Annotated in this window: 60 protein-coding genes and 2 tRNA genes (2 of these 62 only partly in view); 27 read left to right on the top strand and 35 right to left on the bottom strand. The window is 59.4% G+C overall.

Annotation, left to right across the window (positions count from 1 at the left end):
• The 8 genes from JUI81_RS26265 to JUI81_RS26230 form a co-directional block, all read left to right on the top strand.
• Positions 1-315 carry the end of a penicillin acylase family protein gene (locus JUI81_RS26265; protein WP_019580960.1) on the top strand. Its footprint begins 2136 nt before the window's first position, so only the last 315 of its 2451 coding nucleotides appear in the window; its start codon lies beyond the left edge, outside the window; its stop codon occupies positions 313-315.
• A 161-nt stretch (positions 316-476) separates the two neighbouring features.
• Positions 477-1508 carry a ligase-associated DNA damage response exonuclease gene (locus tag JUI81_RS26260; protein ID WP_204125328.1) on the top strand — a complete coding sequence of 344 codons (1032 nt, stop codon included), beginning with the start codon at positions 477-479 and terminating at the stop codon, positions 1506-1508.
• A complete protein-coding gene (locus JUI81_RS26255; RefSeq protein ID WP_204125327.1) occupies positions 1505-3193 on the top strand; it encodes an ATP-dependent DNA ligase in 1689 nt (562 codons plus the stop codon). Before JUI81_RS26260 ends, JUI81_RS26255 begins: the two co-directional genes overlap by 4 nt.
• 396 nt (positions 3194-3589) lie before the next feature.
• Positions 3590-4372: a transporter substrate-binding domain-containing protein gene (locus tag JUI81_RS26250; protein WP_019580963.1), complete on the top strand. Its 783-nt coding sequence runs from the start codon at positions 3590-3592 to the stop codon at positions 4370-4372.
• A gap of 56 nt (positions 4373-4428) precedes the next feature.
• Positions 4429-5157 (top strand): ABC transporter permease, encoded by a 729-nt coding sequence (locus JUI81_RS26245; protein WP_204125326.1) that lies wholly within the window; start codon positions 4429-4431, stop codon positions 5155-5157.
• Positions 5154-5864, top strand: a complete 711-nt coding sequence (locus tag JUI81_RS26240) for an ABC transporter permease (protein ID WP_204125325.1) — start codon at positions 5154-5156, stop codon at positions 5862-5864. Before JUI81_RS26245 ends, JUI81_RS26240 begins: the two co-directional genes overlap by 4 nt.
• Positions 5865-5876: 12 nt before the next feature.
• The gene (locus JUI81_RS26235; protein ID WP_204125324.1) at positions 5877-6995 is read left to right on the top strand and encodes a succinylglutamate desuccinylase/aspartoacylase family protein; all 1119 of its coding nucleotides are present in this window, start codon (positions 5877-5879) and stop codon (positions 6993-6995) included.
• Positions 6996-7008: 13 nt separating this feature from the next.
• The gene (locus JUI81_RS26230) at positions 7009-7773 is read left to right on the top strand and encodes an ABC transporter ATP-binding protein (RefSeq protein WP_007940591.1); all 765 of its coding nucleotides are present in this window, start codon (positions 7009-7011) and stop codon (positions 7771-7773) included.
• Between the two features lie 52 nt (positions 7774-7825).
• Here JUI81_RS26230 and JUI81_RS26225 read toward each other — a convergent pair whose 3' ends face one another.
• Positions 7826-8035 carry a hypothetical protein gene (locus JUI81_RS26225; RefSeq protein WP_019580966.1) on the bottom strand — a complete coding sequence of 70 codons (210 nt, stop codon included), beginning with the start codon at positions 8033-8035 and terminating at the stop codon, positions 7826-7828.
• Between the two features lie 107 nt (positions 8036-8142).
• Positions 8143-8709: a dCTP deaminase gene (gene dcd / locus JUI81_RS26220; RefSeq protein WP_007940589.1), complete on the bottom strand. Its 567-nt coding sequence runs from the start codon at positions 8707-8709 to the stop codon at positions 8143-8145.
• Positions 8710-9063: 354 nt separating this feature from the next.
• On the opposite strand from dcd, the gene JUI81_RS26215 reads away from it, so the two are divergent.
• A complete protein-coding gene (locus tag JUI81_RS26215) occupies positions 9064-9273 on the top strand; it encodes a cold-shock protein (protein ID WP_002554837.1) in 210 nt (69 codons plus the stop codon).
• A 150-nt stretch (positions 9274-9423) separates the two neighbouring features.
• Here the strand turns inward: JUI81_RS26215 and JUI81_RS26210 are convergent, their stop codons facing one another.
• Positions 9424-10431, bottom strand: a complete 1008-nt coding sequence (locus JUI81_RS26210) for a DUF481 domain-containing protein (protein WP_019580967.1) — start codon at positions 10429-10431, stop codon at positions 9424-9426.
• Positions 10432-10569: 138 nt separating this feature from the next.
• Between JUI81_RS26210 and JUI81_RS26205 the strand changes: the two genes are divergently transcribed.
• The 4 genes from JUI81_RS26205 to JUI81_RS26190 all read left to right on the top strand — a co-directional run bounded on the left by JUI81_RS26205 (position 10570) and on the right by JUI81_RS26190 (position 15380).
• The gene (locus JUI81_RS26205; RefSeq protein ID WP_230175526.1) at positions 10570-10950 is read left to right on the top strand and encodes an MGMT family protein; all 381 of its coding nucleotides are present in this window, start codon (positions 10570-10572) and stop codon (positions 10948-10950) included.
• A 44-nt stretch (positions 10951-10994) separates the two neighbouring features.
• Positions 10995-12563, top strand: coding sequence for an AmpG family muropeptide MFS transporter (locus JUI81_RS26200; protein ID WP_096479615.1), 1569 nt, complete (start codon positions 10995-10997; stop codon positions 12561-12563).
• 130 nt (positions 12564-12693) lie between these two features.
• Positions 12694-14409, top strand: a complete 1716-nt coding sequence (locus JUI81_RS26195; protein WP_019580970.1) for a proline--tRNA ligase — start codon at positions 12694-12696, stop codon at positions 14407-14409.
• A 17-nt stretch (positions 14410-14426) separates the two neighbouring features.
• Complete coding sequence (locus JUI81_RS26190; RefSeq protein ID WP_019580971.1) at positions 14427-15380, top strand: hypothetical protein; 954 nt, start codon at positions 14427-14429, stop codon at positions 15378-15380.
• 97 nt (positions 15381-15477) lie between these two features.
• Here the strand turns inward: JUI81_RS26190 and dinB are convergent, their stop codons facing one another.
• On the bottom strand, positions 15478-16539 hold the full coding sequence (gene dinB, locus JUI81_RS26185) for a DNA polymerase IV (protein ID WP_019580972.1): 1062 nt from the start codon (positions 16537-16539) through the stop codon (positions 15478-15480).
• A gap of 301 nt (positions 16540-16840) precedes the next feature.
• Between dinB and JUI81_RS26180 the strand changes: the two genes are divergently transcribed.
• The 5 genes from JUI81_RS26180 (at position 16841) to JUI81_RS26160 (ending at position 22240) form a co-directional block, all read left to right on the top strand.
• Positions 16841-16917: transfer RNA gene (locus JUI81_RS26180), tRNA-Met, on the top strand.
• Positions 16918-17138: 221 nt separating this feature from the next.
• Positions 17139-17215, top strand: a tRNA-Met gene (locus JUI81_RS26175).
• A gap of 278 nt (positions 17216-17493) precedes the next feature.
• Positions 17494-20136 carry a bifunctional lysylphosphatidylglycerol flippase/synthetase MprF gene (gene mprF, locus JUI81_RS26170; RefSeq protein WP_019580973.1) on the top strand — a complete coding sequence of 881 codons (2643 nt, stop codon included), beginning with the start codon at positions 17494-17496 and terminating at the stop codon, positions 20134-20136.
• Entirely contained in the window at positions 20136-21431 is a 1296-nt protein-coding gene (locus JUI81_RS26165; protein WP_096479614.1) for a virulence factor family protein, read from the top strand. Before mprF ends, JUI81_RS26165 begins: the two co-directional genes overlap by 1 nt.
• Positions 21432-21913: 482 nt before the next feature.
• A complete protein-coding gene (locus JUI81_RS26160) occupies positions 21914-22240 on the top strand; it encodes a DUF3077 domain-containing protein (protein WP_019580975.1) in 327 nt (108 codons plus the stop codon).
• A gap of 61 nt (positions 22241-22301) precedes the next feature.
• On the opposite strand, the gene JUI81_RS26155 is transcribed toward JUI81_RS26160, so the two are convergent.
• Positions 22302-24203 (bottom strand): potassium transporter Kup, encoded by a 1902-nt coding sequence (locus tag JUI81_RS26155; protein WP_019580976.1) that lies wholly within the window; start codon positions 24201-24203, stop codon positions 22302-22304.
• Positions 24204-24493: 290 nt separating this feature from the next.
• Here JUI81_RS26155 and rimO point away from each other — a divergent pair, with 290 nt between their 5' ends.
• The 6 genes from rimO (at position 24494) to tsaA (ending at position 29662) form a co-directional block, all read left to right on the top strand.
• A complete protein-coding gene (gene rimO / locus JUI81_RS26150) occupies positions 24494-25831 on the top strand; it encodes a 30S ribosomal protein S12 methylthiotransferase RimO (protein WP_018926946.1) in 1338 nt (445 codons plus the stop codon).
• Between the two features lie 125 nt (positions 25832-25956).
• Positions 25957-26430 (top strand): GNAT family N-acetyltransferase, encoded by a 474-nt coding sequence (locus tag JUI81_RS26145; RefSeq protein ID WP_028939229.1) that lies wholly within the window; start codon positions 25957-25959, stop codon positions 26428-26430.
• 127 nt (positions 26431-26557) lie between these two features.
• A complete protein-coding gene (locus tag JUI81_RS26140; RefSeq protein WP_019647851.1) occupies positions 26558-27268 on the top strand; it encodes an rRNA pseudouridine synthase in 711 nt (236 codons plus the stop codon).
• Between the two features lie 75 nt (positions 27269-27343).
• Positions 27344-27814, top strand: coding sequence for a DUF1456 family protein (locus tag JUI81_RS26135; protein ID WP_018926949.1), 471 nt, complete (start codon positions 27344-27346; stop codon positions 27812-27814).
• A 193-nt stretch (positions 27815-28007) separates the two neighbouring features.
• Complete coding sequence (locus JUI81_RS26130) at positions 28008-28778, top strand: SDR family oxidoreductase (RefSeq protein WP_204125323.1); 771 nt, start codon at positions 28008-28010, stop codon at positions 28776-28778.
• A 185-nt stretch (positions 28779-28963) separates the two neighbouring features.
• Positions 28964-29662, top strand: coding sequence for a tRNA (N6-threonylcarbamoyladenosine(37)-N6)-methyltransferase TrmO (tsaA, locus tag JUI81_RS26125; protein WP_018926951.1), 699 nt, complete (start codon positions 28964-28966; stop codon positions 29660-29662).
• 149 nt (positions 29663-29811) lie between these two features.
• Here tsaA and fpr read toward each other — a convergent pair whose 3' ends face one another.
• Positions 29812-30591: a ferredoxin-NADP reductase gene (gene fpr / locus JUI81_RS26120; RefSeq protein WP_002554680.1), complete on the bottom strand. Its 780-nt coding sequence runs from the start codon at positions 30589-30591 to the stop codon at positions 29812-29814.
• A gap of 122 nt (positions 30592-30713) precedes the next feature.
• Between fpr and JUI81_RS26115 the strand changes: the two genes are divergently transcribed.
• A complete protein-coding gene (locus JUI81_RS26115) occupies positions 30714-31640 on the top strand; it encodes a LysR family transcriptional regulator (protein ID WP_018926952.1) in 927 nt (308 codons plus the stop codon).
• Here the strand turns inward: JUI81_RS26115 and JUI81_RS26110 are convergent.
• From JUI81_RS26110 to JUI81_RS26100, 3 genes are all read right to left on the bottom strand, one after another.
• Positions 31637-31999 (bottom strand): diacylglycerol kinase, encoded by a 363-nt coding sequence (locus JUI81_RS26110; RefSeq protein WP_019580981.1) that lies wholly within the window; start codon positions 31997-31999, stop codon positions 31637-31639. The genes JUI81_RS26115 and JUI81_RS26110 overlap by 4 nt on opposite strands.
• Before the next feature lie 75 nt (positions 32000-32074).
• On the bottom strand, positions 32075-32725 hold the full coding sequence (erdR, locus tag JUI81_RS26105) for a response regulator transcription factor ErdR (protein ID WP_018926954.1): 651 nt from the start codon (positions 32723-32725) through the stop codon (positions 32075-32077).
• 230 nt (positions 32726-32955) lie between these two features.
• A complete protein-coding gene (locus JUI81_RS26100; RefSeq protein WP_019580982.1) occupies positions 32956-33714 on the bottom strand; it encodes a tRNA-uridine aminocarboxypropyltransferase in 759 nt (252 codons plus the stop codon).
• 189 nt (positions 33715-33903) lie between these two features.
• On the opposite strand from JUI81_RS26100, the gene JUI81_RS26095 reads away from it, so the two are divergent.
• Positions 33904-34329, top strand: coding sequence for a PA3611 family quorum-sensing-regulated virulence factor (locus JUI81_RS26095; protein WP_019580983.1), 426 nt, complete (start codon positions 33904-33906; stop codon positions 34327-34329).
• On the opposite strand, the gene JUI81_RS26090 is transcribed toward JUI81_RS26095, so the two are convergent.
• On the bottom strand, positions 34330-34524 hold the full coding sequence (locus JUI81_RS26090) for a hypothetical protein (RefSeq protein ID WP_018926957.1): 195 nt from the start codon (positions 34522-34524) through the stop codon (positions 34330-34332). It lies immediately after the preceding gene.
• Between the two features lie 490 nt (positions 34525-35014).
• On the opposite strand from JUI81_RS26090, the gene JUI81_RS26085 reads away from it, so the two are divergent.
• On the top strand, positions 35015-36133 hold the full coding sequence (locus JUI81_RS26085; RefSeq protein WP_019580984.1) for a TIGR00730 family Rossman fold protein: 1119 nt from the start codon (positions 35015-35017) through the stop codon (positions 36131-36133).
• Positions 36134-36175: 42 nt separating this feature from the next.
• Here the strand turns inward: JUI81_RS26085 and recX are convergent, their stop codons facing one another.
• The 25 genes from recX to JUI81_RS25960 form a co-directional block, all read right to left on the bottom strand.
• A complete protein-coding gene (gene recX, locus JUI81_RS26080) occupies positions 36176-36643 on the bottom strand; it encodes a recombination regulator RecX (RefSeq protein ID WP_007940560.1) in 468 nt (155 codons plus the stop codon).
• 8 nt (positions 36644-36651) lie between these two features.
• Positions 36652-37704, bottom strand: a complete 1053-nt coding sequence (gene recA, locus JUI81_RS26075; protein ID WP_007940559.1) for a recombinase RecA — start codon at positions 37702-37704, stop codon at positions 36652-36654.
• An 83-nt stretch (positions 37705-37787) separates the two neighbouring features.
• A complete protein-coding gene (locus JUI81_RS26070) occupies positions 37788-38288 on the bottom strand; it encodes a CinA family protein (RefSeq protein WP_019580985.1) in 501 nt (166 codons plus the stop codon).
• Between the two features lie 80 nt (positions 38289-38368).
• Positions 38369-38887, bottom strand: coding sequence for a lysis system i-spanin subunit Rz (locus tag JUI81_RS26065; RefSeq protein ID WP_019580986.1), 519 nt, complete (start codon positions 38885-38887; stop codon positions 38369-38371).
• Entirely contained in the window at positions 38869-39429 is a 561-nt protein-coding gene (locus JUI81_RS26060; RefSeq protein WP_026331838.1) for a glycoside hydrolase family 19 protein, read from the bottom strand. Before JUI81_RS26060 ends, JUI81_RS26065 begins: the two co-directional genes overlap by 19 nt.
• Positions 39430-39459: 30 nt before the next feature.
• Positions 39460-39906, bottom strand: coding sequence for a phage tail assembly chaperone (locus tag JUI81_RS26055; RefSeq protein WP_019580988.1), 447 nt, complete (start codon positions 39904-39906; stop codon positions 39460-39462).
• Positions 39907-40806 (bottom strand): hypothetical protein, encoded by a 900-nt coding sequence (locus JUI81_RS26050; protein WP_019580989.1) that lies wholly within the window; start codon positions 40804-40806, stop codon positions 39907-39909.
• Positions 40807-40932: 126 nt separating this feature from the next.
• Positions 40933-41409 (bottom strand): phage tail assembly chaperone, encoded by a 477-nt coding sequence (locus tag JUI81_RS26045; RefSeq protein ID WP_204125322.1) that lies wholly within the window; start codon positions 41407-41409, stop codon positions 40933-40935.
• Positions 41409-42329, bottom strand: a complete 921-nt coding sequence (locus JUI81_RS26040; protein WP_204125321.1) for a hypothetical protein — start codon at positions 42327-42329, stop codon at positions 41409-41411. Before JUI81_RS26040 ends, JUI81_RS26045 begins: the two co-directional genes overlap by 1 nt.
• Before the next feature lie 37 nt (positions 42330-42366).
• Positions 42367-42930 carry a tail fiber assembly protein gene (locus JUI81_RS26035; protein ID WP_204125320.1) on the bottom strand — a complete coding sequence of 188 codons (564 nt, stop codon included), beginning with the start codon at positions 42928-42930 and terminating at the stop codon, positions 42367-42369.
• A 7-nt stretch (positions 42931-42937) separates the two neighbouring features.
• Complete coding sequence (locus tag JUI81_RS26030; RefSeq protein WP_204125319.1) at positions 42938-44032, bottom strand: phage tail protein; 1095 nt, start codon at positions 44030-44032, stop codon at positions 42938-42940.
• A 134-nt stretch (positions 44033-44166) separates the two neighbouring features.
• Positions 44167-44682 carry a phage tail protein gene (locus JUI81_RS26025; protein WP_096479609.1) on the bottom strand — a complete coding sequence of 172 codons (516 nt, stop codon included), beginning with the start codon at positions 44680-44682 and terminating at the stop codon, positions 44167-44169.
• On the bottom strand, positions 44679-45830 hold the full coding sequence (locus tag JUI81_RS26020; RefSeq protein WP_204125318.1) for a phage tail protein: 1152 nt from the start codon (positions 45828-45830) through the stop codon (positions 44679-44681). Before JUI81_RS26020 ends, JUI81_RS26025 begins: the two co-directional genes overlap by 4 nt.
• 11 nt (positions 45831-45841) lie before the next feature.
• The gene (locus JUI81_RS26015; protein ID WP_204125317.1) at positions 45842-46441 is read right to left on the bottom strand and encodes a YmfQ family protein; all 600 of its coding nucleotides are present in this window, start codon (positions 46439-46441) and stop codon (positions 45842-45844) included.
• Positions 46429-47472 (bottom strand): baseplate J/gp47 family protein, encoded by a 1044-nt coding sequence (locus JUI81_RS26010; protein WP_096479607.1) that lies wholly within the window; start codon positions 47470-47472, stop codon positions 46429-46431. The genes JUI81_RS26015 and JUI81_RS26010 overlap by 13 nt, the downstream gene beginning before the upstream one ends.
• Positions 47462-47860, bottom strand: a complete 399-nt coding sequence (locus JUI81_RS26005; RefSeq protein ID WP_018926967.1) for a phage GP46 family protein — start codon at positions 47858-47860, stop codon at positions 47462-47464. The genes JUI81_RS26010 and JUI81_RS26005 overlap by 11 nt, the downstream gene beginning before the upstream one ends.
• Positions 47860-48369, bottom strand: a complete 510-nt coding sequence (locus JUI81_RS26000) for a phage baseplate assembly protein V (protein WP_028939218.1) — start codon at positions 48367-48369, stop codon at positions 47860-47862. The genes JUI81_RS26005 and JUI81_RS26000 overlap by 1 nt, the downstream gene beginning before the upstream one ends.
• 67 nt (positions 48370-48436) lie before the next feature.
• On the bottom strand, positions 48437-49480 hold the full coding sequence (locus JUI81_RS25995; RefSeq protein WP_204125316.1) for a phage baseplate assembly protein: 1044 nt from the start codon (positions 49478-49480) through the stop codon (positions 48437-48439).
• A gap of 3 nt (positions 49481-49483) precedes the next feature.
• Positions 49484-50719 (bottom strand): DNA circularization protein, encoded by a 1236-nt coding sequence (locus JUI81_RS25990; RefSeq protein WP_028939217.1) that lies wholly within the window; start codon positions 50717-50719, stop codon positions 49484-49486.
• A complete protein-coding gene (locus tag JUI81_RS25985; protein ID WP_204125315.1) occupies positions 50706-52730 on the bottom strand; it encodes a phage tail protein in 2025 nt (674 codons plus the stop codon). The genes JUI81_RS25990 and JUI81_RS25985 overlap by 14 nt, the downstream gene beginning before the upstream one ends.
• 130 nt (positions 52731-52860) lie before the next feature.
• Positions 52861-53157 (bottom strand): phage tail assembly protein, encoded by a 297-nt coding sequence (locus JUI81_RS25980; protein ID WP_018926972.1) that lies wholly within the window; start codon positions 53155-53157, stop codon positions 52861-52863.
• The gene (locus JUI81_RS25975) at positions 53154-53501 is read right to left on the bottom strand and encodes a phage tail tube protein (protein WP_018926973.1); all 348 of its coding nucleotides are present in this window, start codon (positions 53499-53501) and stop codon (positions 53154-53156) included. Before JUI81_RS25975 ends, JUI81_RS25980 begins: the two co-directional genes overlap by 4 nt.
• 67 nt (positions 53502-53568) lie before the next feature.
• Positions 53569-55065: a phage tail sheath subtilisin-like domain-containing protein gene (locus JUI81_RS25970; RefSeq protein WP_019581001.1), complete on the bottom strand. Its 1497-nt coding sequence runs from the start codon at positions 55063-55065 to the stop codon at positions 53569-53571.
• The gene (locus JUI81_RS25965; RefSeq protein ID WP_007907211.1) at positions 55065-55247 is read right to left on the bottom strand and encodes a DUF2635 domain-containing protein; all 183 of its coding nucleotides are present in this window, start codon (positions 55245-55247) and stop codon (positions 55065-55067) included. The genes JUI81_RS25970 and JUI81_RS25965 overlap by 1 nt, the downstream gene beginning before the upstream one ends.
• A protein-coding gene (locus JUI81_RS25960; protein ID WP_204125314.1) for a hypothetical protein crosses the window boundary here: on the bottom strand, positions 55244-55405 show its 3' portion. It continues 423 nt past the right edge of the window; only the last 162 of its 585 coding nucleotides appear in the window; its start codon lies beyond the right edge, outside the window — the gene reads right to left on this strand; the stop codon is at positions 55244-55246. Before JUI81_RS25960 ends, JUI81_RS25965 begins: the two co-directional genes overlap by 4 nt.

Raw genomic sequence — 55405 nt, 5'->3', positions numbered from 1 at the left:
GCCAGCGGCCAGACCGTGCGCGGTCCGCTGGCGGCCGGCGGCGATCACACCACGCTCAACACCGCCTCGTTCGCCTGGGGTCAGGACTTCAACACCACGCAGGCCCCGGCCATGCGCTTTATTGTCGACTTCGGCCAGGCCGAGCCGCTGATGGGCCAGAACGCTACCGGCCAATCCGGCAACCCGGCCAGCCCGCACTATCTCGACAGCGTCGATCCATGGCTCAAGGGTCAATACATGAGCCTGCCGATGCAGCCGCAGAACTTTGACAAGGTGTATGGCAAGACGCGGTTGACGTTGACGCCTGGCAAGTAACAAAGATCGCAGCCTGCGGCAGCGCCTACAGGGGATTCGCACCCATTTGTAAGCGCTGCCGCAGGCTGCGATCTTTTGTTTTTAATCTCTGTGAAAATAAATAGAACTTCTCGTTTCGGGCAAACCTCCTAGCTAACAGGCCTCTCCATTCTGGTAACAATATGGACCTTGTTATCGCACGTCCTGAAGGTTTGTACTGCCCGCCCGGGGATTTCTATATCGACCCGTGGCGCCCTGTCGAGCGCTCAGTCATCACCCACGCTCATAGCGACCATGCTCGCCGTGGCAATCAACACTATCTGGCGGCGGCCCCGGGTGCGGGCATTCTGCGCGCGCAGCTGGGCCAGAACATCAACCTGCAAACGCTGCCCTATGGCGAGCAATTGCTGCACCATGGCGTAAAACTGAGTTTTCACCCCGCAGGCCACATGCTCGGCTCAGCCCAGGTGCGGTTGGAATTCGGCGGTGAGGTCTGGGTCGCCTCCGGTGATTACAAAACAGAGCCCGACGGCACCTGTGCACCGTTCGAACCGGTGCGCTGTCACACCTTCATCACAGAATCGACGTTCGGCCTGCCGATTTACCGCTGGCAACCCCAGGCGCAAATCCTTGCCGAGATCAATCAGTGGTGGCGGGCCAACGCCGCAGTCGATAAAACCAGCGTGCTGCTCTGCCATGCCTTCGGCAAGGCTCAGCGGATTCTTCATGGCCTCGATACCAGCCTGGGCCCCATCCTGGTGCATGGCGCGATTGAGCCGATCAATCAGTTTTATCGTCAGAGCGGCATTCATTTACCGCCAACGATTTATGCCAGCGAAATAAAAAAGCAGGATCCGATGATGCGCAAAGCTCTGGTCCTCGCGCCGCCTGCAACGGGTACCAGCAATTGGGTACGGCGCTTCGGCGACTACAGCGATGCCCTCGCCAGCGGTTGGATGCGTTTGCGCGGCACGCAGCGGCGGCATGGTGTGGATCGTGGTTTCGTGTTGTCCGATCACGCCGATTGGCCCGGCCTGCTCTGGGCCATCGAACAGTCCGGGGCCGAGCGGGTGAAGGTCACCCATGGATCGATCGGAGTGCTGGTGCGGCATCTGCGCGAACAGGGCCTTGATGCCATGGGACTGCGCACCGAATACGGCGACGACGAGAACAACGCAGCCTTCGAACCCGAGAGCACCGAGGTGCAGGCATGAAAGCCTTCGCCGAGCTGTATGCCGAACTCGATGCCACCACCTCAAGCAACGCCAAACTGGCGGCGATGCAGCATTATTTCGCCCAGGCCACGCCCGAAGATGCCGCCTGGGCGGTGTATTTGCTGGCCGGCGGGAGGTCTCGGCAATGGGTGCCGGTACGGGTGCTGCGCGACATGGCAATCGCGTGTTCCGGGCTCTCGCCCTGGTTGTTCGAGGAAAGCTACCAGGCGGTGGGTGATCTGGCGGAAACCATTTCGCTGGTGCTGCCCGAAACGCCTCACACGTCTACCGACAGACTGACGGTGTGGATTGAAGACAAACTGTTGCCGCTGCGTAGCGCGCCCCCGCGGGTCCTCGCCGAACGCCTGCCCGCGCTGTGGGCGCAACTGGATCGCCAGGGCCTGATGCTGTGCATCAAACTGATCACCGGCAGTTTCCGTGTCGGTGTCTCCAAATCGCAGGTCACCCGCGCCGTGGCAACTATGGCCGGGCTCGACGGTAAACGCGTGGCCCAGCGGCTGGTGGGTTACACCGCCCCGTCGCACCGCCCGAATGCCGCCAGTTACCTGAAGCTGATTGCCCCCGAAGCACCCGATGAACATGCCCAACGGGGTGGCCAACCCTACCCGTTCTTCCTTGCCCATGCGTTGTCGCAACCGGTTAAGCAGTTCGAAGCCCTGCTCGGCCCGGCCAGCCAATGGCAAGTGGAGTGGAAATGGGACGGCATCCGCGCCCAAGTGGTCAAGCGCGACGGTCGCTTATGGGTCTGGTCGCGAGGCGAAGAACTGGTGACCGAACGCTTCCCCGAACTGGGCAGCCTGGTTCACGACTTGCCCGACGGCACGGTGATCGACGGTGAAATCGTCGCCTGGAAAACCGCGCCCTCGGGCTCTGGGAGCGCTTGCGAGCGGCAATCGCCTGCGTCGCTGGCGGTGCAACCTTTCGCCCTGCTGCAAAAACGCAGCAGCCGTAACACGCTGGACAAGAAAATCCTCGATGAGGTGCCCGTGGTCATTCAGGCCTTTGACCTGCTCGAATGGCAGGGCCAGGATTTGCGCAACCAGACTCAGGCCATGCGCCGCACTCAGTTGGAACACCTCGTCACCACCTGCGCAAACCCGGTGTTACTTGCCTCGCCCATGTTGATCGGCGAAGACTGGTTCGACCTCGCCCGCCAACGGGAAGCCTCTCGCAAACTGAAGGTCGAAGGCATGATGCTCAAGGCCCGCGATGCGCAGTATGGCGTCGGGCGGAACAAAGACACGGGCGTGTGGTGGAAATGGAAAGTCGACCCGTTCAGTGTCGATGCAGTGCTGATCCATGCCCAGCAGGGTCATGGCCGCCAGGCCAGTCTCTACACTGATTACACTTTCGCCGTGTGGGACGGCCCACCCTCTGCCAGCGAGCGGACACTGGTGCCTTTCGCCAAGGCCTACTCCGGGTTGACCAACGAAGAAATCCGCCAGATCGACAGCATCGTACGCAAGACCACGGTTGAAAAATCCGGACCGGTGATCCGTGTGCAACCGAGCCTCGTGTTTGAGCTGGGATTCGAGAGCATTGCCCCGTCGAAACGGCACCCGAGCGGGATTGCGGTGCGGTTTCCGCGGATATTGCGCTGGCGGCTGGACAAGTCGGTGGAAGAAGCTGACAGCCTGGCGACGTTGCAGGATTTACTGGCTTGACCCGACTCTTGTGGCCCTGCCTTTGTAGCAGCTGGCGAAGCCTGCGTTCGGCTGCGCAGCAGTCGTGAATCCAGCTGATGCGGTCCGCCTGACTCACCGCAAGTTCTGATTTTTCGACTGCTGCGCAGCCGAACGCAGCCTCGCAGGCTCGACAGCTGCTACATAAATAACATCAAGATTTAATGGGCATGAGCCTCCCCGCGCACCATCCAGGCGCAAGAATCTGGCGATGCCCGTTTTCGTGCACAAATCGCGCTTTGCCACTTCCTGAATCATCTTTTAAAACGCTTGTTCGGGACTCTGGTTCGGAAATTGCTACTTTTAATAGGTCTTACGCTTTTCAGTAACAGTACTTCTGCGCCACAAGCGCTCATATTGGTTCTTAGGGATTGAATAATGAAAAAAGCATTGCTGACCCTTTCTGCACTGGCGTTGTGCATGGCCGCCGGCTCCGCGCTGGCAAAGGAATACAAAGAATTGCGTTTTGGCGTTGACCCTTCCTACGCGCCGTTCGAGTCCAAGGCAGCCGACGGTAGCCTGGTAGGCTTCGACATCGACCTGGGCAATGCAATCTGCGCCGAGCTGAAGGTCAAGTGCAAATGGGTCGAAAGCGATTTCGACGGCATGATTCCGGGCCTCAAAGCCAATAAATTCGACGGTGTGATCTCTTCGATGACCGTTACTCCGGCCCGCGAAAAAGTCATCGACTTCTCCAGCGAGCTGTTCTCCGGCCCTACCGCCTACGTGTTCAAGAAAGGCTCCGGCCTGAGCGCAGACGTCGCCTCATTGAAGGGCAAAACCGTCGGTTACGAGCAAGGCACCATTCAGGAAGCCTATGCCAAAGCCGTGCTGGACAAGGCCGGCGTGAAAACCCAGGCCTACGCCAACCAGGATCAGGTGTATTCCGACCTGACTTCCGGTCGTCTCGACGCCGCGATCCAGGACATGCTGCAAGCTGAACTTGGCTTCATCAAATCGCCAAAAGGCGCCGATTACGAAGTCAGCAAGCCCGTCGACAGCGAATTGCTGCCGGCCAAAACAGCAGTCGGTATCTCGAAAGGTAACAAAGAGCTGAAAGCACTTCTGGATAAAGGTATCAAAGCGTTACACGACGATGGCACCTACGCCACCATTCAGAAGAAACACTTTGGCGATCTGAATCTGTACAGCGGCAAGTAATGCCCGGCGCCCATCTCGCGATGGGCGCTTTTTTCACCCGATCAGGTTGCTGATTTATGTTTGAAAACCTATTACAAAACCTGGGGCTCTCAGCCTTCAGCCTTCAGGGCTTCGGTCCGTTGCTGTTGGAAGGCACTTGGATGACCATCAAATTATCGGTGTTGTCGCTGTTGGTGGCCGTGTTGCTCGGCCTGCTGGGCGCCAGCGCCAAGCTGTCAAAAGTCAAACTGCTGCGCGTGCCGGCGCAGATCTACACCACGCTGATTCGCGGGGTACCAGACCTGGTGCTGATGCTGCTGATCTTCTACAGCCTGCAAACCTGGCTGACCTCATTTACCGATTTCATGGAATGGGAATACATCGAGATCAACCCGTTCAGCGCCGGGGTCATCACCCTGGGCTTCATTTATGGCGCGTACTTCACCGAAACGTTCCGCGGGGCGATCCTTGCCGTGCCACGGGGCCAGGTCGAAGCCGCTACTGCTTACGGCCTCAAACGTGGCCAGCGTTTTCGTTTCGTGGTGTTCCCGCAAATGATGCGCTTCGCCCTGCCGGGCATCGGCAACAACTGGATGGTGATGCTCAAGGCCACCGCACTGGTCTCGATCATCGGCCTCGCCGACCTGGTCAAGGCTGCGCAGGACGCCGGTAAAAGCACCTATCAACTGTTCTACTTCCTGGTGCTGGCCGCATTGATCTACTTGCTGATCACCAGTGCCTCCAACGTTGTCCTGCGCTGGCTCGAACGCCGCTACGCCGCCGGTGCCCGGGAGGCCGTACGATGATCGAACTCTTGCAGGAATACTGGAAACCCTTCCTTTATACCGACGGCTACAACATCACCGGCCTGGCCATGACCATGTGGCTGCTCAGTGCGTCGATCTTCATCGGCTTTCTGGTGTCGATCCCGCTGTCCATCGCTCGGGTTTCCCCCAAGCTCTACCTGCGCTGGCCGGTGCAGTTCTACACCTATCTGTTTCGGGGTACGCCGCTCTATATTCAGCTGCTGATCTGTTACACCGGCATCTACAGCTTGGCGGCCGTGCGCGCGCAGCCCGTCCTTGATGCGTTCTTTCGCGATGCGATGAACTGCACGATCCTGGCCTTTGCCCTGAACACCTGCGCCTACACCACGGAAATCTTCGCCGGGGCGATTCGCAGCATGGCTCATGGCGAAGTCGAGGCGGCCAAGGCTTACGGTCTGTCAGGCTGGAAGCTCTATGCCTACATCATCATGCCGTCGGCGCTGCGTCGCTCGTTGCCTTACTACAGCAACGAAGTGATCCTGATGCTGCACTCGACCACCGTGGCGTTCACCGCGACCATCCCGGATGTCCTGAAAGTCGCTCGCGACGCCAACTCGGCGACCTTCCTGACCTTCCAGTCGTTCGGCATCGCCGCGCTGATCTACCTGACCGTTACCTTTGCGCTGGTCGGCCTGTTCCGCCTCGCCGAACGCCGATGGCTGGCCTTCCTCGGGCCGACTCACTAGGACAATTCGTACATGCGCCACCAGATTCATGACCTGCTGGCCCCACTGCCGGGGACCGTGCGACAGATCCACAGCTTTCACTTCGGCCCCCAGGCGGCCAAAGGCAAGATCTACATCCAGTCCTCCCTGCACGCCGATGAATTGCCCGGCATGCTGGTGGCCTGGCACCTCAAACAGCGTCTGGCGGAGCTGGAAGCCGCCGGCCGGCTGCGCAGCGAAATCGTGCTGGTGCCCGTGGCCAACCCGGTTGGCCTGGAACAAGTGTTGATGGACGTTCCATTGGGCCGCTACGAGCTGGAAAGCGGGCAGAACTTCAATCGCTGGTTCGTCGACTTGAGTGAAGAAGTCGCCAATGAGATCGAAGGCCTGCTGGGCGACGATCCACAACGCAACCTCGAACTGATCCGCAGCAGCCTGCGCGACGCATTGGCGCGCCATACCGCCAGCACGCAACTGCAATCCCAACGCCTGACCCTGCAACGACTGGCTTGCGACGCGGACATGGTGCTGGACCTGCATTGCGATTTCGAAGCCGTCGCGCACCTCTACACCACGCCCGAAGCCTGGCCTCAGGTCGAACCGCTGGCGCGTTACATCGGTGCCGAAGCCAGCCTGTTGGCCACCGACTCTGGCGGCCAGTCATTCGATGAATGCTTCACTCTGCTCTGGTGGCAGTTGAAAGAACGCTTCGGTGAGCATTTCGATATTCCGCTGGGCAGCTTTTCGGTCACCGTCGAATTGCGCGGTCAGGGCGACGTTAATCACCCGTTGGCCAGCCTCGATTGCCAAGCGCTGATCGATTATCTGATTCACTTCGGCGCGATTGCCGGTGAGCCGGCGCCCTTACCGGAACTGCCCTACCCGGCCACGCCACTGGCCGGCGTCGAACCGGTGGCGACACCCGTGGGCGGACTGCTGGTGTTTACGGCCCTGCCCGGGGAATACCTGGAGGCCGGGCAACTGATCGCCGAAGTCATCGACCCGATCAATGATCGCGTCACCCCTGTTCATTGCACCGTCGCCGGGCTGATGTATGCCCGTTCGCTACGGCGCATGGCCACTGCCGGCATGGTAATCGCCCACGTCGCGGGCACCGAAGCCTATCGCAGCGGCTATCTACTTTCGCCTTGAGGATGCATGCCCCATGTACAAACTGACCATCGAAGGCCTGCATAAAAGCTATGGCGATCATCAGGTGCTCAAAGGCGTTTCGCTCAAGGCCAAAACCGGCGACGTTATCAGCCTGATCGGCGCCAGCGGCTCGGGCAAAAGCACCTTTTTGCGCTGCATCAACTTTCTAGAGCAACCCAACGACGGCACCATGAGCATGGACGGCCAGAACATCCGCATGGCCAAGGACCGTCACGGTATCCATGTGGCCGACCCCGATGAGCTGCAACGGATCCGCACCCGCCTGGCCATGGTGTTCCAGCACTTCAACCTGTGGAGCCACATGACGGTGCTGGAAAACATCACCATGGCTCCGCGGCGGGTGCTCGGTTGTAGCAAGGCAGAAGCCGAGGACCGCGCCCGACGTTACCTCGACAAGGTTGGCCTGGCGCCGCGTGTGGCGGATCAGTACCCGGCGTTCCTGTCGGGCGGTCAGCAACAACGGGTAGCCATTGCCCGTGCGCTGGCCATGGAACCTGAAGTCATGCTGTTCGACGAACCAACCTCGGCACTCGACCCGGAACTGGTAGGCGAAGTGCTCAAGGTCATTCAGGGCCTGGCCGAGGAAGGCCGGACCATGATCATGGTCACCCATGAAATGAGCTTCGCCCGCAAAGTGTCGAGCCAGGTGCTGTTCCTGCATCAGGGGCTGGTGGAAGAAGAAGGCGCGCCGGAAGACGTGCTGGGCAATCCGAAGAGTGAGCGGTTGAAGCAGTTTTTGAGCGGCAACCTCAAGTAAAACGCCACCTTCCCGTGGGAGCGAGCGATGCTCGCTCCCACAAAAACGGGTATCAGACCACAGGCGCGGGAGGTGGCTCATCCGGCAGGGTGGGCTCTCCGGGTTCTGTCGGATCTTCATTGGGGGTGTCGGGATCAGGCTGATGGGGGATGCCCCCTGCCATGCTGACTGGCGGATGCGCCAACAAGGACCAGGCCAGCACGCCAACCTGATTGGGCTCGAGCCTTGCCAGTTCGGCACTTATTCGCGGATCGATCTTCATGAAGCACTCCTGAGCGATGGCCCGATCCGCCTTGCGCGAATCGGAGCAGTACACCCCATAGAGTGTACGCCCGCCCAGGAATTCCAACGGTTTGTCAGACGGTTGACTCAGGTACGCGGAAGGGTCACGCCACGCTGGCCCTGATACTTGCCGCCACGGTCTTTGTAGGACACTTCACATTCCTCGTCGGACTCGAGGAACAGCATCTGCGCCACGCCTTCGTTGGCGTAGATCTTCGCCGGCAGGTTGGTGGTGTTCGAGAACTCCAGGGTCACATGGCCTTCCCACTCGGGCTCGAGCGGGGTCACGTTGACGATGATGCCGCAGCGGGCGTAGGTGCTCTTGCCCAGACAGATGGTCAATACGTTGCGCGGAATGCGGAAGTATTCGACGGTACTGGCCAAGGCGAAGGAGTTTGGCGGGATGATGCACACGTCGCTGTGGATGTCGACGAAGCTGCCAGCGTCGAAGTTTTTCGGATCGACGATGGCCGAATTAATGTTGGTGAACACCTTGAAATGATTGGTGCAACGCACATCGTACCCGTAGCTCGACACACCATAGGAGATCACACGACTGTCGTCACTGCCGCGCATCTGACGTTCCACGAAGGGCTCGATCATGCCGTGCTCTTGCGCCATGCGGCGAATCCACTTGTCCGATTTGATGCTCATGGCGGGTGTCCTGAATAGCGAGGTGGAAAAATTCTGTCCGGCATCTTACCGGGCAGGCGCTCCGGGTTCAAAGTCCGGGCGACAATTCTCGCCGTTCCCCCGTGAATTCCGTGGCCTCACCGCCATGTTATTAACCGTCAGTCATTAAAAAAGAGAAACCTTCGCAAGAACCATTGGCACGTTCCGGAAAAAGGGTTAAGGTGGCGCCACTGTGCTGCTTGTGTCACTGAGAATCTCTACACGATATGTTGAATTTCGATCCAACCATCTACAAGAATTTTTCCTGCTCTTTGCACTCAGTCTCGGCCAGGGTTCTTCCTGAGTCGCAGTTATCTTTGTTCAAGGAGTTACACCATGTCTAATCGCCAAACCGGTACCGTTAAGTGGTTCAACGATGAAAAAGGCTTCGGCTTCATCACTCCACAATCCGGTGACGACCTGTTCGTTCACTTCAAAGCTATCCAATCCGACGGCTTCAAAAGCCTGAAAGAAGGCCAACAGGTTTCTTTCATCGCTACCCGCGGTCAGAAAGGCATGCAAGCTGAAGAAGTTCAAGTTATCTAACTTGTACTTGCTTTAGTAAAAGGCCCCGCCCTTAAAAGCGGGGCTTTTTTGTGCCTGTATGTTTTGTGTGGCAACAAAAAATCGCAGCCTTCGGCGGCACCCACAGGTGCGGAGCTGCCGAAGGCTGCGATCTTTTGATTTTCCAGCGTGTTACCAAGCCACGCCAAACCCTGCGGTATATCGGGTCTTGTTCAGGTCCGCATTGTCAGTACCACTGATGATGTCTTTCTCGGCCTTCAGGTTCAGCGACGCCCAGTCGGTGACTTTGTAGCGCAGGCCGGCCTCGGTATCGAGTGCGTAATCGGCGACACCCGACAGTGGCTTGCCCACTTCGCCTTTGGTGAAGAACTCGACCTTCTTGCCAATCAGGTAGCGGTTGTAGTCCCACTTCACGGCCAGGGAATAGAAGTTTTGCTTTCCGCCATCGGAAAATTCGTAGTCCGTACGGTTGAGGAGCGAGCCCAGGGAGAAGGCACCCAGTTCGTCATCCCAGAATTGATAACCAGGGCCGGTACCGACGGTGCGCTGACGGGAGAGTTCTTCGACCTTGTCGCGCTTGTAATTCAAACGCCCCTGCCAGAACCACTTCTCGGTGAGGAAGCGGTCGAGAGAATACTCGGCACGCCAGTTATCAGTGGTGACCACGTCATCCTGAAACTCGCGGTTGTACTCACCTTCCGCCGTATGACGCCACCGACCGTGACGCGCGGTGGTTTTGAAGCCGACGTCGTAATCATCGGTATCTTTTTCTGCGCGCTGATAATCCAGCGCCAGGTCGACGTTACCTTTAAACACCAAATCCTCGACCACCGGTTTGGGCTTGAGCATCTGCTGAATGCTGGCCAACTCCACAGTCTTGGGGCCATCGCCGTTGGCCAGGGTGACCTTGCCGTCCTCTGCCGCATGCAGCGACTTGGCCTTCTCGCCAGTGTAAGCATCCTGCTTGACCAACATTTGCTGATCGCTTTCCAGGGTTTTGACCTCTTTCCAGTCAATCGGAACCGCACCGGCATACGGGGTCTGGATCAACAGCTTGCCGCCATCGAAGAGCGTAATCTTGCCGCTCAGCTTGTCACCGTTCTTCAACCAGACCGTATCGGCGAGCAAAGGAGTGGAGGCACTGACAACAGCGAGGCACAGCAAGGTTCTGGGCAACATAAGCGAATCAAAAGCTCAACTTTGCGAAAAAAAATCGGCATTATTCTTGGAAATAAGGCCCTGGCAAGGACTGACCCGGCTATTTCTATTGAGTTCATTTCTCAACTGACAATCCAGGATTTACTCTACAGACGGTCAATGCGTATTTTTTTCAGGAACCCGGACGTGACCGACTCAACCGCTGAAACCGAAAGCGCAGCGCAAATCCGACGCACGGCGCTCTACCTGACCCTGGCACAAGTGCCCGAGGGCAAAGTCGTGAGTTACGGTCAGCTCGCCGAGCTGGCCGGACTGGGTCGCGCCGCCCGCTGGGTCGGGCGAACATTGAGCCAACTGCCCGGTGACACTAAATTGCCCTGGCATCGTGTGCTGGGTGCCGGTGGTCGGATCAGTCTGCCCGCAGGCAGCCCTTCAGGGGATGAACAGCGGGCCCGATTGCGCATGGAAGGCATCAGCATTCTGAACAATCGTGTTGATATTCAGCGCCATGGCTGGCGCCCGGTAGAGCACAGCGGTTAGAGTGCGCGCTTTGTTTCCGTAATTCTTGAGGCAGACTCCAGCCCATGCCCCGTAAAACCTGGCGCGCCGCGCTCGCCGCCTATGCCAGCCCCTCGACGCTCGTGCTGTTGCTGCTTGGTTTCGCCGCCGGCCTGCCCTACATGCTGGTGTTTTCGACGCTTTCAGTCTGGCTGCGCGAAGCTGGTGTTGCCCGTGAAACCATCGGCTATGCAAGCCTGATCGGCCTGGCCTACGCCTTTAAATGGGTCTGGTCCCCGCTGCTCGACCAGTGGCGCCTACCCCTGCTCGGCAAGCTTGGCCGACGACGCTCCTGGCTGGTGCTGGCCCAGGCACTGGTGATCCTCGGCCTGATCGGCATGGGTTTCTGCGACCCGCAAAAACACCTCTCCTGGCTGATCGCCATCGCTGTGGTAGTCGCCTTTGCTTCGGCAACGCAAGACATTGCCATCGATGCCTATCGCCTGGAAATCGTCGACGATACCCGCCAGGCTGCACTGGCGGCCAGCTACATGGCCGGTTATCGGGTCGCGGCCCTGCTGGCAACGGCGGGCGCGCTGTTTTTTGCCGAAGGCTTCGGCTCCACCGGTTTCAACTACAAACATGCGGCGTGGACTGGCACCTATCTGCTGTTCGGCATCTTGATGATCCCGGCGCTGCTGACCTCCCTCTTCATGCGCGAACCGCCGGTGCCACTGCGCACTCAGCTTCAGGCCGGACGCTACAGCTTCGTGCACCAGCTGGCGTCGGTGTTCGTGCTGATCGTACTGCTGGTGTCCGTACCGGCCATGTTCACCCAGTTCTACAATACCGACTTCGCCAGCGTGCTATTCAACGGTGTCAGCCTGCTCGACCTGTTGCTCGAAGACCGCGCATTCCTGCGGGCAATCCTCTATACCACGCTCACCGCCCTGTGCTTGTCGGCCATGGGCCGCCGTGGCCTGGCGCCGGTGCTGACGCCGGTCAACGACTTCATTCTGCGTTACCGCTGGCAAGCCCTGCTGCTGCTTGGGCTGATCGCCACCTACCGGATGTCCGATACGGTCATGGGCGTGATGGCCAACGTGTTCTACATCGACCAAGGGTTCACCAAGGATCAGATTGCCAGTGTCAGCAAGATTTTCGGCCTGATCATGACATTGGTCGGCGCCGGCATGGGCGGCTTGCTGATCGTGCGCTTCGGCATTCTGCCCATTCTGTTCATCGGCGGTGCCGCATCGGCGGCCACTAACCTGCTGTTCCTGATGCTCACGGACATGGGCGCCAATCTGCAGATGCTGATCGTCACCATTTCCCTGGACAACTTCAGCTCGGGCCTGGCGACTTCGGCTTTCGTCGCTTACCTGTCGAGCCTGACCAACCTCAAATTCTCCGCGACCCAGTACGCCCTGCTCAGCTCGATCATGCTCTTGTTGCCTCGTCTGATCGGCGGCTATTCAGGGGTCATGGTGGAAAAATTCGGCTACCACAACTTCTTCCTGATCACTGCCCTGCTGGGCGTTCCGACGCTGCTGTTGATCGCCTTGCACTGGTTCCAGGAAAACCGCCGTGCCGGTCCGACCCCGACGCCTGAACCGGCTCAGACCCCGGTCACGGAAGAATCGCAGCCTCTTTGATACAGGTCGCAGAGGGCGAGCAGTTTCTCGCCCTCCAGCCACACAGCCGGCCGCACGCCTGTACGCCAGCAGATCTCGCCCGTACAATGCCCCATTACTTCTCGTTATCAGCAACCGACAACGGCCAACCATGCGCACCAGTCAATTTTTGCTCGCCACACAGAAAGAAACGCCTTCCGACGCGGTCGTCATCAGCCATCAGCTGATGCTGCGCGCCGGCATGATCCGCAAACTCGCCTCGGGCCTGTACACCTGGCTGCCGATGGGCTTGCGAGTGATGCGCAAGGTCGAAGCCATCGTGCGTGAAGAAATGAACGCCGCCGGTTCTCTCGAAGTGTTGATGCCGAGCACTCAACCGGCTGAGCTGTGGCAGGAATCGGGTCGCTGGGAAGAGTACGGCCCTGAATTGCTGCGCTTCAAGGATCGCCACGGTCGCGACTTCTGCGCCGGCCCGACTCACGAAGAGGTCATCACCGACCTGATGCGCAACGAGTTGAGCAGCTACAAACAGCTGCCGATCAACCTGTATCAGATCCAGACCAAATTCCGTGACGAAATCCGCCCACGCTTCGGTTTGATGCGTGGCCGCGAATTCATCATGAAGGACGCCTACTCGTTCCATGCCGACCAGGCATCGCTGCAGGTCACCTACGACCGCATGCACCAGGCGTACTGCAACGTGTTCACCCGCCTGGGCCTGAAATTCCGTCCGGTTGAAGCTGACAACGGCTCCATCGGTGGCGCCGGTTCCCACGAGTTCCACGTACTGGCTGAGTCCGGCGAAGACGACATCGTCTTCAGCAACGGTTCCGACTACGCCGCGAACATCGAGAAAGCCGAAGCCGTACCGCGGGAAACCTCTCGTCCACTGCCTGCCGAAGAGCTGCGTCTGGTCGACACGCCGAACGCCAAGACAATTGCGCAACTGGTCGAAGGCTTCAACCTGCCGATCGAAAAAACCATCAAGACCCTGGTGGTGCACGCTGAAGAGAAAGGCAAGCTGATTGCCCTGATCATCCGTGGCGACCACGAACTGAACGAAATCAAGGCCGCCAACCAGCCTGGCGTTGCCAGCCCGCTGGTCATGGCTTCCGAAGCCGAACTGCGCGACGCCATTGGCGCCGGCGCCGGCTCCCTCGGCCCGCTGAACCTGCCGCTGCCGATCATCATCGACCGTTCCGTCGAACTGATGAGCGACTTCGGCATCGGTGCCAACATCGACGACAAGCACTACTTTGGCGTGAACTGGGAGCGCGATCTGCCGGTTCCGACCGTTGCCGACCTGCGCAACGTCGTGGCCGGTGATCCAAGCCCTGACGGCAAAGGCACCCTGGAAATCAAGCGCGGGATCGAAGTCGGGCACATCTTCCAGCTGGGCAACAAGTACAGCAAAGCGATGAAGTGCGAAGTGCTGGGCGAGAACGGCAAACCGGTCACCCTGGAAATGGGCTGCTACGGCATTGGTGTATCCCGCGTAGTAGCTGCCGCCATCGAACAGAACAACGACGAGAACGGGATCATCTGGAGCGACGCTCTGGCCCCGTTCCAGATTGCTCTGGTACCGCTGCGCTACGAAACCGAACAGGTTCGCGAAGCCACCGACAAGCTCTACGCAGAACTGACTGCTGCCGGTTTCGACGTGCTGCTGGACGACCGCGACAAGAAAACCAGCCCGGGCATCAAGTTCGCGGACATGGAGCTGATCGGCATTCCACACCGGATCGTGGTCAGTGACCGCGGCCTCGCCGACGGCAATCTGGAATACAAGAGCCGTACCGAAGCCGAGGCGCAAGCGCTGCCGGTCGCTGACGTGCTGTCTTTCCTCCAGGCCCGTATCCGCCGCTGACACCAGATAGAGACGTCATGTTCAAGCGAAACACCTTAGGCCTCGGTGGTGCCGCCCTGTGCGGCACCCTGCTGGTCAGCGGCTGTGCCAATCAGATGTCACAACGCAGCGAACACGAGGAGCGGGTCGAGCGTAAGTTGCTCGATCACAGCCTGCAGATCGATGTCGGCGAACCCAAAGTGCTGGAGCTGCCGCAACGCCGGGTGAAAATCCACGAGCAGAAGACCTTCGAAGTCACCGAATTCGAAGTCACACGCCACTATGACCGTTACACGCCTTACCAACCCTGGAGGGAGATCTATGAGATCCCGCTGGGCGCGGTGGCCGTAGTGGCCGGCGTCGGTGCGAACGTGGTCAACGTGTTCGCCCTCGGTAATCTGCCGGACAGCGTGACGAAGGATTGGCTCAGCTATGGTTTTGCCGGGCTCAACCCGTTCATGAACGTGCAGTCTCACGGTCGCGCACAGCAGAACCTGGCGGGCATCGACGAAGTCCAGCGTGACAAGCGCACGGAATACTCGAGCCTGCCCTGGAGCGAGCGTCCGGTGCAGGTCAAGGCCGGCAAGGACACGTTCGAGCTGAGCACCGACCGCAACGGTGTGTTGCGCCTGAACCTGCTGGACAGCCCGTTCGCCGAACATGACCTCAATCATCTGGGCAAGCTGCAGATCAGTGTCGAGGACAACAAAGACGATGTGCACACCGACTCGTCCCTGGCGATCAGCAACAACTTGCGCGGCAAGCTGCTCGAAGCCCATGAGCTGATTTACGACGACCTCGAAGACGACGAAGTAAGCCAGTGGGTGCACCGGGTCAAACGTCTGTCGGAACTGGGCCTGGAAGAAGAAGCCAGCGAACTGGAACAGAGCCTGATCGAACTGACCCGCAACGATCCCGAGTTGCAGGCTGAGTTCCTCAAGTCACTGACCAAGGATGCCGGGCGACTGGTGGCGGATCCGGGGCCGAATTAAGGCCTATTAAAAGATCGCAGCCTTCGACGGCTCCTACATTGGATGGAGTACACCCTGTAGGGGCTGCCGAAGGCTGCGATCTTTTGATTTTAAAATCTCACCGTTCAAACAACTCCAACTGTTCGAACCCGCCCCGCAAATCCTCCAGCCTCACCCCAATCCCCAACAACCGCACCGGTTTCCCGCCGCGATTGAAGGCCTGGGTCAGCAATAGCTGATAACTCCCCAGATCCCGCCCTGCCCCGGCCTGCTCCAACGTAGTCTGGGTAAAATCGTGGAACTTCACTTTGACGAACGGTTTGCCCGGGCGATAGCTGCTGTCGATCCGCGCCATTCGGCCATTCAGGGACTCCAGCAGCTCGGGCAATTTATCCAGACAACTCACCAGATCCGGCAGGTCCACGTCATAGGTGTTTTCAACGCTGATCGACTGCCGACGACTGTCGTTGTGCACTAACCGCTCATCGATCCCACGGGCCAGGCTCCAGAGTCGCTCGCCGAAGCTGCCGAATTCACGCACCAGCGCCAATTTGCTCCACTCGCGTAATTGCAGGCAATCGACGATGCCGAGCTTGCCCAGCTTGTCGGCGGTCACTTTGCCAACACCATGCAGTTTGCTCACCGGCAACCCGCTGACGAAGTCTTCCACCTGATCGGGCGTGATCACGAACAAGCCATTGGGCTTCTTCCAGTCGCTGGCGATCTTGGCAAGAAACTTGTTCGGCGCCACGCCGGCCGACACGGTGATGTGCAACTGATTGGACACCCGGCGACGAATATCCTGGGCGATTCGCGTGGCGCTGCCGCCAAAATGCGCACTCTCCGACACGTCGAGGTAAGCCTCGTCCAGGGAAAGCGGCTCGATCAGGTCGGTGTAATCGCGAAAGATCGTATGTATTTCCTTCGACGCCTCTCTATAGGCCTCCATGCGCGGCTTGACGATGGTCAGGTCCGGACACAGTTTCAAGGCATGTCCGGAAGACATGGCCGAGCGCACGCCATAAGCCCGCGCTTCATAGTTACAGGTAGCAATCACCCCACGCCGATCCGCCGAGCCACCCACCGCCAAAGGCTTACCGGCCAGGCGTGGGTCGTCACGCATCTCGATGGCGGCGTAGAAGCAGTCACAATCGACGTGGATGATTTTTCGCTGCGTCATATAAAAGCGGTGTTCATGGCGAAGAAATGAAGTATCGGCGTGTCGTACCGGCAGTATCTCACTGACACCTGTATATAGCACCAGTAGTCTGAATCTTCTTTTCAAGCGGTAGGAAAAGTACTGGAGGAATTTATTTTCTCAATCGAAAGCCACCTACCGATAGAGCCGAAAGCCTTGCCCTGCCTGCGTTTCAGCCCGATCCACACCCCACTTTTTCACCTAAGCGATTGAACAGGAACAGATTTTACCGAGATTGAAGGTTGACAGCCCGGCGATCCTCTGTAGAATGCCGACACACAGACGCGGGATGGAGCAGTCTGGTAGCTCGTCGGGCTCATAACCCGAAGGTCGTCGGTTCAAATCCGGCTCCCGCAACCAAACATCGAAAAAGGCTACTCGAAAGAGTGGCCTTTTTTGTGCGTGCCTGTTTTATAAAAAATCAGCGCTTCATGCTTTACCGAGCAGAAACGAGAAATCCTTCTGATTCCGAAACTTAGCGTTCCTCGGCGACCGTTCAGCGCTGATTCTTGTTTATTTGACCCATACTTGGATTAACGGTTGACACTCCGGCATTCGCCTGTAGAATGCCGCCACACAGACGCGGGATGGAGCAGTCTGGTAGCTCGTCGGGCTCATAACCCGAAGGTCGTCGGTTCAAATCCGGCTCCCGCAACCAAACATCAAAAAAGGCTACTCGAAAGAGTGGCCTTTTTTGTATCTGTTGAAAAAGTCCTTTCGCAACAATGATCTGTCACTGTGCAGTGAGCCGTTCAGGGTCGCCAGACTGTGAGTTCAGACCTAGGCTGAACCGCAAGGAAAACCCTCGACGACTGGTGATGCGCCATCGCCGATACCCGGTGAGACGCGTTAATATTTGTGATTATTTTTTTCTACAGGGATTGGTAACTTGGCTGGATACCCCCATCCTGTCGCGCACAATCCAAGAGGTGATTGATGCGCGCCAACTCGTCTGATCCACAAGACACCGTCACAGCGACACAACCGATCAAAGCCGAGCGTCTGCGCTTGCTGGATCGAATCAGCAAATACCGTCAACCCATCGGTCTGGCGGTCACTTTGCTGTTGTTCGCCATCGCGCTGATTGCCTGTCGTCACCTGCTGAGCGAACTCGATCTGTACGCACTGCACGACTCGATCCTGGAAGTGCCGAGACCGGCCTTGCTGGGTGCGTTAGGCGCGACCGTCGTCGGCTTCGTCATTCTGCTGGGTTACGAATGGTCGGCCAGCCGTTATGCCGGCGTGACACTGGCGCCGCGAGTCGTGGCGCTAGGGGGCTTCACTGCTTTCGCCATCGGCAATGCCATCGGCCTGTCGCTGCTGTCGGGGGGCTCGGTTCGCTACCGTCTATATGCACGGCATGGCGTGGGGGCTTCGGAAGTCGCGCACATGACGCTGTTTGCCAGCCTCTCGCTCGGCTGTGCCCTCCCGCCCCTGGCCGCCCTCGCCACCCTCAGCAACCTGCCAGCCGCCTCGCTGGCCCTGGGTTTCTCCGAGACGTTGCTGGGTGCGATTGCAGTGGCCGTGCTGCTGCTCGCCACAGTACTGGCGATCGGCATCTACCGCCGTCGCTTGCCGGAACAGCCTTACCCGGACAACCTGCTGGTCAAGGTCGGCCGCCGCACCTTGCGCCTGCCGGGCCGCCGCCTGACCTTCCTGCAACTGGTCATCACCGCCCTGGACGTGGCCGCCGCCGCGACAGTGCTCTATCTGTTGCTGCCCGAAGCGCCGCCCTTCGGTGCATTCCTGCTGGTCTATCTCCTGGCCCTGGCTGCCGGCGTGCTCAGCCACGTACCCGGCGGCGTCGGGGTGTTCGAAGCGATTTTGCTGGCGGCCTTCGCCGACAAGCTCGGCGCCGCGCCACTGGCTGCCGCCCTGCTGCTCTACCGCCTGATCTACGTGATCTTGCCGCTGCTGGTGGCTTGCGTACTGCTGCTGATCAACGAAGGCCAGCGCCTGTTTCAGACACGCCAGACACTACGTGCCGCCTCGGGCCTGGCCGCGCCGATTCTGGCGGTGCTGGTGTTCCTGTCCGGCGTGGTGCTGCTGTTCTCCGGTGTAACACCGGAGATCGATACTCGCCTTGAACACATCGGTTTTCTGATCCCGCATCGACTGGTCGACGCCTCGCACTTCGGCGCCAGCCTGGTGGGCGTGCTCTGCCTGCTGCTGGCTCAGGGCTTGCGTCGCCGCCTGTCGGCCGCGTGGATGCTGACCACTATTCTGTTGTTGGTCGGCGCCGTGCTCTCTCTGCTCAAAGGCTTCGATTGGGAAGAAGCCAGCCTGATGACCCTGACAGCAAGTTTGCTGGGGGTTTTCCGGCGGTCGTTCTACCGCCCCAGCCGCCTGACCGAGCTGCCGTTTTCGCCGCTGTATCTGGTGTCGAGTCTTTGCGTACTCGGCGCCTCGATCTGGTTGCTGCTGTTCGCCTATCAGGACGTTCCGTACAGCCATCAACTCTGGTGGCAGTTCACCCTCGACGCCGACGCCCCGCGAGGCTTGCGCTCATTGCTAGGTGCTGCAGTCCTGCTTGTAGTGGTATCGCTGACGTGGCTGCTGCGCACCGCGCGTCCGATAATCCACCTGCCAACCTCCGATGAACTGGAGCGCGCGGCAAAGATCCTCATGGCTTCAAACCAACCGGATGGCGGCCTGGCCCTGACCGGTGACAAGGCGCTGCTGTTCCACCCTAACGACGAGGCGTTCCTGATGTACGCCCGCCGTGGCCGCAGCCTGGTAGCGCTGTATGACCCGATCGGCCCGACCCAGCAACGGGCGGAAATGATCTGGCAGTTCCGTGACCTGTGCGATATCCATCACGCCCGCCCTGTGTTTTATCAAGTACGCGCTGAGAACCTGCCGTACTACATGGACATCGGCCTGACCGCGATCAAGCTCGGCGAAGAAGCCCGGGTCGATCTCAAGCGTTTCGATCTCGAAGCCAAAGGCAAAGAGATGAAGGACCTGCGCTACACCTGGAACCGTGGCACCCGTGACGGCCTGTCGCTGGAGATTCATGAGCCGGGGCAAGCGCCGATGGACGAGCTCAAGGTGATTTCCGATGCCTGGCTGACCGGCAAGAATGTGCGCGAGAAAGGCTTCTCGCTCGGGCGTTTCAGCGATGACTACCTCAAGCACTTCCGCGTTGCGGTGATTCGTTTCGAAGGGCGCCCGGTGGCGTTCGCCAACCTGCTCGAGACCTACGGCCATGAACTGGCCAGCCTCGACCTGATGCGCGCGCACCCCGACGCCCCTAAGCTGACCATGGAATTCATGATGGTCGGCCTGATTCAACATTATAAAAATCATGGATACGCGCGGTTCAGCCTGGGCATGGTGCCGTTGTCGGGGTTGCAACCCCGGCGTGGTGCACCACTGACCCAGCGCTTGGGCTCGATGGTGTTCCGCCGTGGTGAGCAGCTGTACAACTTCCAAGGTTTGCGCCGCTTCAAAGACAAGTTCCAGCCTGACTGGGAACCCCGTTATATGGCCGTGCCTGCCGGACTCGATCCGCTGGTGGCCCTGGCCGACACTGCCGCCCTGATTGCGGGCGGCTTGACTGGATTGGTGAAACGCTGATGATTCAACGCTCCCTGCGGTACGTACTGGCCACACTGGTAGTGCTGGCCCTGATTGTCGGTGGCGGTTACTGGTACCTGAAACGCCCGGCACCCGAACCGACCCTCGAACTGCTGACGCCGGCCGATGGCGCCGTGATGACCCGCGTCATCCCCGGCACCACGCCGCGCGCGCAGGTGCTGGTGGCGGTCAATGAAGAGCAGAAGCTCAGCGATAAACAATTGATGACCCTGAGCCGCAGCGGCTCGGCGCAGATCGTCCAGGTGATCCTGCCCAAGGACTGCATCCAACAAAGTCGTGCCCTGCAAGCAGGCCTCAGAGAACTCAAAGGCCCGGCAACCCTGGTCAGCGGCATCGGCCCTGGCGCGGTGCTGGCATGGCGCTGGCTGTCCGAGCAGAAGGACGACAAGGCCCAGGCCATTTCGGTTGACCTGGCCCTGGAAAAACCCGGCTGTACCCACCTGTTGCCAAAAAGTGCCGCCCACGGTCACTGGCTGGTGGCCTGGAACGACAACCCGGACGACACCAGCGCCGGCTTCGTGCGTGACCAGCCCAACGCCGAAACCAGCATCAGCGACTACGACATCAACCTGCCGCAAGTGCTGAACAACGAACTGCGCAAAACCCTCGTCGGTGGCGATAAAGCCGCCGGCGGCCTGCAGATTCCGGTGGTCGAAGTGCCGGCCGGCCAGGCCAAGGACACCGTCACCCTGTTCCTCTCCGGCGACGGCGGCTGGCGCGACCTGGACCGCGACGTGGCCGGCGAGATGGCCAAGATCGGCTACCCGGTGGTCGGCATCGACACCCTGCGCTACTACTGGCAGCACAAGAGCCCGGAACAAAGCGCCCTGGACCTGACCGAACTGATGCAGCACTACCGGCAGAAATGGGGCACCAAGCGCTTCATCCTGACCGGCTACTCATTCGGCGCCGACGTTCTGCCAGCCATCTACAACCGCCTGCCGGAAGCCGAACAGCAGCGGGTCGACGCAATCATCCTGCTGGCCTTCGCCCGCACCGGCAGCTTCGAGATCGAAGTCGAAGGCTGGCTCGGCAACGCCGGCAAAGAAGCCGCCACCGGCCCGGAAATGGCCAAGCTGCCGCCGGCGAAAGTAGTGTGCATCTACGGCGAGGAAGAAGTCGACGAGAGCGGCTGCACCGACAAGACCGCCGTGGGCGAAGCGATGAAACTGCCTGGCGGCCATCACTTCGACGAGAACTACCCGGCGTTGGCGCAGCGATTGGTGGATGCCATCGTGAAGCGTCAAGCGAAGGAGACGGCGGCTCAGGAGTGATCTGAGTCCCCGGACACAAAAAAGCCCCCGACACCTTATGGTTGCGGGGGCTTTTTCATTAGCACGCAATTTAACCGCACCACAGGGGGCTGCGCTGAACTCAGATAAATGGGGACATGTTTAGTCTCGTTTACAGAAGGTGTCACAATATCGGATGACGCCCGCAGACCTTGTAGGCAAACTCCGAATCTCGCTTTTTGGGCACTTTGCCGCCTTGTTGCGTTTTTCTTCGACGGGATACTCTCCGGACGTCGCTGACCATTCAGCGATCGGGCTTGGAAACCCGTCGAGTTAAGTGCAACAGCGCCCCCCATCAGTACGGCAGCGGTTTTTACAGCTGCGATCCTGTTATGGCGGCTGTGCGTGGGACGCCTTCGGGTGTGCCGGTTCCTTAGCTCCCGGTTTTCCAACCTACGTACAGCTGCCACCCATTCGCTTGGAAACGAACGTGGCCGCTGCTCCCTCGGGTTAAGGAGTTAGACATGAACAAAACAGATTCAAGCGCGATTTCAGAACTAAAAACCCTCGGCTTCACGCCACTGATCTACTGCTCGGATCAGGCGCTATTCAACGTCCGCGCCGGCGTCCCCATTGTTGATGCCTTGTCACAAGCCTCCGACCTGCTGTTCCTCGTCAGATCATTTACCGAGGATGCAGCCTACGCAAAAGACACCGACCGCCACGCCTGGGCCGCGCATTACCTGACGGCGATGAGTAAGGCGGTGATTGATGATGTGGTGAAGGTGCTGACCCCGCGACCCGCCCGAACAAAGACCGAATCCGAAGAAGAGCGGCCTGAAAGCAAGTAAAGGCACAGACACAAAAAAGCCCCCGCTACCTTCATGGCAACGGGGGCTTTTTCATGGGGGCTTACATCTCGACCTGGGTACCTAGTTCAATCACCCGGTTCAGCGGCAGATTGAAGAAACGCAGGTTGCCATTGGCGTTTTTCAGCATGAAGGCGAACAACGCCTCGCGCCAGCGGGCCATGCCTTCGAGCTTGGAGGCGATGACCGTCTCGCGGCTGAGGAAGTACGTGGTGCGCATCGGGCTGAAGTCCAGGTCATCGAGATGACACAGTTTCAGCGCTTGCGGCACGTCCGGCTCGTCGGTGAAACCGAAGTGCAGGATGACCCGGAAGAAGCCTTCGCCGTAGGAATCGACCTCGAAACGCCGTTGCGGCGGTACGCGCGGGATGTCTTCGTACACCACTGTCAGCAACACCACTTGCTCGTGCAGCACCTGGTTATGCAGCAGGTTGTGCAACAGCGCGTGGGGCACGGCATCCGGGCGAGCGGTAAGGAACACAGCGGTGCCCTGGACCCGATGTGGCGGTTGCACGCGGATACTGCTGATGAAGATCGGCAGCGGCAACCCGCCTTCGTCCAGGCGATCCACCAGCAGTTGCTTGCCGCGTTTCCAGGTGGTCATCAGGACGAACAGTGCGATACCGGCGATCACCGGGAATGCACCACCCTGAACGATTTTTGGCACGTTGGCGGCGAAGTACAGACCGTCCACCAACAGGAAACCGAGCAATACCGGGACCGCAAGAACCGGTGGCCACTTCCACAGCAGCAGCATCACCGCCGACACCAGAATCGTGGTCATCAGCATGGTCCCGGTCACCGCCACGCCGTAGGCCGAGGCCAGGGCGCCGGAGGACTCGAAGCCCAGTACCAGCAGGATCACGCCGACCATTAGCGCCCAGTTCACCGCGCCGATATAAATCTGCCCTTGTTCGGCACTGGAGGTGTGCTGAATGCGCATCCGCGGAATGTAGCCGAGCTGGATCGCCTGGCGGGTCAGGGAGAATGCACCGGAGATGACCGCTTGCGAGGCAATCACCGTGGCCATGGTCGACAACGCGACCAACGGGATCAGCGCCCAGCTTGGCGCCAGCAGATAGAACGGGTTGCGGGCGGCTTCCGGATCACCGAGCAGCAATGCGCCCTGACCGAAGTAGTTCAGTACCAGTGCGGGCAACACCAGGATGAACCAGGCCCGAGCGATCGGCTTGCGACCGAAGTGGCCCATATCCGCGTACAGCGCCTCGGCACCGGTCAACGCCAGCACCACGGCACCAAGAATCGTGATCCCCATGCCTGGATGGTCCATGAAGAAGCGCACGCCCCACACCGGGTTTATCGCTTGCAACACTTCCGGGTGTTGGTTGATGCCGTACACGCCCAGCGCGCCGAGTACCAGAAACCAGGTGACCATGATCGGCCCGAACAGAATGCCGATCCGGGCCGTACCATGACGCTGGATCAGAAACAGCGCCACCAGCACGATCAACGACAACGGCACCACCCAATGGTCGATGCCTTCGAAGGCCAGCCCCAGCCCTTCGATCGCCGAAAGAACGGAAATCGCCGGGGTGATCATGCTGTCGCCGTAGAACAGCGCCGTGCCGATCAGCCCGCAGACAACCAGCAGCGTGCGCAATTTTGCATGCCCCCCCGCCGCTCGTCGTGCCAGCGCGGTCAAGGCCATGATCCCGCCTTCGCCCTGGTTGTCGGCACGCAGCACGAACATCATGTATTTGATCGACACGACCCAGATCAGCGACCAGAAGATCAGCGCCAGAATGCCCAGCACGCCGTCATGGTTGACGGGCACGCCATAGCCACCGGAAAACACTTCTTTGAGGGTGTACAACGGGCTCGTGCCGATGTCGCCATAAACCACTCCGACCGCCGCAACCAGCATGCTGATCGGCTTCGCCGCCGAATGTCCGCCGGCTATCGCCTGACTACTTGCCTGCCCCATCCATCACTCCTACTACTCAGATCCGGGCTTCTTCAAAGAAGCACTATGATTTGTGGTGCAGCATGCACTGTTTTACTTGTTGTTACAGACGATTTATTGACTGTAAAAAATCGGTAAAGCGTAAAGGCGCGAAGCATAGCGCAGCACTCGTCGTATTTCCCTGCATAAAGCTGGTCAAGTGCGCCGCCCATCGTTAGAATTGCGCACTTTTTGACCAGAGGGTGCAACATAGCGCCCGTCTGTCGCCTTGCCGTCATCGGCTGGAGGCGTCACAAATACCGAGGTTAGACATGTCCACCACTCCTGCGCCGGCCAATCCAAAGGTTGGCTTCGTATCCCTGGGTTGCCCGAAAGCACTGGTCGACTCCGAGCGCATCCTTACCCAGCTGCGCATGGAAGGCTATGACGTTGTGTCCACTTATCAGGACGCCGACGTCGTGGTGGTCAACACCTGCGGCTTCATCGACTCGGCCAAGGCTGAGTCCCTGGAAGTGATCGGCGAAGCCATCAAGGAAAACGGCAAGGTCATCGTGACCGGCTGCATGGGCGTCGAAGAAGGCAACATCCGTAACGTGCACCCGAGTGTACTGGCCGTGACCGGTCCGCAGCAGTACGAGCAAGTGGTCAACGCCGTGCACGACGTCGTGCCGCCGCGTCAGGATCACAACCCGCTGATCGACCTGGTGCCGCCGCAAGGGATCAAACTGACCCCGCGCCACTACGCCTACCTGAAGATTTCCGAAGGCTGCAACCACAGCTGCAGCTTCTGCATCATCCCGTCGATGCGCGGCAAACTGGTCAGCCGCCCGGTCGGTGACGTGCTCGACGAGGCCCAGCGCCTGGTCAAGTCCGGCGTCAAAGAGCTGCTGGTGATTTCCCAGGACACCAGTGCCTATGGCGTCGACGTGAAATACCGCACCGGTTTCTGGAACGGCGCGCCGGTGAAAACCCGCATGACCGAACTCTGCGAAGCCCTGAGCACCCTCGGCGTCTGGGTTCGCCTGCACTACGTTTATCCGTACCCGCACGTCGACGAGCTGATCCCGCTGATGGCCGCCGGGAAAATCCTGCCGTACCTGGACATCCCGTTCCAGCACGCCAGCCCGAAAGTCCTCAAAGCCATGAAACGCCCGGCCTTCGAAGACAAGACCCTGGCGCGGATCAAGAACTGGCGCGAGATCTGCCCGGACCTGATCATCCGTTCGACCTTCATCGTCGGCTTCCCCGGCGAAACCGAAGAAGACTTCCAGTACCTGCTGAACTGGCTGACCGAAGCCCAACTGGACCGCGTCGGCTGCTTCCAGTACTCGCCGGTCGAAGGCGCACCGGCCAACGATCTGGACCTGGAAATTGTTCCGGACGACGTCAAGCAAGACCGTTGGGATCGCTTCATGGCGCACCAGCAGGCCATCAGCTCGGCACGCCTGCAAATGCGCATCGGCCGTGAGATCGAAGTGCTGGTGGACGAAGTCGACGAGCAAGGCGCGGTCGGCCGCTGCTTCTTCGATGCCCCGGAAATCGACGGCAACGTGTTCATCGACAACGGCAGCAACCTGAAGCCGGGCGACAAGGTCTGGTGCAAAGTGACTGACGCCGACGAATACGACCTGTGGGCTGAACAGATCTAAACGCAAAAAATACGAAAAGCCCCGCTCTCTTGACGAGATGCGGGGCTTTTTTACGTCTATCTTTTTGTGGGAGAAAAAACTCGCAGCCTTACGGGAACGGCTCTTAACAGAAGGAGCAAGCGGCCATGCGCCAACATTCGGTCATTTACACACCGAAACAGAGCGACTACGAAGAACTCACCCACGTGTGGGAGGCCTCGGTGCGCGCTACCCATGACTTTCTGCCCGACAGCTACATCGAACTGCTGAAGAACCTGGTCCTGACCCGCTACCTCGACGCCGTCATGCTGATCTGCACCAAAGACTCGCGCCAGCGCATCACCGGGTTCGCTGGCGTGGCGGCGGGCAAGATCGAAATGCTGTTCATCGATCCGGATCACCGTGGCCAAGGCCTGGGCAAGCAATTACTGCGCTACGCCCTGGAACACCTGAACGCCGATGAGCTGGACGTCAACGAGCAGAACCCACAGGCCCTGGGTTTTTACTTCAAGCAGGGCTTCGAGGTGATTGGTCGTTCCGAGCATGACGGTATGGGCCAGCCCTATCCGTTGCTGCACATGCGTTTGCGCCAGGGCCAGCAACTGGCGCGCAATGGCTGACCACCATGGCGCCATGTGGGAACGGGCTTGCTCGCTCCCACATTAAAAACACATGAGGCAAATGGACTCGCGATTAACCCGCGCCCAGCAGGTACAATGCCCACCCCTTTTTTGTTACGGCCCTGTCATGACTGACCCGATTCGTCTCTCCAAACGCCTCATCGAACTCGTCGGCTGCTCCCGTCGGGAGGCTGAGCTGTTCATCGAGGGCGGCTGGGTCACCGTCGATGGTGAAGTCATCGACGAGCCGCAGTTCAAGGTCGACACCCAGAAAGTCGAGCTCGACCCAGAGGCCAAGGCCACTGCGCCGGAACCAGTGACCATCCTGATGAACGTCCCGGCGGGCATGGACGCGGACAGCGCCATGGCGACCCTCAGCGCCGCGACCCTGAGCGAAGAACACCGCTACGGCAAACGTCCGCTCAAGGGCCACTTCCTGCGCCTGACCGCCAGCGCCGACCTGCAGGCCAACGCCAGCGGTCTGCTGGTGTTCACCCAGGACTGGAAGATTCTGCGCAAACTCACCGCCGATGCCAGCAAGATCGAGCAGGAATATGTGGTCGAGGTCGAAGGCGACATGGTGGCTCACGGCCTCAACCGCCTGAACCACGGCCTGACGTACAAGGGCAAGGAACTGCCGCCGGTCAAGGCCAGCTGGCAGAACGAAAACCGCCTGCGCTTTGCCATGAAAAATCCACAACCGGGCGTGATCGCCCTGTTCTGCCAGGCTGTCGGCCTGAAGGTCGTCGCCATCCGCCGCATCCGCATCGGCGGCGTGTCCATCGGCAAAGTGCCCGTGGGGCAATGGCGCTACCTGTCCGGCAAAGAGAAGTTCTAAGGCTTTTCCCGCCGCCATACATTTCGGCGCCGCAGCTTCATGCGGCGCCCACAGCGAAATATCAGGACTGCACACATGATTCATAACGACGTACTGCGCAGCGTGCGCTACATGCTCGACATCAGCGACAAGAAAGTCATCGAGATCATCAAGCTCGGCGGCATGGACGTCACGCTGGAAGACCTGGTGACGTACCTCGACAAGAAAGAAGAAGACGAGGAAGGTTTCGTACGCTGCCCGGACGAAGTCATGGCGCATTTCCTCGATGGCCTGGTGATCTTCAAGCGTGGCAAGGACGAAAGCCGTCCGCCGCAGCCGATCGAAGTGCCGGTGACCAACAACATCATCCTGAAGAAGTTGCGTGTCGCCTTCGAACTGAAGGAAGACGACATGCACGCCATCCTCAAGGCCGCCGAGTTCCCGGTGTCCAAGCCTGAGCTGAGTGCGCTGTTCCGCAAATTCGGCCACACCAACTACCGCCCGTGCGGCGATCAATTGCTGCGCAACTTCCTCAAGGGCCTGACCCTGCGCGTGCGCCCGCAGTAAACCGCGCAGCGCGCCCTGTAGGAGCCGGCTTGCTGGCGATGGCGATCTTGAGAACGCCATCGCCAGCAAGCCGGCTCCTACAAGAGCGGTCGCAAACCAATCTGTATAGATGTTTATTCCTCGCAAAAATAGTGGCTCCGCTTCCGGCGGCTGAAGACTAGGGTGTATTGACCCTCAGCTCTCAGGACTCGCCATGCATCCCTACTTCTCTCTGCAAGGCCGCACCGCTCTGGTGACCGGCGGCACCCGCGGTATCGGCAAAATGATCGCCAAGGCTTATGTCGAAGCCGGCGCCATCGTGTACGTGTGCGCGCGGGATGCCGAAGCCTGTCAGCAAACTGCCGATGAGCTGAGTGCCTTCGGGATTTGCCACGCCGTGGCCGCCAACCTGGCTCATGAAGAAGGCGTTCAGCAACTGGCCGCGCAATTGAGCGAACACATTGGTCAGCTGGATATTCTGGTGAACAATGCCGGTACCACCTGGGGTGCGCCGCTGGAGAGTTACCCGGTCAAGGGCTGGGAAAAAGTCATGCAGCTCAACGTGACCTCGGTGTTCAACTGCATCCAGCAATTTCTACCGCTGCTGCGCAAGGCCGGTTCGGCGGCGAATCCGGCACGGATCATCAACATCGGTTCGGTGGCCGGGATTTCTTCCTTCGGCGAACAGGCGTATGCCTACGGCCCGAGCAAAGCCGCCCTGCACCAACTGTCGCGGATTCTGGCGCGAGAGCTGGTGAGCCAGCACATCAACGTCAACGTGATTGCGCCGGGACGTTTCCCTAGCAAGATGACTCAGCATATCGGCAACGATGAGCAGGCGTTTGCAGAGGACACGGCGTTGATTCCGATGAAGCGCTGGGGCCGGGAGGAAGAAATGGCGGCGCTGGCGATTAGCCTGGCGAGTACGGCCGGGGCGTATATGACCGGGAATGTCATTCCTTTGGATGGCGGGTTTAGTCTCTAGATCGGCGGCGCGGCTATCGCGGGCAAGCCACGCTCCCACAGGTTTTATGCCGTACACAACATTTGCGTTCACTCGAGAACCTTGTGGGAGCGTGGCTTGCCCGCGATGACAGAGTAATAGGCAGCACCGATCTCGAGGCCGCTCGGGTTATCATGCCGCCCTAATCCCGGCCTCGACCCCAGACCATGACCTACAGCGTTTCCCCCATCGGCTTCGTGCGCTCCTGCTTCAAGGAGAAGTTCGCCATCCCGCGTCAACCGCAACTGGCCCCGGCCGCTCGGGGCGTACTGGAGCTGGTGGCGCCGTTCGATCAGGGTGATGCGGTGCAGGGGCTGGAGCAGGTCAGCCATGTGTGGCTGTTGTTCCTGTTCCATCAAGCGCTGGAAGAAAAGCCACGCCTCAAAGTTCGCCCGCCGCGTCTGGGCGGTAACAAATCCATGGGCGTGTTCGCCACCCGCGCGACACATCGTCCTAACGGCATCGGCCAGTCGGTGGTCAAACTGGACAAGGTCGAAGCCAATCGACTGTGGATCTCCGGCATCGACTTGCTGGACGGCACGCCGGTTCTCGACATCAAACCCTACGTGCCCTACGCCGACATCATCGACACGGCGTCCAACGACATCGCCAGCGCCCCGCCGCTGCTGATTCCCGTGCAGTGGACGGACTCAGCCCTGCAACAGGCCCACGGCCACGCTCAGCGGCTTGGCGAGCCCCTGGTCGAGTTGATCGAGCAATGCCTGGCACAAGACCCACGCCCGGCGTACCAGATTCCTACGCCTGAGCGCGAATACGGCGCGCAGTTCTGGGATCTGGATGTACGCTGGCATTATCCTGAGACGGGCGTGATCCGCGTCTTGGAAGTCATTCCCGCAAAAGCCTGAACCCCGGAAACGAAAAAGCCCGCATGACCTTCTCAGGTCATGCGGGCTTTTCTGCGCACTACGCCATTGAATGTAGGAGCCGGCTTGCTGGCGATAGCGCTTTGAAGTTTGCCATCGCCAGCAAGCCGGCTCCTACAAGTGACCTTCGGTCACTTCTCGACGAACGCACGCTCGATCAGGTAATCACCCGGCTCGCGCATCCGCGGCGAAACGGTCAGGCCGAAGCTGTTCAACACTTCGCTGGTCTCGTCGAGCATGCTCGGGCTGCCGCACAGCATGGCGCGGTCGTCCTGCGGGTTGATCGGCGGCAGGCCGATGTCGCTGAACAGCTTGCCACTGCGCATCAGGTCGGTTAGGCGGCCTTCGTTTTCGAACGGCTCGCGGGTCACGGTCGGGTAGTAGATCAACTTGTCACGCAGAGCCTCGCCGAAGAACTCGTTCTGCGGCAGGTGCTCGGTGATGAATTCGCGGTAAGCGACTTCATTGACGTAACGCACGCCGTGGCACAGGATCACTTTTTCGAAACGCTCGTAGGTTTCCGGGTCCTGGATGACGCTCATGAACGGCGCCAGACCGGTACCGGTGCTGAGCAGGTACAAATGCTTGCCAGGCTTCAAGTCATCCAGCACCAGGGTGCCGGTAGGCTTCTTGCTGATGATGATCTCGTCGCCTTCCTTCAGATGCTGCAACTGGGAAGTCAGCGGGCCATCAGGCACTTTGATGCTGAAGAACTCGAGATGCTCTTCCCAGTTCGGGCTGGCAATCGAGTAAGCGCGCATGAGCGGCCGGCCGTTGGGCTGTTGCAGGCCGATCATCACGAACTGACCGTTCTCGAAGCGCAGGCCCGGATCGCGGGTGCACTTGAAGCTGAACAGAGTGTCGTTCCAGTGATGAACACTGAGGACACGCTCGTGGTTCATGTTGCTCATGTACGTGGGACTCCTGGAGATTTTGCCTGCGCCAATGATGTGCACAATTGCATCGCATTCTAATGGCAGCGACAATATCTGTTAAATGGATTATTAAGATAAGGGTTATCGGTTATATCGATATGCGATTTACTCTCCGTCAACTTCAAGTGTTCGTCGCCGTCGCCCAGCAGGAAAGCGTATCCCGTGCCGCGGGCCTGCTCAACCTCTCGCAATCGGCGGCGAGCACCTCGATCACCGAGCTGGAGCGCCAGTGCAGCTGTCAGCTGTTCGATCGCGCCGGCAAACGGCTGAGCCTCAACGCCCTCGGCAAACAGCTATTGCCGCAAGCGGTGGCCCTGCTCGATCAGGCCAAGGAAATCGAAGACTTGCTCAACGGCAAGTCCGGTTTCGGCTCCCTGGCGGTCGGCGCGACCCTGACCATCGGCAATTACCTGGCCACCCTGCTGATCGGCAGCTTCATGCAGCGCCATCCGGAAAGCCAGGTGAAGCTGCATGTGCAGAACACCGCCAACATCGTGCAACAGGTGGCTCACTATGAAATTGATCTGGGTCTAATCGAAGGCGACTGCAGCCATCCGGACATCGAAGTGCAGAGCTGGGTCGAAGATGAACTGGTGGTGTTCTGCGCGCCCCAGCATCCGCTGGCTCAACGCGGTATTGCCACTATGGAGGAGCTGAGTCATGAGGCGTGGATTCTCCGAGAACAAGGCTCGGGCACGCGGCTGACCTTTGACCAGGCCATGCGTCACCACCGCAGCGCGCTGAACATTCGCCTGGAACTGGAACACACCGAAGCGATCAAGCGCGCGGTGGAGTCAGGGTTGGGGATTGGCTGCATTTCGCGCCTGGCGCTGCGCGATGCGTTCCGTCGTGGCAGCCTGGTACCAGTAGAAACACCGGATCTGGACTTGGCGCGGCAGTTCTATTTCATCTGGCACAAACAGAAATACCAGACCTCGGCGATGCGCGAGTTCCTCGAACTGTGCCGCGCCTTCACCGCCGGGGTTCAGCGCAGCGACGAGATCGTTCTGCCTGCCATCGCTTAAAGCAGGATCACCGCCCACACCAACGCGATCATGCTCAACGCCACGAGTTGAGCGGCACTGCCCATGTCCTTGGCGTTCTTGGACAGTGGGTGCAACTCCAGGGAAATGCGGTCGATGGCCGCTTCCACCGCCGAGTTGAGCAATTCGACGATCAACGCCAACAGGCAGACTGCAATCAGCAGCGCCTGCTCGACACGGCTGACATTCAGGAAGAACGACAGCGGAATCAGGATGGCATTGAGCAACACCAGTTGCCGGAAGGCCGCCTCGCCAGTGAAGGCCGCGCGCAGGCCGTCCAGGGAATAGCCGGAGGCGTTGAGGATGCGTTTTAGGCCGGTCTGGCCTTTGAAAGGTGACATAGAGTAAGCAACTGACCAAAAAGGAGTGGGAAAGCTAGATTAAGCAAAGTCAAAAAAGCGTGAATACATAACACCTTAGTGGCTCGAAATTGACTCAAGTTGTTGCAAGAGCAGCGCCGCCTGAGTCCGGGTCCGTACATTCAGCTTACGGAAAATCGCGGTGACGTGGGCCTTGATCGTCGCTTCGGACACGCTCAATTCGTAAGCAATCTGCTTGTTCAGCAGACCCTCACAGACCATGGTCAACACCCGGAACTGCTGGGGCGTCAGGCTGGCAAGGCCTTCGCTGGCCGCCTTGGCTTCGTCGGAAACGCTGACGGCTTCGAAGGCCTGGGGCGGCCAGAAAACGTCACCATCGAGCACCGCGCGCACGGCTTTCTGAATGACACTCAGGTCACTGGACTTGGGAATGAAACCGCTGGCGCCGAACTCACGGGACTTCACCATGATCGACGCCTCTTCCTGCGCCGACACCATCACCACCGGAATCTGCGGGTACTGACCGCGCAACAACACCAGCCCGGAAAAACCGTAAGCCCCTGGCATGTTCAGGTCCAGCAACACCAGGTCCCAATCGGCCTTTTCGGTCAGACGGCTTTCCAGCTCGGCAATGCTCGCCACTTCCACCAGACGGACATCCGGGCCCAGGCCCAGGGTCAATGCTTGATGCAAGGCACTACGAAAAAGAGGGTGGTCATCGGCAATCAGGATTTCGTATGTGGCCATTTTTCAAATGATCCTGTTTTTTGTGGGACGCCCGATGCATTCAGGCCTCGCCAAAACAACTCGAGGTGCAGCCACGCAGCGGCACCAACAGGGCACGTTCAACGCCAATCACATCGGCGTATCAAACCGTGGCCGCGCCCTAATCGGCGCCAAGCATGCCCAGCGAAGCCGGGGTGGTCAAGTTGCATGGCGCGGCCAACGGGCCTCGTTCCTTGCAGTATGGGCGACGTTCAGCCGACAACGGGCGCCGCGTGCTGTACGAAGGGCATCAGCTCGGCGTGGGCCGGTGTTTCAACATTCATATCCAGCTGATGTTTAGCGTCCAGGTAATGCTGGCTGAACACATCAAAATAGGCGTCCAGTGCCGATGCAGCGTCTGTATCGCCAGCAAGATCCAGACACAGCGCGGCCACTTCGGCCGTGCACAGGTGCTCGCTGCGCGTGGACCTGCGCAATCGGTAGCGTGAAAGCTTCTCCGGGAGCAGGCTCAGAATCGGCAACCCATCAAAATAAGGGCTTTTTCGGAAAATCTTCCGGGCTTCGGTCCAGGTGGCGTCCAGCAGAATGAACAGCGGGCGCTTGGTGCTATCGACCGCGACACTGTGGGTAACTCGCTCGGGTTCGACGTATTCGCCCGGAAACACCAGGTACGGTTGCCATTGAGGATCGGCCAACAGCGCCAGCAGTTGCTCATCAATCTCGGTGCGCGACCAGATGAATGCATGATTGTCGCGCACCACATCAGCGATCAGCCAACCGGTGTTGCTCGGCTTGAACACTTCTTTATTGGTCATGATCAGGCACACGCCGCTGCGGGCTTCGACCTGCGGGCGCCAGGCGCACAGACAATGGCTCTCGATCACGCGGCAGACACGGCAACGCGGTGCACGCCAGCCTCGGGCCTGAATCGGCTTGATGCCTGCCTCTTCGCGCTCATCGCGCAAGCGGGCGACGGCGTTCGTCGCAAAGTGTGCAGGGGTTTGACTCATCGCAGGCAACGCCGACGGCTAAGGGAAATCGACACAAAAAACACTCGGCAAGGCAAAAAGTGCCGGCAGTTTACCAGAGGGTTCGGCGCAAGCCTGTACCGTCCGGGACTCCTCCCCTATAATTCGCCGCCACTGAACGCACAGTCATGTGACGGGTCGAACCACCAGTCACTGAACCAGGAGAGTTTCATGCTGCGCCTTATCGTTCCCACCGCTGCCGTTTTGCTGGCGTCGTCCTTTAGCGCTCAGGCTGCATCCTTGAGTGAGCAGAATCTCAACAGAGAGCTGCGAAACGTCGCCGTACAAAGCAGCGTTGGCACTCCACGGGCGATCAACGAAGACATTCTTGATCAGGGCTACACCGCAGAAGGAAAAGTGCTGATCAACCACTTGAGCGTGCAAAGCAGCCACGCCGAAAAAATGCGCGCCGATCCCAAAGCTGTGTACTTCCAGCTTGGCGCCTCCGTATGCAGAAACCCAGGGTTCCGCAAGCTGATGGCCAAGGGCGCGATCATGCGTTACGACTTCACCGAGGTGAAGACCAACCGTCCGGTCGGCTCCGCAAGCTTCCAGGACTCGGACTGCCCGAAAGAGACTCCCGCGAAGAAGAAATAATTACCTGGCATTGGCGCGCCGCTGTTCATCCTCGGCGCGCAGCTCTGCCAACAGCGCCTGCAAGTAACGCGAACGTCGCTCCCCACCCTCCAGACGTCGGCAGCACTCTTCTTCGAGACTCAAATGATGGGTCTCGGCCGATGCTTTCAGCAATCGATACAGTTGCGCATCGATCTCCAGAGTCACTCTGGGCATAGTTTCCCGCCTCCCTGCATGCATTGATCGCCGTTGATCACGCGATAAATCCCTGAATTGCTTGAATGTTGCGTCCTGCCGTTGACGCAAAGTTGTCGTGTCACGCCTGTAACTTAGTAAATCAGAGCGCGAGACATGCGGCTTGCGTTCAGACGAGCGGTGAAAGCACCTTGCAAATCGTCAATAAGCGGTTGCCAGGAAAGACTTTGCGGCGCAATGATCAAGCCAGCGAAAATCGTTGCGAGGGTCTAAATTCAAAGTGTTCATGTTGTTTTTTTAAGGGCAGAAAAGGGGCTGCCCATTACGGTGTCTTATTGTGCGAACGTTTCTTTCATTCAAGGGATAAGCAGAGCCCGTATGGATGGCTCGATTGCAATCGAGTCAGGTAGAGCGCCCAGGCATGGGCTTGGGCAGACAGCGACACAAGGGGTGTCGCGGCGCCGACGATTGTTTTGTCGGGCCGACGGTTCTGTGCAGAAGGAGAAGTTGAATGCCTTACCAACCGAATGACCTACTGAGCCGTCATTTTCAAGAAAGCGGCCACGACCTCACCAGCAAGGTCGAAGAACAACTCAACCTGGTTTCACCCAACAGCCCCAACATCCCGATTTACCGCGACATGATCCTGACCGTGCTGCGCATGGCTCAGGAAGATCACAACCGCTGGAACGCCAAGATCACCCTGCAAACCTTGCGTGAACTCGAGCACGCTTTCCGTGTGCTGGAGCAGTTCAAGGGACGGCGTAAAGTTACCGTTTTTGGCTCGGCACGCACGCCGATAGAACACCCGCTATATGGTCTGGCCCGAGAACTGGGCGCCGCCCTGGCGCGCTCGGACCTGATGGTCATCACCGGTGCCGGTGGCGGCATCATGGCGGCGGCCCATGAAGGTGCCGGCCTGGAACACAGCCTGGGATTCAATATCACCCTGCCCTTCGAGCAACATGCCAATCCCACGGTCAATGGCACTGCCAACCTGCTGCCCTTCCACTTTTTCTTTACCCGCAAGTTGTTCTTCGTCAAGGAAGCCGATGCGCTGGTCCTGTGTCCAGGCGGTTTCGGTACTCTGGATGAAGCACTGGAGGTGCTGACCCTGATCCAGACCGGCAAAAGCCCGCTGGTGCCCGTGGTGCTACTGGATGCACCAGGCGGTACGTTCTGGCAAGGCGCGCTGGACTTCATTCACCATCAACTGGAGGAAAATCGCTACATCCTGCCGACCGACATGAAGCTGTTGAGCCTGGTCTACAGCGTCGAAGAGGCCGTGGAGCAGATCAACCAGTTCTACAGCAACTTCCACTCAAGCCGCTGGCTCAAACATCAGTTCGTGATTCGCATGAACCACAAGCTCAGCGACCGGGCACTTGAACACATGCAGGAGGCATTCGCCGACCTGTGCCTGAGCGATCATTTCCATCAGCATGCCTACAGTGGCGAGGAGCACGACGAAGCGCAGTTCAGCCATCTGGTGCGTTTGTCCTTTACCTTCAACGCTCGTGATCATGGTCGTCTGCGAGAATTGGTGGATTACATCAACCTGCCGGAAAACTGGGCCCAGTCCAGACCCCAGGCGCAGCAACGCACACGGGAACCGTCCAAGGTAACGTGATGCAAAAAAACGGCCCGCTATCGAAATAGCGAGCCGTTTCAGTCAATCGTCCATCCCTCGGCCGCTGAACAAGCGGCTGATCATTTCCATGGAATATCCCCGATAACTCAGGAACCTGCCCTGTTTGGCACGTTCTCGGGCGTCTATCGGTAAATGCCCGGAAAATTTGCGCCGCCAGGTGTCTTCCAGTTGTTCCTGCCAATCGATACCACTCTCGCGCAAGGCGAGCTCAATGTCGGTACGTTGCAGGCCACGCTGGCTCAGCTCTTCGCGAATGCGCAAAGGGCCATATCCGGAACGGGCACGGTAGGAAACGAAGCTTTCGAGGTAACGGGATTCGGACAACAAGCCCTCTTCCGTCAAGCGGTCGAGTGCTGTGTCGATCATTTCAGGGAGGGCGCCGCGCTGACGCAGTTTACGCGTCAGCTCGACTCGACCGTGCTCGCGTCGCGCGAGCAGGTCCATTGCGGTTCGCCGCACCGCGACGAGTGTATCGAGTACGGCGGTCATCGGATCGATCAGATATCAGCGTCAGCCAGGTCGTCTTCGGTCTCTCTGACGGCCGAAGCCTTGACGTCCGGTGCTGGGGTCAGCAGCTTGTCGCGCAGCTGCTTCTCGAGAGTCGCGGCGATTTCCGGATTGTCTGCCAGGAACTTGGCCGAGTTGGCCTTGCCCTGACCGATCTTGGTGCCGTTGTAGGCATACCAGGCACCGGACTTCTCGACGAAACCGTGCAGCACACCCAGGTCGATCATCTCACCGTTGAGGTAAATGCCCTTGCCGTAAAGAATCTGGAACTCGGCCTGACGGAACGGCGAAGCCACCTTGTTCTTCACGACTTTGACGCGGGTTTCACTACCGACGACTTCATCACCTTCTTTCACCGCGCCAGTACGACGGATGTCCAGACGAACCGATGCGTAGAACTTCAGCGCGTTACCACCGGTGGTGGTTTCCGGGCTGCCGAACATCACGCCGATTTTCATGCGGATCTGGTTGATGAAGATCACCAGGCAGTTGGCGTTCTTGATGTTACCGGTGATTTTACGCAGCGCCTGGGACATCAGACGGGCTTGCAGGCCCACGTGCATGTCGCCCATTTCGCCTTCGATTTCAGCCTTTGGCACCAGAGCGGCCACGGAGTCGACGATGATCACGTCAACGGCGTTGGAACGCACCAGCATGTCGGTGATTTCCAGGGCCTGCTCGCCGGTGTCCGGCTGGGAAACCAGTAGGTCGTCGACGTTGACGCCCAGTTTGCCGGCGTACTCAGGGTCGAGAGCGTGTTCGGCGTCGACGAATGCGCAGGTCGCGCCGGCTTTTTGAGCCTGGGCGATCACCGACAATGTCAGGGTGGTTTTACCGGAGGATTCAGGACCGTAGATTTCAACGATACGGCCTTTTGGCAGGCCGCCAATGCCGAGCGCGATGTCCAGACCCAGAGAGCCAGTGGAAATGGCCGGGATCGCCTGACGGTCCTGATCGCCCATACGCATTACGGCACCCTTGCCGAATTGACGTTCGATCTGACCCAGGGCCGCAGCCAAGGCTTTCTTCTTGTTGTCGTCCATTAAAGTCCTCACGTAATCAATAAGGCCTGACGGCCAACACCTGTATAAGTAGCCAGTATTATTCCACAGCGTTTCAGGATCGCCTACCCCTGATTTGAGATTTCTCCAACGGTATGCCGCAGCAGCCCCTCTAGCGCGGCCTTCACCGTTTGTCGGCGGACCTCGTCACGGTTACCGACAAAGTGCTGGACCTCGCTGAACACCTGCTCACCGACGCCCCAGGCCAGCCACACCGTGCCCACGGGCTTGTTCGGCGAACCGCCATCCGGCCCCGCCACACCGCTGACCGCCACGGCAAACCGCGCCCGGCTTTTTTCCTGCGCGCCTCGGACCATGGCCTCGACCACCTCGCGACTGACCGCTCCGACGGTTGAAAACAACTCGGTCGGGACGTTCAGCTGCTGGATTTTCTGGCGGTTGGAGTAGGTGACATAACCGGCCTCGAACCACGCCGAACTCCCGGGGATACGGGTGATCGCCTCGGCAATTCCGCCCCCTGTGCAGGATTCGGCAGTGGTGACGTGGGCATTGAGAACCTGCAAGCGCCTGCCAAGTTCAGCGGCCAGCTGAGTAATATCTTTCACGGCTCTCTCCTGATCGAGCGGAATGAGCACTACCGTACACGAGCGGATCACGCTTGCAAGGTTCAGGATCGATCAAAATGTTAGCGAGCCAGGGCTCTGACGTAGGCCTGACAGGCCTGCAAGGCAATCAGTCCGCGATCACCGGCGTCGGTGATCGCGATAATTCGTTGAGCATGCGCCGGGTCAAGTCGGGCTCGCGGGGCGCCATGATCCACGCCGCCGGCGCCGGAGGTGGCTGGCACTGCGCAGGTAGAGGCAGCGTCATGGGCATCGAGGAGGACTGACAGGCGCACATCAGCAGTGGCAAGACGATCGCGCAGGCGACTTTGATCATGTTCGGCATCGCTAAGCGCTCGATAATGGGTTTGTTCACTGGCCGACAGTCGCTGCTCCAGGGCCAGACGCCTGTTTTGTTCGGCCTGTTGCTCGGTGGCGGTCGCCAGAGTCAGTTGATTAAGGGTCTCGGCGTGCAGCCTGGCCTGTTCCGCCAGTTGCCGGTCGTAGCGCCAATCCTGAAACTGCCAGGCCAGCGCCGCCGAACAACCGGCCAGCACCAGCAGACCGATCAATCGCCAACTGATCAGACCGAGGACTGGCATAGCACCGACCTCGCCCGCGCCCAGGTTTCCAGGCGATCCTGCAACCCGTTCAGCCCGCCGTTGATACGGCGAGTGATGCTGTTGAACTGGTCGCGATCGGCCAATTCATTCAGGCCATTCTGCTCCCAGAACCAGGCGGCGGACTCGGCCGCCCATTGCGGTTGCTCCAGCAATTCAGGTAACGCCAACAAACGTTCATCGCCAAACAGGCCGAGACTGCATTGGCGGTAGTTGTTACGCCCAGTGATCTGGATCAGGCCTCGGCCACGGTACTTTTGACCGTCGCCGTCGGGTTCCGGGGTGTTGCCCAACCGGGCGGCCAGGGTGCCGGTGTCGTATTTGCTCAGGTATTGCGTGCTGCCCAGTTCGCGTACGTACTGCAACTGTCCCGACTCATGGCCGACTTGCGCGAGAAAGGCGGCGATGCGCTTCGGGGTGTTGATGTTGCGGTGGGACATGGCGGTGTTGAGGGCGGAAATGAAAACGCCCGCTTGGGAGCGGGCGTTGGGCATGATGCTTTGTAGTTGTTGCGTAACGATCATAGTTACCCCGAAAGGCAGGCGGAAAAGGCGTTAAAGTTGCTCAGCCAACCAAAGCGGTGCACTGGGTCGATGTTCGGTGAACGGGAAGAAAGATCCTTGTGGCCAATCTCGCAGTGCACGACGATAAGCCTGCAGTTGGGCGTATTGATCAGTGGTCAAAGTAGTACCGCCGCCATCCTCCAGTTCATCTCTGTCGCGAGCAACCATGCTGTCTGTGGCCGACAGCTGTGCATCACGCCAGAAACGCTCGGCGTTCGCGGCTTCTTCCGGTGCAAGGGGTGGTGTATCGACAAGAACGGGATACCCGTTATCGGCTCGAACGGAAATCATCTTCGCGGTGACGGCCAGTTCTTGAAGTAGTGACATCCAGTACGTCTGAGGGATCTCTATGACATCGGAAGGAATATCCGATGTATTGATTCCGGGTACATATACACCACAGGTACTTGCGCTAAACAAAACATTGAACTCGTTCATTCAATACCCCTTGGCAAAATAATAAACGCCCCATCCAGCAGCCGATAGACCGCCCATGTCTCGCACTTTCAAGCGACAGCCCTGTTTGGTGGCACTACCCTGGACCATAATGACCGCCGCTCCATCACCACCCACATGGTTGGCAACAATGGAGGAAAAGGCTGTTGGAAACGAAATGGGGAACGTGACAAACACGTCTCCGCTGGCATCCGTCGTCCCGTAGCCCCATTGATCAATGTTGCCGCTGGAATACTTCTGGTATCCAGGAAGGCCGTTCATCCCGGAGAACAATGAGGTGTATTTCAAGCTGACTGTTCCACCGACCAAACGCCATTGGCCGCCCAGCTTGAGAAACTCTGCGGTTTCCCCCAGCCCAAGAACAATTGAACCTGTCACACCGTTGGATGCCTTGATGGTATCTGCGCCGGGCGCTGCCGAGACCGTAAGTGCTCCCGAGCCGGCATTAACAATGTTAATCGTCGCTGCATGCGCAATGTCGGTCGTCACGGGCAACGTCGCAGTAATGGGCGTACCACTGGAAAAACTGCTGACACCTCCGATATTGGACGCTGTCAGCGTCGCACTCGCGGCATACGATGCAAAACCCGAGAATTGCAGGCCACTTCGGGTTACAAAAGAAGTCGTTGCAACAGTGTTACCGTTGTCGAATTGCGGGGCAGTGACGAACAGACCACTGCTGCGCAATGCCGCAAGAAGTTGATTATTCAGCCCTTCCGTAGGGGTTATTCCAGCGGCCTGGATAACACTTAATACTTCCTGGGTAATGCTATTACCCCAACTCGCCGGAATCAAAGATCCGGGCGCCCCCGTCACAGGGTTTTCATCGACAAACTTCCCATCAACCAATCCGGCGCTGGGTACACTTCTTGGGTAATCCACTGATTAGCTCCTGATCCATGATATCCGGTACCAGCCTAAGAGGCGGTACGACAGCAATTCAGCCCACAAATAAAAACGTCCGCTTGGGGCGGACGCTGAACCTGTCTATACGGTGCTGTAACTTATTCAATGCGACTCCAGTGAATCGGTAAGCCAATGGGGAGCCGCGGGCCTGGCAGGCGTTTGCGGAAATTGGCTCGATTCCGGCCACTCGCGTAACGCCTGGCGGTACTCCAGCAACTCCAAATACTGCTTTGCTGTTAGTGTCGTCACCCGACCAAGATCTTGCTCATCGCGGTGGCGTGCTACAAGCCATTGATTGGCTGAGAGGCTGGAACGGCGCCACAAACGCTCTCGCATTACCGGATCGTCTTCCGACATATCAGCCGTCAGTGATGAGTCAAAATGAGCGTCCGACGCAACGGGCGGCGCGACACTCGGCTCTATTGGGTTCAACCGCTCTCCCACTTCAACTTCAACCCCCTCGGGGATAAGACTCATTGAGGTCAGAAACCCAGGGGCAAACAACTCAGTGATCGCGTAGTGGCCAGTGTCGATCAGTTCAGCGACAACCCCTTCGTCCAGGCGTGCATAAACAGCCATTATTCGTACTCCCAGATTTCACAAAAAGCGTTGCCGCCGGGCCCGCTCAGGCACGAAGCCGAAGCATTGGTCGAACAACTGCCACTGCCTCCCGAACCTCGCGCGCCGGGATTACCATTGCCGTTTACCCCCGTGAAAGGGCCGCCACCGTCAAATTGACTGGCCCCCCCGGTTCCAGACAGAAGTCCCCAGTTGGTATTGCTCATCGCATAGCCGCCGTGAATGCCGCGAGCGTTGGCAAGATTGCCTCCTGTTACAGTCAGCCCTCCCATGCCTCCCTGAACAAACCCGGACGTCGTCGCCACGAACGTCAGGATTTGTCCGCCGAAACCGCCCGCAGCACTCATGTAGGTCCCAAAGGAAGCACCGCCTCCCGCAGCACCCGCCCCGTTGCGCGCGGCACCTCCTGCTCCCAATGTAATAGGCACCCCGGCCAGCATTTCAGCGCTCACGTCATAGAGACTTTCGGCATAGGCACCTGAACCACCGCCGCCACCCAGACTTTGATAAGTCGCCGCGACGGGCGGGCAACCGGCCCCGGAACCACCGGCGCCCACCAATCGCACGCGAATCCGTTTGGCCTTGGGATTGGGGCGGTAAACCGTAGTCCCGACCGTATCGAATTGCTTGACTGCCAACAGTCGGCCAACGGCATCGGTGATGCCGTAGCCACTCAACGTGGTAGGGGTGTTTTTCATTTTGGTGAAATCGACCAATGCGCCGATCGCCAGCGCCAACTGGTCATTTCTGGCTTCGTCAGGTGTCAACCCAGCAGCCTTGATGACGTTCAGAATCTCTTGCGTCACCCCATTGCCCCAGGCCGCTGGAATCAGCGATCCCGGTGTTCCGACAATGGGGTTTTCATCGACAAACCAGCCGTTGACCAGGCCAACACTGGGAATACTAGTTGGATAATCCACTTTCTCTTCTCTCGCTGTAGGTCTAATAGAACATTGACTATTTCTCGATGGAACCAGGAGCGAGAGGCCAAACGATTTCGGTTGGAAAACCCGCTTGTTGCTCAATGCGATTCAGCTCAACGCTGTAGAGTTTCCACTCCATCAGGGCCAACTGCTCAACGTGAGAGGCATCACCGATATCCTCGGCGTATTGAAGTGTCGCTATTCGCAAAACAGCCTCACGAAGAAGCGTGTCACGCTTGGCCAGGACCTGAACTTTGATGTCGAACAGGCGAGCCACCTCGTCAAGTTTCCAGCCATTGTCATTCCAGACGTAGTAGTTGCCCGGCCATGGTTCGACTGTAAAAACTTCCGGTAACTCTCCGAGTTCACTCCAGACCTGCTGGGCCCCGCCATCCTTGCGATAAACCAAACCACGACGATCAATCACTTCCCGAGGAACATTGTTCACCAGCGCCCATGTACGGCCGCTTTCCGCAGGCGGTAGTTCGAATGAAAGTTCAACGGCATTACTGGGTAATTGAATACCGACACCCGGAGTGACAGGAAACTCTACGGGCCCTGACAAGGCGCCCGAGTTATCTAATAGATAATAAAACATGGGCACCTCAGATAAGTTTTATACGACCGGGATAAGCGATGTTGCGTGGCCGGGATTTGTAGGAGTAGAGCAAGGTATTGGCTGCATCCATCTGGAAACTGGTTCCTGCGGGAAAAATGGGACCGCCATTGCTCAGCCCCGATACATATTGAGGTTCCTCACGGGTATCGGCGCCAAATGCAGTTAGGCTATCGGTCCACCGCGAGCCCACCGCGCCAGCACCATTAGCCCCCATCGCGTAGGAATGAATGGAGCCAGGTTGGAAGGCACCCATTACCCGTCCGGCGTCCACCGAACGCCCCTCGTCCAAAACCCTCAAAAACTCCCCTCGTCCTTCGGGGCCACGAAACGTCAGCGCACCATCACCGGAGGTCCACTTGCCTTCATTACCCGCCCGAGTAGCTTCAGTGCCGAGCATTCCCGACTGCTGTGCGTGATCCCAGAGCCAGGGCCACTCGGCACGTTTCATTACCGTGCCATTGAGCGCCCCATAGCCACCCGGGCTCAGCAGAGTGGTTGTCTCAAAGAACGGACGCCCCAGCGGGGTGTTATCGAATCGCCCGACCGGCCACCAACTGCCGGCACCATCGCTGCGCAGATGCCACCAGTCCCCACTGCCCATCAACACCAGAAACGAATAACCGCCCGCCGATAGATGCGTATGAAATCGGATTCGGTCAGTGCCTACTGCCTGAATCACGAGGCGATTGCCGCTGTTATCAACACGTCGAACGATGACGTCACGAACACCCAACGCAACATTGGCTGGTGGCAGGCTGACGGTGGCGGCACCTGAACTGGCATCAATCAGTACGAGGCCAAGTTCTTCGACGGTCAGAACTTTTGATGCCGCTAGCCGCGTGATCACCGAATACATCGGATTGGTCTTGCCAATGATCGCCAGGATAGCCTTGAGCAGTTGACTGTTGTCCGCTTCGGAAGGCGCCAGACCTCCCCCGGTAATCACACCCAGAACCTCTTGCGTGACGCTGTTGCCCCATACAGCCGGAATCAACGATCCCGGTGTCCCGGCGACGGGGTTTTCATCGACAAACCGGCCATCGACCAGCCCGACGCTGGGGACGCTTTTTGGATAATCCATATGTCTATCGTTCCTCTGAAATAACAAAAAGTCCGTGTCGACGTGGTTGTCGGTGCAATCGCGCCCACGATTTTTTTTCAAAAAAAAAGCCCACGCATACGTGGGCTTGAACAGGGGAATTGAATGGCTTTCGCCTAGTCAGCCGGGTCGCTGATGAATTCGCGAATAGCCACCAACGCTTCATCGCCCACGCTGCGGGCTTGATCCATCTTGCCCTTGGCCGCGTGCGCGCGGATTTGCGTTTTGGCCTTGAGGCGCAGTGTGCGCAGGGTCAGCAATTGGTCGCTGAGCTCTGCGGCTTTACTCAAGATCTGCTCGGCGGCCTGCTTGGCCGTCCGGCCTTTAACAACCCAAGCAGACACAGCCAGCGGCACGTCCTTTTTCGGGTAGCCGGCGTCCTGAAAGGCTTGGGCGTCAGCGGCCGCCTGGGCATATTCCATGGCTTTGAGTGGATCACCGGCCAGGGCAGCGCGAGCACTGTCTGCGGCGGCATCGACTTTGGCGCACAGGCGTTCGGCTTCCTGCTGTTCCAGCTGAGCAACTTTCGCGGCGTCCAGCAGCCATTTTTCACCGTCCCAGTCATGGGCGGCAGAAGGTTGTGCGGGACGCAGACCGTCCTCGAACTGATGAAGCTCTTGAATAACGTTCATCGAATCAACTCCCAGGAAAAACTGACATTGACGGCCGCCGCAAAGTTGATCGCGATTCCCGTGGCGTAATCAGAAACCGGATGGTTCTTGATCCCCATACTGAACAGCAATTCATCGCTGACGGCGCTGGTCGAACCGAGCATGTGTTCGGCCTGGTAGGACTGCCAAAGCGAACGTACCTGGTTATGGTCAAAACTGGCGGTCAGCGTCGTGACCGTGACGTCGTTGACAAAGTTGTTGGTAACCATCACGCAGGGAAGTGGAGTCGTCCAACCTGCATCGTGATTAGAACTGGTGGTCAGGGCCGGTGAGAGAAAGCAGTAGTTGCCGCCAACCCAACCTGTTGGCGCAAACGCCACGCCGGTGATCTCCGTCGTAGAAGGCGTCGGGTTCCCCACCACCAGACGTGCTGCCCGGGCATGAGGATCCAGCGGCAGGTAAACCACACCATTTCCGTTGACCGTTTGTGTCCACGCCAACCGGTTACGGTTGTAGATCGACCTGATGACCGGCACGGAGCCCGGTGCTCCCGTCATCACCCAGGCGATGCAAATGTCCAGCGGCGTGGATTGAAAACCGCCCCCCGCCCCGCCATTGACAGTGCCCTTCAAACCTTCGGGCGCAGCGTCATAGATTGTTCCTCGCTGCGTATAGAACGTCAGCGCTCCCCCTATCACTTGCGCTCTCAGGAAATAGCCCGAGTTAGCCAGCAGTTCCAGGCTGCTCCAGGCTGTGGTCACAAATGTACGGGAGCGTCCCAACTGCCCGGCCACGACTTCCTGACCGAGACTGATGTACACACCAGCCGGAATCGAAACCTTGCCACCGCCGGTCGAAACAGCGGTCGGGGTCACCGGCAAACGGGCATCGGCGGTCGCCACTGTCGGCAATGGCAAGGCCGTTAGGGGCAATGCCAGATCCTGGTTCCAGCCCTTGGCGGTGACCGTTTGAATCGCTTGCAGCAACTGGTCGCTTTTCGCCTCATCCGGGGTCAATTCCCCTGCCTTGATGACGTTCACAATCTCCTGCGTTACCCCATTCCCCCATTCCGCCGGAATCAACGACCCCGCCGTCCCGGTCAGCGGGTTCTCATCCACAAACCTCCCATTCACCAATCCGGCGCTGGGCACACTCTTCGGATAATCCATCCCTCTACTCCCTAGTCATAATTGATGTGTACCCTGGTGTGCGCCGGTGCGCTGCGGTGGATCAGGCACTCCAGCGCCGAGCCTGGATTCACGCCGAAACGCTCGCCCCAGTAACTCGCCCCAAAACGCCGGCCCAACAGCAATCGCCCACCGGTATTCAGCGTCCACATGAACTGCGCTTCCCAAGTGCCCCAGTGCGCCGCACCGAAACGCGAGCGGCCCATGCGCGGGGCTTCGAGTTCGGTGATGGTGGCGTTCGGGTAACCCTGGCTTTTCGCGATCTCGAGGTAGTAGCCGACGGCTTGACTGCCGACCGCGAGCAGTCGCCGGCGCACGGCCAGGCGGCGGTCATCGAACAGTGGCGTGGCGCCCAGGCATGGGTCGGGAAGGTTCATTACCCGCTCCCAATCGGGCACCAGTTCGCTGACCCCAGCCGGGTCCATTTCGTTGAGCAGGTCGGCGGCGCGGGCGTCGAGGCGGGCCAGCTCCTGTGCCACGCCTTCGAGCACTTCTTCGAGTTCAGGAACTTGTTCAGGGTCCCAGGCCGGCCCACTGGGCAGCAGGCTGCGCAGTTGGGCGTGGTATTGCGCGGCGGTTCTTATGCCCCCCATACGCAACCTCCAAACGTCAGCAATTCGTTTTTGTTGGCAGGGACATCGGCGACGGGCGAGGTGAGTGAGTGGTCGTATTCACCACTGGCGCTGCTGATGGCTTCACGGATGTGACTGATCAACAATTTCTGGCCGAGGTCGGCTTCACGGTTATGCAGGTCACGTAATTGCGCCTCGACTGCCGCACGGACTGCCGTGGTGTCGGGACTCACGCTGAGGTGATAGACGACCGGTACCTGAACCGGCCGCTGTACATGCACCTCGGCGGTGACCGGGCGCAGAGGCTCGATGTAGGCCTGGACTTCGGCCAGTTGTTCGTCATTCGGCACCGGCTGCGGATCGTCGTCACGCATGATGAACAGGCTGACCGTGCCCGGCCCCAACAAACCGCCACGGCACCAGGCGCGGGTCACACCAGGGCATTCCAGGGCCCAGGTTTCATAGTCCTGGGCCGAACCGCCGTGGGGGATGATGCGGTAGGAGCGAATCACCCGCGAGCGCAGTGACTCCAGGCTTTCCCGCGCCACACCACCGTTGAGCCCCGGCGCCAGTACGGTAAAGCTATTGCCGACGATCCCCGCAATCGGCTGCACCGGTATCAACGTCAAGCCAGCCTCGGCATTGCCCAGGCTGCCGGCTTCGAGCGCGGCGATGGTGGTGCTGTTGAGGCCGTTGCTGGTGGTGCGCGCGGCGGTCACTTTGTAGGTGCGACCGTCGCTCGATTGCAGCAGGGTGTCGACGTCCAGCACGGCACCGGCGCTGGCGGTAAAGCTGACGCTGCCGCTGGCCGCTTGTGCGGACTTGCGCGGCTGGTTCAAACGCAGTGCGGCGATCCGTTCCAGGGTCGATTCATCGGCCTTGTCCGGGAGGATCTGCTCGGCGATCCAGTCCAGGTAGCCATACAGGCCATAGGCGGCGCCACCGAGGGTGCGGGCCAGCACTTGCGCATCGGACTGGCGCAGCGAATCGCTGGCCAGGTCGCTTTGGGCGCGCTTGATCAGCACCGGCAGCGAAGGGGTTTCAAACGGCATAGATCACCTGCCAACTGTTATCGGGGTTGATGTCCAGGCGTTCGCCGTCGGCCAGGGTCAGGACCGTGCGCAGGTTCAGGCGCTGGGCGTCGAGGCGTTCGCTGATGATGTCGATGGCGCTGCAGTGGCCGTCGTCGATCAGCCATTGCAGGGCTTCGCGGGCATAGAACTCGGCGTCCATCTGGGTCTGGCGGGTCAGCTTGACCCGGCGCAACAGCCACAACCGCGAACCGATGCGGTCGTCGGCCACCGTAGGAAAGCTGTCGCCCCACCAGCCAAAACGCTCTTCGTCGTCGAGGGCATCGTCATCGGCGGCACGGCGCCAGGTGAACAGGCTGATCAGCACTGAGCGAGTCAGTGCGGCGTGGAGGTTCTGGCTGATCAACATCACTGCCCTCCCGCCGGTGCGCCGGTCTGGCCGTTGCCCGCTTGCACGCCGACATGCACGTGTTTGATCTGGCTGATGCCACCGGCAATCTGATCGCCGGTGGAGACGATTTTTCCGGTCTGGTTGATCACGGGTGTGTCGAAGTTGACTGCACTGCTGGCGCGGATATTCAGGGTGGCAGTTTCGATGTCGATGATCCGCCCGCGCTTGAAGTGGATCTTGTCGCCTTCGTCGGTGTAGATCGCTACTTCTCCCGCGGCCAGGGACTGGAGGCGATAGCGACGGTCGGCGACTACCAACACGATGGCGTGGGAGCGATCACCGCCCAGAAATGTAGCGACACCTTCGGCGCCGGCCAGTGGGTTGCTGGTGAATCCGTAGGGTTCGAAGTGCTCCATGTCATCGTTCACTTCGCCGGCGGTGAGGCGCATTTGCAGCGATTGAAGCTTGGTGGCCGAGTTGGCGAGCACGACAGTGCCGCGCGCCAGGAGGCGTGTCAGTAGGCTCATGTTGAATTCCTTGGAGGGGCGAGGCCGAAGGCTGCGACCTTTTAAGGGGCGACCTTTTAAGGGGCTATCAGGTTTTCTTCGGGGGCTCGGGATTGGCATCGAAGGTATGCGGCGGTGCGACTTGCAGGGTGGTGATCGAACCTTGCGCCGACAGCGAGTAGGTCACTTTGGAAATCAGCATGTCGTCATCGAACCCCAGCACCGGATCCTTGACCCGCACCAACGTGTTATGACGCCACAGATCGCCGTTCGATTGCCGCCAACCCTGCACCTGATAAGTGGTGGTTTTGGCCTTGCCGACGCGGGTAGCGCTTTCCCAGTTGGCCCGTTGCAAGGCGAGATCGGGATTGATCTGCATGCCTTCGTTGATCACCGTAACCCGCCGACGCTTGTAGCTCAGGTCGGCAGATACCGATTCAACCTCGCTGACCGCCGCCCCGCTCTTCTTGTCCGTGCCCTTTTGCTGACCGATGACCCGGTATTCGGAGAACACCTGGCTGTAATCCATCGGTGCGTTGGCCGAGAGAATATTCTTGCCCAACTCCAGCGCATCGCTGGCTCGGCCACCACTGCCAGGCCGGGCCAACACCAACCGGCCCTGGGCATCATCGGTAGAAAACACCCGGAATAACGTCAGCAAGCGGTCGATGGATTGAAACACCGTTTCCCCCGGCACGATGGTGTGACTGCTGAGCCGGGCGGTCTCGGGAATTTCACTGACCACAAAGACCTTGTAGGTGATCGCCAGCGCTTCGACGATGCTCAACAGCGATTGCTCATGCCATTGATTCGGGCGGTTGGTCGCGGCGCAATCCACCAGGTCCTGAGTACAAGAACTGCCTTCGATGTTCAGGCTGATCTGTCGCCCGTCATAGCTGATCGGGGCCTTGAACACATACCCGGTCAGTACCAGATCCTGGCCGATGCGCACTTCACAGGCGTCACCGGGCTGGATCCGCTTGTCCACGTTCTGCCCCGGCCATTGCCAGGTGATGTTGAGCTTGAAGGTGCGGAACTGACGCTCCAGATCCGCCGTGATTTCCACGCTTTTCCAGCCACCGTATTCCAGGCCGCCGACCGTCAATGTGACGCGGTTATCCATCTCGTTCATGGTTCACTTCCCGGAGACTTTCACATCGTTAGGCGCGTACCCCGGATGGGCAATCCCGTTGCGCTGAATCACTTCGGTGACCCGCGTTGCATCGGCAAATTGCTTGTACGCCACGACCAGCGCCGGAAGGCTTTCCTGAAAAGACTTGCTGACCTGTCGTACACCCGACGACGCCACTGCCTTGAGATGCGCAAGCAACGCCTGCTTCACATCGTCGATAGCCTGGTAGTGCGCGGGACCGGCCTTGTCCAGCATCGGGTTGGTCGCCTCTACCAGCGCCTTTTGCAGTGCTTTCAAATCGTCGGTGACCGGTACTTCCTGCCGGGTGACCGGCAGGTTCGCCTGCTGCTCCAGCGATGGCGTCGACGACAGTTTCACCGGTGTCGACGCGACCGGCATCGAGGCAACCCATTGCGCTACTTTGACCAGCAACGTGTCCTGCACCAGATCGGCCATGGCTTGCGCCGCGGCCGTGGTGTCCTTGCCGGTGGTGAGCTTTGGGGCATCGGCCTTGCGGATGGCTTCGAGCTGTTGGGACACGTCGGCAATCACGCCACGATAACCCTCCTTCGCGAAGTCCTTGAGCGATTTGATATCGCCGAGCAAGCCCTTGAATTCCGCCGCCACTTCCTTGGGCAATTCCTTGACCGCGTTGACCAGCTCGGTGATCTGCCGATATTGCTCGATCAACGGTTTGAGTTGTTCCTTGATTACGTCATACACCCCGGTCAGGCTGTTGCGCAGATTGGCGATGCCGATTCGCGCGGCCTTGATCAGGGTCATGGCCTGTTCGAAACGCGCCACCGCCGAACCCAGCAAGGTGTCGGCCTTGGCCAGCAGCACCTTCTGCGTGCTGACCGTGGCCGTCGGAAACGGCAGCGGTTCATCGGGGTAAAACTTCAGCGTGAACGTCACCAGCCCGCCGTCCTGGCGGGTATGGGTCATGTCGCATTCGCCGACCTTGACTTGTATCCGCCCCAGCCACGGGTGCACCAGTTCACCACTGCCCTGCTCCAGCGCCTTGAGCAGCTTGTCGCGCTGCTCCAGGCAATCGGGGCCGACGATGAACGCCGTCAGATCGTGGATCTTCGCCTGCTGGCCAAGGCCCTCGAAAAACGGCAGGTCCCGCTGCGGATACTCGTGCAACTGGCCCTTTTTACCGACCGGGGTTTTCGCCTGATCGACCCAGAAACCGACACCGCGAAAGGACGCCGGCAACAATCGGTCACGCCAACTCATTGGAGCCTCCCATGGAAAGTGAGCGGTAGCCGATGCGCGAGTTGAGCGACAGCCCCGGTTGATTGGTTTGCGGTTGATCGGTGCGCAGCCCGGCCGGCGCGTTTTCGAAGCGAACCGTCAGGCCGCCTTCGAGTTGCGTGCGATTGTTGGCGGCGCTTTGCTGCACCAGGGCGTTGGAGCCTTGGGCCAGGTTGTTCGACAGCGGCGCCGCATCATTGCTGGCACCAAAGAACGCTGGTGCGAGCTCCCCCTTGCCTTCGGCATTGGTTTTCTGTTGCGCCGCAGTCAAGCCTTCGACCTTACCGGTAACACTGGTAATGAAACCGCCAAAGCCACCGTTGAACATTTCCCTGATTGGCGCGAGCAGGTCTTGCAGCTTGCCCGACCAAATGGAAAACCACTCGGTGACCGGCTCCCAACCGGCCTTGAACATGTCCAGGGGGGACCAATCAAAGAGTCCCTTGAAGTAATCCACCATCGGTTGCGCCCGCACTTGCAAGTCTTGCCACATGCCCGAGAAGTAATTGCTAACCGGGTCCCAGGCGGCACGAAACACCTCCGCCGGCGACCAGTCGAACAGGCCTTTGAAAAAGGCCACCGCCGGTTGCGCCTGCACTTGCAGGTCCTGCCACAGGCCCGAGAAGTAATTGCTCACCGGGTCCCAGGCGGCACGAAACATCTCCGTCGGCGACCAGTCGAACAGGCCTTTGAAAAAGGCCACCGCCGGTTGCGCCTGCACTTGCAGGTTCTGCCACATCCCCGATAAGTAATTGCTCACCGGATCCCAAGCGGCACGAAACATCTGCGTCGGCGACCAGTCGAACAGGCCTTTGAGGAAATCGACCGCCACCGCGGCCAGCGCACGAAGCACATCCCAGATCGCCGAAAAGCACGTAACCACCGGTTGCCAGGCACGGGCGACCTTGTCCACCACGTTCCAGTCAAAGAGCTTCTTGAGAAAACTCATCGCCGGCACTGCCAAGGCCCTGAGCAAATCCCAGAGCGCGGAAAACAACCCCACCAGCGGCTGCCAATTGCTGGCCACGATGACGAGCGGATGCCAGGAAAACAGCGTCTTGAAAAAGTCGCCGATCGGGGCCGACAGTTTTTTCACGTCCTCCCAGAGCGAACCGAAAAAGCCACTGATCGGTGCCCACGCCGCTTCAATCGACGCTTGGGGCAACCACTCGAAGATCGACCGAAAGCTCTGCCAGGCCTGTGCCGTCGCGCCGTAAATCGATCCCCACAGCTCGGAAACAAAACCGCTGATCGGCGCCCAACCCGCCTTCAGCGCCTCAAGCGGTTTCCAGTTGAACAGGCTCTGGAACGCTGCAAACGTCGACTCCGCCGCCCCTTGCATCGCTTGCCAGATACCTTTGAAGAATCCCGATATCGGCTTCCAGTAAGCCACTATCAAACCCGCTGTCAGGGCAATCACTGCGGCGACAATGCCAATGGGGGAAGCCAGCAGACCCATCACAGCAACGAGCCCCATGGCCCCTGCAGTGACCACCGTGAAGGCCACGGCTGCCGCCGCCAACCCTTCGACCAGTGCAGGGTTATTGGCGACAAATTCGCCAACGGCAGTGATCAACGGCATCAGGCCGGTGACCACACTGTTGACCGCCGGCAGCAGCGCCTGCCCCATTTTCAAGGAAATACCGTCTACCGCATCGTTGAACTGCTTGAGGTTGGTAGCGGTATGACCGAGCGACACCTCAGGCGCTTTCAGCGTCGTGGTTTTACTGGATTTGTCCTCGAGTTCATCTTCTGCCTTGATTGCCTTTTTGATGCCGCTGATGAAGGGTTCCAGCAGCCCGCCCCCATTGATGAAGGCGCCCGCATCGAGCGTGCCGAGGCCGCTGTCCTCGATGCTTTTCTTGAACGCGCCGATCCTGGCCTTGATGCCCTTGAGCTGGGTATCCAGCTTCTGGGCATTGATCACGACCACGGACATGTTCACCGTGGTCTGAATGTTCGTCAGGCTCATGCTTTGTTGTATGTTCGCCATCACTGCACCTGCTGCATCGCATTGATCCGTTGCGCGTGCTCCAGCGATTCGCGGAGCACATCCAGTGGCCTGGCCATCATCTGTTCGGGGTCAACCTTCCAGAACCAGGCCAGGTCATAGGCGACTGCGATCAGGTCGGTGATGGCTCCGATGCCGCACTCATGAAAAAACTCGCGACCGCCCAACTCAGCGTATTGAGGTCAGCCAGATCCAGTTGGTTGACCGACGACGGCGGGATGCCGGCGCACACGGCGATGTATTTGGCCGCGACGTCCATGTCGAGGCTGACCTCTTCGCTCTTGTCGATCTTGTACGGCAGCGCCTTGATCGCTCGCACTTCCTGCACCGTCGGGCGGCGCAGGTTGAGCTCGGTCAAGGGCTCGCCGTGGGCTTCGATCGCAACTTGAAGCTTCACGGCGTTGCTCATTGCCAGGTCCCCTTGATGCCTTCGAATTTCAGTTCGATGGTGGCGTCATCGCCTTTGGATACCGGCTCCTCCACCAGATAAGCGCCGGCTAGTACATAGACTTTGCCGTTGCTGAATTCGCAGGTGACGGTCATGTCGGAGCCTGCGATCAGTTGCTTGAGCGGGAAGTCCGCAGTGTGCAGCGCCGTCACTTTGAACGACGGCGCGATGTCGGTTTCCTTGTAGAAGCCCGGCACGACGGTTTCCCGTTTAACGGCCATCAATGGTGCTTCGCAGCCACCGTTGATGGTCAGTTGAGCGCCGTCCACTTTGACGTAGCAGGTGCCCGCAATCAGTTGACCCATGGTGTTTCTCCCTTCAAATAAAAAGCCCACACGCGGTGGGCCGAATTCATACAGTCAAAGGCAGCGATCAGGCTGCGTCGTCGTACTGCAGACGGAACTGGTTGAGCAGCGCGAACACGCGCAGGCCGTTGATGTAGTCCGGCGGGAACAGCACGTTGACCCGGCTCGGGTCCTGAGTGTCGCGCTCGACGATCAGGTGTTCGGCGAACAGCTCGGCGTTTTCCACATGGCCTTCCAGTTCGAGCTTGGCGTACTGGGCGATCAGCTCACCGCGAAGGGTGCTCGGGGTAACTATTGGCTGGCCGGCGCCGAAACGGGTGCCGTCGGAGGCCAGTTTGTGGCGACCGTATTTGCTGGTGATCACGCTTTGCAGACGACGCACGATGAACGCCGACTGGTGCATGGTTTCGCTGTCCAGGTAGGAGTTGTCTGCCTGGCCGTAGGCGTTCTTCTGATAGGTGGTGATCGAACGCTGAATGCGCACGTAGCCGCCTTCGTAATACGCGGTGGCGATGCCGTAGTTGAGCAGCGACTGACGCTCGGTCAGGGTGAACCGCTCGCTCGCCGGAGCCGGGTCGAGACCTGGCAGGCTGCCGCTTTGGGTCGGACGGCTGGCGTCGGCCGAGATGAACACCGAGGTGCGCGCAGCCAGTGCGGCGGCCTGCACCCAGAACGGTTGCGGTACACCCGGTTCCAGCGCCTGGATGGTCATGTGCTGGTCGTTACGCGCCTGACCGGCCGCCACCAGAGTGCCGACGGTGCCGCGTTTGGCACTGTAGACGTGACCGAACAATTGCTTGGCCCAGGACCAACGACCGGTGCTGTCATCCATGACGGCTTGCCAGGTGTTGAGCGTCGACAGATCCGACCACGGCATGCAGATGAACTCGAACGGTTCATCGCCCAGCGCAGCCACGGCAGCCACTTGATCCGGCACACCGGCGCCGCCAGTCATGGCGGTGATCGCCGAGGTCAGGCCGGCCGGGGTTTCTTCGCCGTTGCTCTTGCCCAGGCGATTGAATTGCAGGCTGATGTCGTTGCCGCTGTCGCCAGTCCATTTGGCGCTCAGGGTGACCACACCTTCGACCGCTGCGGCAGTGACCGGCAGATCGGCGCTGGCGTTGATTTTCAGTGCCAGGGCGGTGGCCGCTTGCGCCGCGGTGGCGCCGTTGACGATGGCCGCCTGAACGCGAACGCCGCCGACGTACAGGTTGAGCACGCCGCTTTGGGTCGCCGCACCCGTCAGGGTCAGCACGCCTTTGGCAATGCTGCCTTCGGTGTTGTGCAGCGGCAGGCACCAGATCTCGCCGATCGGGTCGGTCTTGCGCCAGGTTTCGTACATCGAGGCGAGCATCGAGCCTTGGCCGCCAATGCTTTTGGCCAACGCCACGCTGGACACCAGCACCAGCTTGCCAACCTCGGCCGGCGCGATGTTGTCGTTGACCTGAGCGACGATCAGGCGGCGCATGGCCGACGACGCGCTATTGGCGGCCGAGTTGTCCATTTCGGCATAGAACAGCGGAACACGAATGTCCGCGGGGATGTTGCTGAATCCGATCGCCATTATTTGGCTCCCTGTGGTTTCGCCGCTTTCACGGCTTTGGTAGTGATATCGCCATCGGCCAGACGTCGGCGCCACCAGGCGTTGTCCGGCACTTCACGGCCCTCGAGGGGCAACAGATCGCCCGCTTCCGGGTCCGGCACAACACGGCCCGGGGCCGGCAGCACGGTGATGCGTTTGCTCATGGGTTTACGTCTCCAGAGAAAGTCAGTTCCAGGCGCCCGTCGGGGCCTGGGTGTTGCAGATTGGGGTCCGCCGGGTCGATCGCATCGACCCGCACGGTGACCCCGGTAAAGGACGACAAGCCGTCCAGTTCACGCTCGTGCCAGCTCTGCGCCGGTTG

The organism is Pseudomonas sp. 008 (assembly GCF_016861935.1).
GTDB lineage: Bacteria > Pseudomonadota > Gammaproteobacteria > Pseudomonadales > Pseudomonadaceae > Aquipseudomonas.
This window is presented reverse-complemented; position numbering and strand designations above follow the sequence as displayed.

Bases quoted from the DNA above. Each gene is read 5' to 3' on its own strand.
- JUI81_RS26260 (WP_204125328.1), top strand. From the start codon at position 477: ATGGACCTTGTTATCGCACGTCCTGAAGGTTTGTACTGCCCGCCCGGG.
- JUI81_RS26255 (WP_204125327.1), top strand. From the start codon at position 1,505: ATGAAAGCCTTCGCCGAGCTGTATGCCGAACTCGATGCCACCACCTCA.
- JUI81_RS26250 (WP_019580963.1), top strand. From the start codon at position 3,590: ATGAAAAAAGCATTGCTGACCCTTTCTGCACTGGCGTTGTGCATGGCC.
- JUI81_RS26245 (WP_204125326.1), top strand. From the start codon at position 4,429: ATGTTTGAAAACCTATTACAAAACCTGGGGCTCTCAGCCTTCAGCCTT.
- JUI81_RS26240 (WP_204125325.1), top strand. From the start codon at position 5,154: ATGATCGAACTCTTGCAGGAATACTGGAAACCCTTCCTTTATACCGAC.
- JUI81_RS26235 (WP_204125324.1), top strand. From the start codon at position 5,877: ATGCGCCACCAGATTCATGACCTGCTGGCCCCACTGCCGGGGACCGTG.
- JUI81_RS26230 (WP_007940591.1), top strand. From the start codon at position 7,009: ATGTACAAACTGACCATCGAAGGCCTGCATAAAAGCTATGGCGATCAT.
- JUI81_RS26225 (WP_019580966.1), bottom strand. From the start codon at position 8,035: ATGAAGATCGATCCGCGAATAAGTGCCGAACTGGCAAGGCTCGAGCCC.
- dcd (WP_007940589.1), bottom strand. From the start codon at position 8,709: ATGAGCATCAAATCGGACAAGTGGATTCGCCGCATGGCGCAAGAGCAC.
- JUI81_RS26215 (WP_002554837.1), top strand. From the start codon at position 9,064: ATGTCTAATCGCCAAACCGGTACCGTTAAGTGGTTCAACGATGAAAAA.
- JUI81_RS26210 (WP_019580967.1), bottom strand. From the start codon at position 10,431: ATGTTGCCCAGAACCTTGCTGTGCCTCGCTGTTGTCAGTGCCTCCACT.
- JUI81_RS26205 (WP_230175526.1), top strand. From the start codon at position 10,570: ATGCGTATTTTTTTCAGGAACCCGGACGTGACCGACTCAACCGCTGAA.
- JUI81_RS26200 (WP_096479615.1), top strand. From the start codon at position 10,995: ATGCCCCGTAAAACCTGGCGCGCCGCGCTCGCCGCCTATGCCAGCCCC.
- JUI81_RS26195 (WP_019580970.1), top strand. From the start codon at position 12,694: ATGCGCACCAGTCAATTTTTGCTCGCCACACAGAAAGAAACGCCTTCC.
- JUI81_RS26190 (WP_019580971.1), top strand. From the start codon at position 14,427: ATGTTCAAGCGAAACACCTTAGGCCTCGGTGGTGCCGCCCTGTGCGGC.
- dinB (WP_019580972.1), bottom strand. From the start codon at position 16,539: ATGACGCAGCGAAAAATCATCCACGTCGATTGTGACTGCTTCTACGCC.
- mprF (WP_019580973.1), top strand. From the start codon at position 17,494: ATGCGCGCCAACTCGTCTGATCCACAAGACACCGTCACAGCGACACAA.
- JUI81_RS26165 (WP_096479614.1), top strand. From the start codon at position 20,136: ATGATTCAACGCTCCCTGCGGTACGTACTGGCCACACTGGTAGTGCTG.
- JUI81_RS26160 (WP_019580975.1), top strand. From the start codon at position 21,914: ATGAACAAAACAGATTCAAGCGCGATTTCAGAACTAAAAACCCTCGGC.
- JUI81_RS26155 (WP_019580976.1), bottom strand. From the start codon at position 24,203: ATGGGGCAGGCAAGTAGTCAGGCGATAGCCGGCGGACATTCGGCGGCG.
- rimO (WP_018926946.1), top strand. From the start codon at position 24,494: ATGTCCACCACTCCTGCGCCGGCCAATCCAAAGGTTGGCTTCGTATCC.
- JUI81_RS26145 (WP_028939229.1), top strand. From the start codon at position 25,957: ATGCGCCAACATTCGGTCATTTACACACCGAAACAGAGCGACTACGAA.
- JUI81_RS26140 (WP_019647851.1), top strand. From the start codon at position 26,558: ATGACTGACCCGATTCGTCTCTCCAAACGCCTCATCGAACTCGTCGGC.
- JUI81_RS26135 (WP_018926949.1), top strand. From the start codon at position 27,344: ATGATTCATAACGACGTACTGCGCAGCGTGCGCTACATGCTCGACATC.
- JUI81_RS26130 (WP_204125323.1), top strand. From the start codon at position 28,008: ATGCATCCCTACTTCTCTCTGCAAGGCCGCACCGCTCTGGTGACCGGC.
- tsaA (WP_018926951.1), top strand. From the start codon at position 28,964: ATGACCTACAGCGTTTCCCCCATCGGCTTCGTGCGCTCCTGCTTCAAG.
- fpr (WP_002554680.1), bottom strand. From the start codon at position 30,591: ATGAGCAACATGAACCACGAGCGTGTCCTCAGTGTTCATCACTGGAAC.
- JUI81_RS26115 (WP_018926952.1), top strand. From the start codon at position 30,714: ATGCGATTTACTCTCCGTCAACTTCAAGTGTTCGTCGCCGTCGCCCAG.
- JUI81_RS26110 (WP_019580981.1), bottom strand. From the start codon at position 31,999: ATGTCACCTTTCAAAGGCCAGACCGGCCTAAAACGCATCCTCAACGCC.
- erdR (WP_018926954.1), bottom strand. From the start codon at position 32,725: ATGGCCACATACGAAATCCTGATTGCCGATGACCACCCTCTTTTTCGT.
- JUI81_RS26100 (WP_019580982.1), bottom strand. From the start codon at position 33,714: ATGAGTCAAACCCCTGCACACTTTGCGACGAACGCCGTCGCCCGCTTG.
- JUI81_RS26095 (WP_019580983.1), top strand. From the start codon at position 33,904: ATGCTGCGCCTTATCGTTCCCACCGCTGCCGTTTTGCTGGCGTCGTCC.
- JUI81_RS26090 (WP_018926957.1), bottom strand. From the start codon at position 34,524: ATGCCCAGAGTGACTCTGGAGATCGATGCGCAACTGTATCGATTGCTG.
- JUI81_RS26085 (WP_019580984.1), top strand. From the start codon at position 35,015: ATGCCTTACCAACCGAATGACCTACTGAGCCGTCATTTTCAAGAAAGC.
- recX (WP_007940560.1), bottom strand. From the start codon at position 36,643: ATGACCGCCGTACTCGATACACTCGTCGCGGTGCGGCGAACCGCAATG.
- recA (WP_007940559.1), bottom strand. From the start codon at position 37,704: ATGGACGACAACAAGAAGAAAGCCTTGGCTGCGGCCCTGGGTCAGATC.
- JUI81_RS26065 (WP_019580986.1), bottom strand. From the start codon at position 38,887: ATGCCAGTCCTCGGTCTGATCAGTTGGCGATTGATCGGTCTGCTGGTG.
- JUI81_RS26060 (WP_026331838.1), bottom strand. From the start codon at position 39,429: ATGATCGTTACGCAACAACTACAAAGCATCATGCCCAACGCCCGCTCC.
- JUI81_RS26055 (WP_019580988.1), bottom strand. From the start codon at position 39,906: ATGAACGAGTTCAATGTTTTGTTTAGCGCAAGTACCTGTGGTGTATAT.
- JUI81_RS26045 (WP_204125322.1), bottom strand. From the start codon at position 41,409: ATGGCTGTTTATGCACGCCTGGACGAAGGGGTTGTCGCTGAACTGATC.
- JUI81_RS26035 (WP_204125320.1), bottom strand. From the start codon at position 42,930: ATGTTTTATTATCTATTAGATAACTCGGGCGCCTTGTCAGGGCCCGTA.
- JUI81_RS26030 (WP_204125319.1), bottom strand. From the start codon at position 44,032: ATGGATTATCCAAAAAGCGTCCCCAGCGTCGGGCTGGTCGATGGCCGG.
- JUI81_RS26025 (WP_096479609.1), bottom strand. From the start codon at position 44,682: ATGAACGTTATTCAAGAGCTTCATCAGTTCGAGGACGGTCTGCGTCCC.
- JUI81_RS26020 (WP_204125318.1), bottom strand. From the start codon at position 45,830: ATGGATTATCCGAAGAGTGTGCCCAGCGCCGGATTGGTGAATGGGAGG.
- JUI81_RS26015 (WP_204125317.1), bottom strand. From the start codon at position 46,441: ATGGGGGGCATAAGAACCGCCGCGCAATACCACGCCCAACTGCGCAGC.
- JUI81_RS26010 (WP_096479607.1), bottom strand. From the start codon at position 47,472: ATGCCGTTTGAAACCCCTTCGCTGCCGGTGCTGATCAAGCGCGCCCAA.
- JUI81_RS26005 (WP_018926967.1), bottom strand. From the start codon at position 47,860: ATGTTGATCAGCCAGAACCTCCACGCCGCACTGACTCGCTCAGTGCTG.
- JUI81_RS26000 (WP_028939218.1), bottom strand. From the start codon at position 48,369: ATGAGCCTACTGACACGCCTCCTGGCGCGCGGCACTGTCGTGCTCGCC.
- JUI81_RS25995 (WP_204125316.1), bottom strand. From the start codon at position 49,480: ATGAACGAGATGGATAACCGCGTCACATTGACGGTCGGCGGCCTGGAA.
- JUI81_RS25990 (WP_028939217.1), bottom strand. From the start codon at position 50,719: ATGAGTTGGCGTGACCGATTGTTGCCGGCGTCCTTTCGCGGTGTCGGT.
- JUI81_RS25985 (WP_204125315.1), bottom strand. From the start codon at position 52,730: ATGGCGAACATACAACAAAGCATGAGCCTGACGAACATTCAGACCACG.
- JUI81_RS25980 (WP_018926972.1), bottom strand. From the start codon at position 53,157: ATGAGCAACGCCGTGAAGCTTCAAGTTGCGATCGAAGCCCACGGCGAG.
- JUI81_RS25975 (WP_018926973.1), bottom strand. From the start codon at position 53,501: ATGGGTCAACTGATTGCGGGCACCTGCTACGTCAAAGTGGACGGCGCT.
- JUI81_RS25970 (WP_019581001.1), bottom strand. From the start codon at position 55,065: ATGGCGATCGGATTCAGCAACATCCCCGCGGACATTCGTGTTCCGCTG.
- JUI81_RS25965 (WP_007907211.1), bottom strand. From the start codon at position 55,247: ATGAGCAAACGCATCACCGTGCTGCCGGCCCCGGGCCGTGTTGTGCCG.